We start from the raw sequence: 56504 nt of genomic DNA on the forward strand, positions 1-56504 counted from the left end.
AAAATGTTTTGGACACCTATAAACCGCACGAAGCGAGTATGGAAACTTTGTATTTTGCAAAAAATGTAACCAATGCTTTATTTGTAGCCGAAGCGCGCGGTGTATTGACTTTGTGTCTTGAGCGCAATAAAGTCGCTTTAGCCGAATATTCGCCGAACGGTATAAAAAAATCGGTATCGGGTACGGCAAAAGCCGATAAAGCGCTCGTTCAAAAATACGTTGCATTGCTTTTGGGGTTAAAAGAAATTCCGCGCCCCGATCATGCCGCAGACGCGCTTGCTGCAGCAATTACTCATATTCACAGCGTCCGTTAATCTTTCTCATCGTATTTTTTTTTATGCCGATATACAAAATATGAGTTTATACCCTTTTAGAAACAGCGCTTCAGTTATTTCCGGCTACGAAGCTGCAGACGGAAACGAAAATGCAAACTATTTGTCGGAACAATTAATTACCTATTTGGGAAATAAACGCGCGCTGCTGGATTTTATCGGGAGCGCTTTGAACGATGTGCAAAAACGTTTGAACGTGCCCAAAATGCGTTTGTTCGACGTGTTTTCGGGTTCGGGAATTGTATCGCGCTATTTAAAAAAACGCGCTTCGTTTTTAATGGCAAACGACTTGGAATTATATTCCCGTATTATAAATACATGTTACCTTTCGAATTCGAGCGAGCGCGATATGGTGCAATTACGCGGTTATTTTTGTGCGCTTAAAGAAGAACTCGACGATTGCGAATTTTCCGGTGAATGGAAAAAGGGAATAATTGCAAAACTGTATGCCCCCGCAAATGAAAAACGCATTACCAAAAAAGATAGAGTTTTTTATACCAAAAGAAATGCACTGTACATCGATACGGCGCGAACACTCATCGAAACCTATCCTGAAAAAATACGCTCTTTTTTTATAGCTCCGCTTTTGGCGGAAGCTTCCGTTCATGCAAATACGTCCGGAGTTTTTAAAGGCTTTTATAAAAACCGGGAAACCGGAATTGGACAGTTCGGCGGTAAAAACGGCGATGCGCTTAAACGCATTACCGGAGATATAGACCTTGCTTTTCCCGTATTCAGCAATTTTGACTGCGAAACTTTGATAAAGCAAGAAGATGCAAATACGCTTGCGCTTACGGCGCCGGAAGTTGATGTTGCGTATGTGGACCCGCCGTACAACCAGCACCCCTACGGTTCAAACTATTTTATGTTAAACCTCATTGCTCAAAACACAAAACCGCACAACCCCAGCCGCGTATCCGGTATTCCGACGGATTGGAACCGCTCATCTTACAATCAAATACAAAATGCCGAAAAAAACCTTATGCAGCTTGTAGAACGGCTTAAAGCAAAATTTGTGCTTATTTCGTTTAATTCCGAAGGTTTTATTAAAAAAGAGCGTATGTGTGCGCTGCTTAAAAAAAAGGGTAAATTGACGATAAGCGAATGTCCGTATAATGCTTTTAGGGCGAGCCGCAATTTGAACAAGCGCAGTAAATACGTAAAAGAATATTTATTTTTACTCGAAAAAAAATAAAGTATTTTGCCGGATAAAACACAGCCGATTTCCGTTTGCCGTGTGCGCCGCATTGTGCAACACTTAGCGCCGGTTTGTAATATCTTGTATTTTTGTGAAAATACGATTATAGTAAAACGGTGTTTAACAGTATAACCGGTATTATCAGTGCAAAACTTACTCAAAACATATATATTCAAACGCAGGGGGTGGAATGGGATATAACCGTTCCGCTTACTTCGCTCGACCTTTTGCCCAATGTAGGCGAAAAAACGACGGTGTACACATGGCTGTACCACCGCGAAGATGCCGTAAAATTATTCGGCTTTGCTTCCGTTTTTGACCGTTCGGTATTTATGGATTTAATGAAAGTTGAAGGAATCGGTGCCAAAGCGGCGGTCCGTATTTTATCTGCGATTGCGCCTAAAGCTTTGGCAGCCGCTTTGGATGCCGAAGATATGGGCAGTATCGAAAAGATTCCGGGAGTAGGCAAAAAAACGGCTCAAAAAATGATGCTTGCGCTCAAAGGTAAGTTAAATCTTGAAGACGGTGCGCTTACCGGTTTTGCAGTGCGCTCAAAAAACGATACCGCATGGGCGGATGTAGTTGCCGCTTTGGTAAACATGGGCTACGAAAAACGCTTGTGCGAAGAAACGGTTGAAAAATTGGCAGCAGAATTGCTGCAAGATACGGCTTTTGCAACTAAAAATAAAACGGCTCAAGAAGAACAATTGTTCCGCCGCGCCATTGTGGAATTGGTATAGCGGGGGCATTATGGACGAACAATTGCTGAGAGCCGGTGTTAACATGGATGAAGATAACGACCTTAATTTACGCCCAAAATTTTTAACCGAGTTTTTGGGACAAACTAAAATAAAAGATAATTTGGGCGTATTTATAGAAGCGGCGCGCACCAGAAACGAAAGTTTGGATCATTTATTTTTAATAGGACCGCCGGGGTTGGGCAAAACAACGCTTGCGCAAATAACCGCCCGCGAATTGGGCGCCGATTTTAAAGTAACCAGCGCGCCGGCTTTGGATAAACCCAAAGACCTTGCCGGCATTTTATCTACCATAAGCGAGCGCACGGTTTTTTTTATAGACGAAATACACCGGCTTAAACCTGCCATAGAAGAAATGCTGTACATCGCTATGGAAGATTATGAACTCGACTGGGTTATCGGGCAGGGAGCCGCCGCGCGCACTGTGCGCATTCCCATTCCCTCGTTTACTTTGGTCGGCGCGACTACAAAAGCGGGTATGGTTTCCAGTCCGCTTATCAGCCGCTTCGGTATTGTGCAGCGTTTTAGCTTTTACGAGCGTGAAGAATTGGCGGCGATTATCCGCCGTTCTGCGGCAATTTTAAATGTTGAAGCCGACGACGAAGCGGCGTACGTTATGGCTGATTGTTCACGAGGTACTCCCCGTGTCGCCAACCGCATTTTGCGCCGTATGCGCGATTTTGCTCAAATTTTAGGCAACGGGCGCATTACCAAAGATGTTGCTGCGCGCGGCTTGGATAAGCTGGAAATAGATTTTTTGGGTTTGGAACGCTACGATAGAGAAATTTTACGCTCGATTATAGAAAATTTCGGCGGGGGACCGGTCGGTGCCGAAACGCTTGCCATTTCTATAGGCGAATCGGTGGATACGCTGGAAGATTATTATGAGCCGTATTTAATACAATCGGGCTTGCTGCAAAGAACACCGCGCGGGCGCACGGCTACGGAAAAAGCTTATACACATTTGGGACTTCAGGGAAAATACGCTCATGCTGACGAAAGACTTTTATTTTGATTTACCGGAAAAACTGATTGCACAGTATCCGTCAGCGGTACGCGGCAACGATCGGTTGATGGTTTTAAACCGCTGCGATAAAAGCATTAAACACTGCCACATGCAAAATCTTGTTGATTTAATCGGAAAAGATACGCTTATGGTGTTTAACGATTCAAAAGTGCGCCGTTCGCGCTGTTATGCGCAAAAGGAAAATGCGCCGCTTTCAAAAAAAACGGAATTTTTACTGCTCGATGAAGTAGATGCCGAAGACGCTCAAGTGCCCGCTGCGGATGGCGGCGCGGGACAACAAGGCACCGGCAGTGCCGGCAGTCAGCCGAACGGCGGGCAAAAGCGTTTGTGGCGCGCTATGGTTAAACAGGCAAAAAAAAAGCGGATAGGGGACAGATTTGTGTTTGCCGACGGAACGGTCGGTACAATAGCAGGCTGTCCTGAGGGGGAGAACAGCGCTTTTCGTACCCTTTTTTTTGAAAAGCCGCAACCGCCGCTTTCTGCTTCCCAGTCGGTGTCGCAGCGGCATTGTGCGCCGTCAAACGGAACAAACCGCTTTGCAAACGAAGAAAAGCACTTTATGTTGGATGAAGCATGGTTTGAACGTAACGGTCATATTCCGCTTCCGCCTTATATAAAACGAAACGACACTGAAAAAGATGCCCAGCGTTACCAAACCGTGTATGCAAAAAATATAGGCTCTGCCGCATGCCCGACGGCAGGGCTGCACTTTACCCAATCTATGCTGGATGCGTTCAAAGAAAAAGGCGTAGAACTGTGCACGGTAACGCTTCATGTGGGGCTGGGGACTTTTTTGCCCGTACGCACAGATACCGTTGAAGCTCACGTTATGCACGAAGAAGTGTATACGGTAAGCCCCGAAACGGCACAAGCGGTGAATCAGGCAAAAAAAGAAGGCAAAAGCGTTTTAGCGGTGGGCACCACTTCTGTACGGACTTTGGAAGCAGCGTGGAAAGACGGCGCCTTGCAAAGCGGCACCGGTTCAACCCGTATTTTTTTGTATCCGCCCTGTACTTTTCACGCGGTAGACCGCATGTTTACGAATTTTCACACGCCCGAATCTACGCTGTTAATGCTGGTAAGCGCTTTTGCCGGACGTGAGTACATATTGGAAGCATACCGTCAAGCGGTGGAACAAGAGTACCGTTTTTTTTCTTACGGCGATGCAATGCTGATTATGTAAGCCTTTTAAGCGAGCGGTGAAGCAAATTTAAATATTGTTCTTTTAAAATAGGGGCAACCGGCTTTTCGCTTTGTTGTTTTTTTTGTTCGTATACTTCGGCGGCTTTTTCCAAAAAGCTTTCTATATCGCGTTCTCCCAGCGGCAAACGTGAACCGATAACGCTGTTTTCCAATTCTCTGCTGCGCACGGCTAAGGGACCGCAAAAAGCGGCGCGTATGTCGCCGATATTGCCTTTTGAAGTATCGGCTAAAAAGGTATAAGAAACGGAAAGTTCATTCATTTTATATGCGGGACCCAAGCGTTTAAAATAAGCGGTAGACCAATCTTCTACCGGTATGTGAATTTTCGTGAGCAAAAATTTATCGGGAACGCCGGTAAATTTGGACATAGCTATACGTTTTGTTTCCGCATAGCTTTTAAATTCAAGAACCGCATCCATAGCTAAAAGCGGAGAGTATAAAGACATTTTATGGTCGCCTTTGCAAATGTTTCCGCCTAAGGTTGCCAAATTGCGTACATTGTGGAAAGCGACCGAAGCAACTGCATCGTAAAAAAAGGAAGGGATTCGGTTTTTTCCCAAATCTAAAATAGCGTTAAGCGTTACCGCCGAACCGAATTCGATAAATCGTTCTTTTCGCGCTATGGCTTGTAATTCCGGTACATATTTTACAAAAAGCACCGAAGGCGGCAGTTTTATTTTGGTGCCGTCGCAGTATGACGGACATGTCGTACAGCCGGCAAGAACGCTTAAACCGGAGATGTTTTTAAGCTGTTGTAAAGCTTCGTTTAAGCTTGATACAAAAAAAGCGTCGACTGTTTTATCTTGAGCCATACTTAGTGCTCCCCAATCTTTTTCTGCGTATGTCGGCAGCGGCGGTAACGGCATTTGCCATCAATTCGTCGCGTGTGCATACACACGGTAAACAGTGAATGCGTTCAATAATTCTTTGTCTGTCCGGTGTGCGCTGTGTTTCAAGTATTTCGTGTACGGTAAAAATGCGTCCGGCGTTACAAAAACCGCACAGTTTTACACCCGCTTTTTCAAAGCCTTTTATGATGTCGGTATAGGATTCAGTTTGTTTAAAATATTCAAGCGTAATTATTTGCTGATTGCGTACCGAAGCAACCGGAATTAAACATGAAGATACCGCCCTGTCGCCGATCAGTACGGTACACGAAGCGCATAAACCTTGGCAGCAACCGCACTTTACCGAAAATAATTTTAAGCGGCGCAAAGCGGACAGTAAGTTTTGTTCCGGATCGCTGTCGAGTATAACTGATTTACCGTTTATGGTTATCGGTATGCGCATCGATTTCTCCTATCTTTTTTATTCCCATTGCAATGTCGTACAAGCTTTTCGGTTTTATCGGAAAAGAAAGATTTTTGCTTTGCAGCGCTTGAGATACCGCATTGGTTATGGCTGCAGGAAGCACGTTAAACACCAAATCGCCTATTTGCTTAGGTTCGCTGCCGCTGGGGATAAAGTTAACCGATACGGCGGGAAAGGGGCTGTTTTGAAACTCTTCAAAGCATGAAAACAAACGGCGGATACTTTGGCGTACTGCAGCTTCCGCTTTTGAATCGTGCAAAATATTGCCGCCGTCTATGCTCAGCCAAATGTTGCGCACCGTGTACGTGTAGGTTTGAGGGTTTAATTCAATTTCCGCCGCAGCGGCAGCCCACGAAACGGTATAGTAAGGGGTACCGCAAAAAGAATCGGGGTCCCATATATCTTTTTTCGGCGCTGTAAGCGAACGTTTTACTTTAATGGGTAGCGGTTGGCGGAAACGCAGCTTTTGTATGGCATGGCAGCATTTTTTTAAAAGCTGTGTCATTACGCTTATATTGCTTATCAGCGTTTCCGGAACTTCAGCTTCGGAAAACAAAGCGGCATCGCTTTCGATGCTTACCGCTTCAACTGGTATGGAAAGTATTTGCGCTGCTGTTTTTTTCCAAATATTTTGTACCGTTTCCGAAGACGTGTCCGCATGGATTACGGCACTGCCGTCTTTTTCCATAGAAACTTCAAGGCTGCGGCGCATTGAATTTAAATCGGTGCCCAAAAAATCGCTTCCTTCGTATGCGCATGCAATGCCTATACCGCGAAGCGGAACGGGAGAAAACAATTCGGCAGGATTAAAACCGGTTAGTTTATAGCTTGCGTACTTTCGGTAAAAATCGCTTTGCCGTATTACTTCTTGGATAACTTGTACGGCAGCTGCGGTGTCAAAGAAAAAAGGAAAATTTTTGTGCGCGCTTTTTACAGGCTTTTCAATATTTTGTAATTTTATTTGTGCCGGGTTTAATCCGGAAAGGCGCGACAACTCTTGAATTTGAGCTTCCGCCGCATAAAAGCCGTGATAGTCCGCCCATTGCATTGAAGGCGCGCCGGCTGCGGTGTGTGAACGGTATGCGTAGGCTTCCACTGTAACATGCTCTGTGCGGTACATGTTTAAACATGAAACCGCAAGCCTGTCTAAAAGCGTTCTTATAAAAGGATTAAACGCGCCCGCATCCACACTGATGTACACCGAAGCTGCTGTAATACAGCCGTCGCTGTTTAAAACCGTTTTGTGCCTAATACTTACCGGAAGCGGCCGTTCAATGTATTGTAATTGTTCGTTCCGGGAAAGCGTCAACAGTACCGGGCGTTCGGTTAAAAAAGAAGCGAGCGCACATTGAACGGTTAAAGCGGTATTGTGCCATGGTGAATTTGTGTTGTTGAGCGGGTGCGGTGTTTTATATAATTCGATATCCGCTTGAGCGCAGCCTAAAACGGCACTTATGTTTCGCCGCAAATGACTTTCCCAGCGTGTAGGCGTATGTATGCTTAATTTTTGTCCGTTAAAGCTGCAAAAAGCGCCGTCGGTTTCGGAAGTGGACGGAAAGGGTAAAGTTAAGCGGTAGGATTTATCGGCTTTTATATGAGCTTTATCCCACGCTTGTTCAAAATTGCCGTAACTAAAGCTTCGGCTTGCCAATATATCTTTTTCGCCGCTTTTTTCTTTTTTTTTGGTTGTTTTAAACGCTTGAGTTGCAGCGATATCCAAGTTTTCGCGAATGCAGTGTAATTTGTCGATATCCGGTCCAACGATAATGCCTATCGGTTCGCCCAAATAGGATACACGTTCGGAAGCAAAAACGGGAAATTCGGTGTTAAAAGTACGGATATTGTTTTCTTTGGGAATATCGCGTGAACTGAATAATGCATAGCCTTCCGGAAGGCTATCGTAATTTATAGAGCGTATAGTACCGTTCGGTATGGGGCTGCGGACAAGAAGCGCATAAAGCATATTGTCGGCATAAGAGTCACTGTAAAAACGTGCGGATTTTTTTGTTTTGGGCTTGTTTTTTTGTGCAGCCGATCGAGATTTCATAGTCAACCTTCGTAGTTGTTTTTGCCGATTTCTATAACGGTACCGATAACCCGCTCAATCATAGCTTCGCTCATATCCGGCCACAGCGGCAAACTGACGGTCGATTCAAATTGGCGTTGCGCGTTGGGAAAATTGCGTGCATTCAATTTGTACTGTTTTTTAAACAGCGTAAAATGAAAGTGGGGAATAAAATGAACGGAAATGTTTACCCCCTTTTGCTGTAAAAGCCGGCAAAACTCGTCTCTGCTTACCGACAGTTTTTCGGCTCTGATACGCAGCATGTATAAGTGCCACGCGTTCCCTTCGCCGTCGGGCGGACACTGTAAAAAATCGTATTCTTTAAACGCTTGCGTATAACGTTCGGCTATTTTTTTACGTTTTTCAAACAAAGATGCTGCTTTTTTAAGCTGCACGCGACCCAATGCGGCAAGGATGTCGGGCATATTGCATTTAAAGCCTGCATGTGTTACATCGTATACCCATGAAGCCGAATTCGATGTGTAGCGGTCCCACACCGTGCGGTCTATGCCGTGCATCCGCATAGTGCTTATGTGATGTGCGGTTTCATCGTCGTTTGTACACACCATGCCGCCCTCGGCGGTGGTAATGGTTTTAGTTGCATAAAAAGAAAATACGCCGATGTCGCTTAAGGTTCCCGCATAGCCGTCTTTGGTTTTTGACGGAAAAGCGTGCGCCGCATCTTCTATAACTTTTACTCCGTAGCTTTGAGCAAGCTCGCGTATTGCTTGCATATTGCAGAGGTTGCCGCCGATATGTACCGGAACGATTGCGCGTATGGAACGGTCTTTTGCCAGTTTTTGCTCTATTTGTTCGGGGTCGATGTTAAAACTGTCTTTTTCGACATCCGCATACACAACACCGCCGCCCAAATGCAAAGCGCTTGTCGCCGTAGACACAAACGTATATGGTGTGGTAAGTATTTTACGTCCCTGCCGTATGCCGCATGCGGACATTGCCAAAAGCAAGCCCGACGTGGCACTGTTTACCGCCAGTGCGTGTTTTACTCCTACGTATTCGGCAAATTCGCTTTCAAAAGCCGCATTTTCTTTTCCCGTAGTCAGCCAGCCGGAGCGCATAATGCGTAAAACGGCTTGCTCTTCTTCTTCTCCTATAGAGGGTAAAAAAAAGGGAACGGGGGGGCTGTCGGTATCAATGTGTGGCATCGTAAAAATCCTTTAAAGACGGAACCGCTTGTGTCAGCAGTTTTAAAAGTGCATTGCGGTTCCGGTATGTTTTTTCCGGACCGCTTACACATATAGGATACAATTCTTCCAGCAAGCTGTCCAGCGGAAAATTATTGTCCGAGCAGTTTAATTTTAAAATTTTCGGGTATTCGGTAGGCTGCGGGTTTTCGTCTTGTGTCCACAGCGGCTCTTCCAAACGTTCTCCGGGACGCAATCCTATGTATTGTATTTGTACGTCGCGCTCCGGCTCCAAGCCCGAAAAGCGTATGCACTGGCGGGCTATTTCGTTTATTTTTATAGGCTCTCCCATGTCCAGTAAATAGGGGGTGCCGTTTGTACCCACACCGCCTGCTTTTAAAACCAAAGAACACGCTTCGGGAATGGTCATAAAAAAGCGCTTCATGTCGGGGTGGGTAACGGTAAGCGGTCCTCCCGTTTTTAATTGTTCTGCAAACAGGGGCAGTATTGAACCGCGCGAACCGAGCACGTTGCCGAAGCGCACAAACATATAAGATGCGCTGTGCTTTGGCGGATTACTGCGCTTATTTTTTTGCGCTTGCGTGCGCGCGCTTTGCAGTACTAGTTTTTCGCACAGCATTTTGGACACGCCGTATACGGAAACGGGCAGCACCGCTTTATCGGTCGATATAAGCACAAAGCGGTCGGTTCCGTTTTCGATTGCCGCATCCAAAAGGTTTTTGGTGCCGAACACGTTGTTTTCGATAACGGCGACCGGATTTTCTTCCATAAGCGGAACGTGCTTATATGCGGCGCAGTGAAAAATAACGTCGGCGTGCAGCTTGGAAATAATATAGTGCATATAGTTTTTATTTTTAAGGTCTCCGATAACCGGTACGATTACCGCTTTTTCGCCGACGCCTTCTTTTTGCAATATGCGTAATTCTTTATCTATCTGATAAATAGAGTTTTCGCCGTGCCCGAATAAATACAAGCGTTCCGCCCCGCCGCTTAAAAGCTGGCGCGCCAATTCCGAGCCGACCGAACCTCCGGCTCCGGTTATAAGCACGCGCTTGCCGCGTAAGTATGCAAGGCTTTCTTTTAGCGATACGGTAACGGGAGTGCGTCCTAAAATATCGAGCGGGTCTATTTCTCTGGTTTGTATTAAGTGAGCGCTGCCGTCTACAATTTGCGATATTGCAGGCAGTATTTTTATGCGGGTAAAGCCTGCCTTGGTAAGCGTTTCGTATATTTTGGATATGCGTTCTTTAGAAACCGACGGCATGGCGATAACTGCTTCGTCCCGTTCTCCGCGGCGTAAAAAAGAAATAAAGCGGTCTATGGGACCGAGTACGGGAATACCGTCTATGGTTTTTCCGATAAGCTCCGGATCGTCGTCTATAAAAGCCGCCGGTGTTCCGAATATTTTTTTTCGAACTATTTCGCCTGCAATCATTTGCCCTGCAAAGCCGGCGCCGATTATGTATATGTATTTTTCAGAGTTCGTCATCGCCCTTTTCCTCTAATATATTGAAGGCAAGGTCTATCACAAAATTTTCGTTTGCAAAGTCTAAAGATATTTTTGCCCGCTGTTTGCGTTTATCCACTTTTACTACAAAACCTTCCAAGCCTTGCAAAGGACCCGATTTTACGCAGATGCGGTCGTTTTCGTTAAAAGTAACGACGGACGTGTCGGCAATTTGCCCGAAGCGTAAAAAATGCTGCAGCAAAGCTAAATCGCGTCCTTCTATGGGGGTAATGTCTTTGTTGTTTTTTAAAAATCTGCCGAAATCTTTTGTAGAGCGCATTATGCCGAACAATTCCGGATCTATTTCATCGGTTTCAAGAAAAAGATAACCGGGAAAAACGGGACGTATTTCATCCGACTTTTTGCCCAGCCGGCGGATGGTTAATTTGCGTTTCGGGAAAAAAAAGCGCTGTTTTTTGCTTCTAAACTGCAAGCGGTCGTTTACGCGCGCAATGTAAGCATCTTCTTTTAGTGTCCGAACTTGTACCGCAAAGTATTTCATGTAAAGTTATCATATCACAATGCATGCTTTTTTTCAATTAAAAACGGCTCGGTTACAAGCGCTTAGGTAAAAGCGCCCGTGCTGCACCCGGGTAAAAGATGCGGTTAAGCTCCGCCGAATTTTGTTTTCATTTTGGCAAAAATATTGTCCGCATCTTCGCTGGTTAACTCTTGCGGCGGTTCGTGGTATTCCACTAAGTGTGCGGGTATTTCATCCAAAAAGGGGGACGGTTCGCATTCGGCTATGCTTTTCATTTTGCGCCGTCTTTGACACGAAGAAATAAACAATTTGTCCTTTGCCCGGGTAATGGCAACGTAAAACAACCGCCGCTCTTCTTCCATGCCGCCTTCGCCGTCTTCAATGCTGCGCGCATGCGGAATAAGACCGTTTTCGCAGCCGGCAATAAATACGACAGGAAATTCCAAGCCCTTGGACGCGTGCACGGTCATAAGGTTTACTTTGCCTTGCTGCGAATCGTCTTCCATATCGTCGCGCGACAAAAGCGTTATGCGGTTCAGCCACGCGTATACGCCCTTATCGGAAACGTCGGGGTTGTTTCCCCACATTTCTATGGAATTGATTAAGTGCTCGATATTCAATAATTTGTATCGTGCGGCTTTTTCGTTTTTTTGGTATTCGCTTACCAAATGTCCCCAATAATCGACTTCTTCCACTAAAGTTCTCACTTTTTTGGAAAGACTTCCTGCACTTAACAAGTGAGAGCGCTGTGTTTCTATAAAGCTGCGGAATTCGGCGACTTCATGCGATTTTCCGGTTTCGGCAAGGCGGCAACAGGCTTCCCACAGCGGACATTCATATTCAGCGGCAACTTCGTTTAACTGTTCTATGGTTTTTCTCCCTATACCCCGGCGCGGCGTATTTATAATGCGCAGCAAATTGATGTCGTCGTTATAGTTTGAGCACAGCCGCACATAGCTTATAATATCTTTAATTTCTTTTCGCTGAAAAAAACTGGTTCCGCCGCTCATAGAGTAGGGGATGTTTGCCGCTAAAAACGCTTCTTCTATGGCGCGGCTTTGCGTATTTGCCCGTATAAGCACGCCGAAATCTCCGTAAGAACGCTGTTCTACCGCGCGGATTCCTTGAATGCTTTCGGCTATAAAGTCGGCTTCTGCGCTTTCGTTTTCGGGAAGATAAATTTCTATGGGTTTGCCGCCGCCGTTTCCCGACCACAGCGCTTTGTTTTTTCTGTTGGTGTTGTGCGAAATAACACCGTTTGCGGCGGCTAAAATGGTTTCGGTGGAACGGTAATTTTGTTCCAGCCGAATTTCTTTTACGTGCGGAAAATCTTTTTCGAACATTAAAATATTTTCGTAATTTGCACCGCGCCAACTGTATATGGATTGGTCATCGTCTCCGACTACCGCTACATTGGTGTGTGCGATTAAGCGCATAAACTCGTATTGCTGCAGCGAAGTGTCTTGAAATTCATCTACCATAATATACTTATAGCGGCTGCGGTAGCGTTCCAAAACATCAGGGTGTTCTTTAAATAAACGTATGGGAAGCATAATCAAATCGTCAAAATCGACAGCGTTAAACAGCTTTAAGCCTTTTTGGTATTCTTCGTACAGCTTGCGGTACATATCGTTTGCGCTTTCCCACGTGCGCCTTCCGGTTTTTATATTGGAAAACAAATTACCTATTTTGTATGCATCCAAAGCGTCGGCAGTAAAACCGAGTTCCCGTCCTGTTTCTTTTATAAGCTGGGCTTTGTCGGTTTCGTCATAAATGGAAAAATTATCGCGCCATCCCAATTTGTCTATATCGGCTCTCAAAACCCGTACTCCGAACGCATGAAAAGTGGAAACGGTTAAGTTGTGCAGTTTTTTGCCCGTTTGTTCTTTTATCCGTTCTGCCATTTCGTGCGCCGCTTTGTTGGTAAAGGTAAGCGCCAAGATTTGGCTTTGGGGAATACCTTGCTCAAGCATCCATGCTATACGGTAAGTAATAACCCGCGTTTTGCCGCTTCCGGCTCCGGCTATAATTAAAAGGGCACCGTCTATTGTTTTTACCGCTTCCAGTTGTTGTTCGTTTAATTCTTTTGCTAAAGCCTGTAACTGCATATCAAGCATTGTACGTAAAAGGGGCGCTCTATGCAATATTTATGCTTAATCTTATGTTTTTTTTATCCGATATTTATTATAAGGAAAAAAGAGCGGAAAAGCCGTGCACTAAAAAATGCATAAAAACGCTCAAAAGTACTTGACTGTAATGGAGTTAGCGTAGAAAATATTATGATACGAGTAACACGTTTGGATGGGAGCTTATATTGGATAAATCCTCATCATATTGAATACATGGAAACCAATCCCGATGTAACGCTTGTTATGCTGTCGGGAAAAAAATTGGTAATCCGCGATACGCCGGACGAAGTTATCGATAAAATTATTGCATACCGCAAGCGTATCGGTGCATTTAAAAACGAACTGTAGGGTAGGAGGAATTGCGTAATGGATATTGCTAGTATTATCGGTGTTGCCGGAGGTTTTGCTTCTTTAATATTTGCCGTTTTAGGTTCCGGCGGCGGTTTGGGCGGTATTTGGGACGCCCCGTCTTTTATATTCGTTATTGTCGGTTCTTTTTTTGCTTTATTCCTCAGCTTTCCTATGAATAAAGTTTTTGCCATGCTTAAAATTCTGGGGCGCATTTTTAAAGTACCCAATTTTGACGAAAAATCGCTGGTGCAAAAAATGGTTTCGCTTTCGGAAAAAGCGCGGCGCGAAGGTATTTTGTCTTTGGAAGAAGGGCTTGAAGACTTGGATGATCCGTTTATGAAGTCGGGCTTCCGCTTAGTGGTAGACGGTACCGACGGTGTGGTTATACGCACTATTATGGAAAACGAATTAAACCGCATAGAAAGCCGGCACATGAGCTGGATCGGCATGGTTGTACAGTGGGCGGGTTTGGGACCGTCATATGGAATGATGGGTACCGTTATCGGTCTTATCGGTATGTTGCAAAACCTTGAAGATAAAAGCGCTATCGGTCCGAATATGGCTGTTGCTTTGGTTACCACTTTGTACGGCTCTCTTTTGGCAAATATGTTTTTAACGCCTATTACCAATAAGCTTACCTACCACAACGGTTTGGAAATTCAAGTAAAAGAAATGGTTATAGAAGGCGTGCTTTCAATTCAAGCCGGGGATAACCCGCGTATTTTAGCTACCAAGCTTTTAACCTACCTTGACCCGATTGCACGAAAAGCTATTGAAGCGGACGTATTAAAGGATTAACCGTGGCACGAAGAGAATCGAAAGAACCGCCTAAGCCTTCCAAGGCATGGCTCGAAACGTACGGCGATATGATTACACTTATGCTGTGCTTTTTCGTTATGCTTTTTAATCCGACCGAAGTTGACGAAATTCAGCTTGCCCAGTTAACCGTTGCTTTGCAAGGAGATCCCACATCCGGCGGTATGTCGCTTTCTACCGGACGCCTTGCCGACTTGGGCAATACGGTAAACAGTTTGCCCGCTATGGAAAAAGGAAAAGTGCTCGGTCTTGCGGTAAAAAAAGCGGTCAGTTTGTTCGCTCCGGAAATCCGCAGCAATAAAATATCGGTTACCGCCGATGAGCGCGGTTTGGTTATTACGCTTGCTTCGGATTCTTTTTTCCGCGAAAACAGCGCCGAACTGAACATAGACGAAACGCGCGAAACGCTTTTACATTTGGCGCAGTTTTTAAGTTTAAGCGATTTAAAAGAGCGCAAATTCCGTATCGAAGGGCATACGGATTCAATAGCTCCCGATCCTGCGCTGTGGCAAAGTAATTGGGAATTGTCCGCTGCCCGCGCGTTAAACGTATTGCACTATTTATCTGATTTCGGAGCGGACGAAAGACGGTTTTCGGTTTTAGGCTATGCCGATACGCAGCCGAAATTTGCCGATGATACCGCCGAAGGGCGTGCGTACAACCGCCGGATTGACGTAATTATTCTGGACGAAGGTCATTTTTAATGATAGTATATAAAGCGAGGTTTTACCGTTATGGCTGATGATGATTTAAATTTGGATGAGGGCGATTCCGCGCTTGCTTCCGCTCCTAAAAAAAGCGGTATGGGCGGTCTTTTGCCGACGCTGCTTAAGTGGATTGCCATTGCAGTCGGCGCCATTATACTTATAGTAACGGTCGTAGTGGTTACGATGTCGATTATCAATTCAAACTCTCCGTCTACGGCTGCGGTTCCCGTATCTCAGGAATATCAGCCTAAGCGGCCCGAATACGATTGGTATCAGTCCATTCCCGAAGTCCGTGCAAAAACGGTCGATACTATGCCTGCAAGTGTTATCGTTAATGTAGTGTTGGGGTATAAAAAAGACGACAAAGTTGCTTCAAACGAAATTACTGCCCGCAAGGTTGAAATTCAAGATTATCTTCGCAAGTATTTTTCGAGTAAAAAAATTGCCGAGCTGCGTCCGCAGTACGAAGATATGTTAAAGTTGGAAATAAAAAACGATATAAACGATATTTTAACTTCTTCGTCGATACGCGATGTACGTTTTTTAAAGTTTGAAATCGTAGAACAATAATACGTTGATAAGGGTGAAAAACAATGAATGAAGTTTTATCGCAGGACGAAATAGACCAGCTGCTTATGGCTATCAGTTCCGGCGATACGGATACTGAAGAATTTAAGCCGGTTAACGATACCAGAAAAATCAAAATATACGATTTTAAGCGTCCCGATAAATTTTCAAAAGAACAAATCCGTACCGTGTCGATTATGCACGAAACTTTTGCGCGTCTTACCACGACGGCGCTTTCGGCGCAGCTTCGCAGTATGGCGCACGTGCACGTCGCTTCGGTAGACCAGCTTACCTACGAAGAATTTATCCGTTCTATTCCGACGCCGACGACTTTAGCGGTTATCAATATGGACCCCTTAAAAGGAAACGCCATATTGGAAATAGACCCCGCCATTACTTTTTCCATTATAGACCGTTTGTTCGGTGGTCAGGGGCAAGCGGCAAAAGTGCAGCGCGACCTTACCGATATAGAGCAGTCTGTTATGGAAGGCATTATCGTACGCATTTTAGCCAATATGCGTGAAGCGTGGACACAAGTTATCGATTTGCGGCCGCGCTTAGGGCAAATCGAAACAAACCCGCAGTTTGCACAAATTGTACCGCCTTCTGAAATGGTTGTTTTGGTTACGCTTGAAACTAAAATAGGCGAAGAAGAGGGTATGATGAACTTTTGCATACCCTATATTACGATAGAGCCGATTATTTCAAAGCTGTCGTCGCAGTTTTGGTTTTCTTCGGTGCGCCGCAGCTCTACAACCCAGTATTTGGGAGTACTTAAAGAAAAACTGTCGTCGGTCGATATGGACGTCGTTGCCGAAATAGGTTCAATCAATTTGCCTATCCGCGACGTTTTAACTTTAAAAGTCGGCGATATCGTCCGATTATCAAATATACGGATCGGTGACCCGCTGACACTCAATGTCGGTAACAAAAAAAAGTTTTATTGCCAGCCGGGTGTTATCGGCAAAAAAATGGCTGTTCAAGTTATCGGAAAAGTAGATCAAGCGGAAGCCGAAGAGTTTGAAGAATTATCAGTGGAAGGAGATGAATTATATGAGTGACGGCGCCATTTCTCAAGACGAAATTGATGCTCTGTTGTCGGGCGTGGATATGGGCGGCGGTTTTTCCGACGGAAATTCCTCTTCTTTAAAACTCGATACCGGTTGTCTTGCTCAATTTGCAGGGGAAACCGTAGCTTCTTTTGCTTCCGGTTTGCAAACAATGACCGGAGCCGAATTTAAAATCGAAAAACCGTCCGTAGAAGTATCAAATAGAAGCGATGTGCTAAAAAAACTGCCGGAAATGGTTGTAACCGTTATGTCCGATTTTTCGGCGGGTTTAACCGGAGATCATTTATTTTTAATGGCTCCCGAATTGGCTCAAAAAATAACGTCGCTGGTAAATAAAGAAGAAACACCCGAATTGGACGATATGGCTTTATCCGTTATTTCCGAAGCGATGGCACAGCAAGTGGGTACGGAAATAACGAACTTGGGGCATACCGGAAAACTACCCGGTTTAGCCGCCCGACCGGCGGAAGCCCTGCATGTGCCTAAGGCTATGGTGCGTTTTCCGCAAGATTCGTTTCCGCTGATTTCGTACCCCGTGTCGGTTGAAGGCGGTGCGTATACGGTGTGGGAAGCGTTTTCAAGCGAAGCTGCAAACGGTATGATAAAAGCTTTAGGCGGAAACGATGCTTCCGCTGCGTCTTCCGGTGCAAACGCTGCCGGCTCTTCTGCCGCTTCGGGCGGTCTTTCAGCTCAAGAGCTTGCCGGATTAGGTTTGGGTGCAACGCCTGCCCCTGCTGCAATGCCGGCAGGCGCAAGTATGGGAGGTATGAGCGTGCCGAACGTACAGCCTTTGCAATATCCTTCTTTACAGCACGGCGCCGCCGCTATGGAACAGGGCAATATCGGTCTTATCATGGACGTATACATGGAAATGACCGTAGAGCTCGGGCGTACTAAAAAGCAAATTAAAGAAATTTTGGGTATGGGCGAAGGTACCATTATCGAATTGGATAAACTTGCCGGTGAGCCGGTAGATATTTTGGTAAATCATAAACCTATAGCAAAAGGCGAAGTTGTCGTTATCGATGAAAACTTCGGCGTGCGCGTTACCGAAATTCTGTCGCCGATTGAACGGGTTACCGATTTGCATTAAACTATAACGGGTGGGGGGCTTATTACGAATATCTCTAAAAAAATACCGCATATAGTGCCGTATCTGTGTGCGTTGTGCGTTTTTGCATCGCAATTGTGCGTGCTCGGCGCGCAAAGTACAGCCGCGCAAAACTCCGGCGCTCACAGCACTGCCGCGCGAAGTACCGGTGTTCAAAGTTCCGGTGTGCAAGCCGTCGGCGATGCGGGTGCAGTGCAAAGCAGCGGACAAGACGGGCAAACGCAAGAGGCGGAACAACCGGTACTGACGCTGCAAGAAAGCGAAAAAAACTTACCTATCGGCACAAGCGAGCCGCAAAATTTTTCCGATACCGGCAATACAAATACTTTATGGCTTTTTATCCGTATGATAGTTGTGCTTATTTTTGTTATCGTATGTATTTATGCGCTCGTTTTTTTGCTAAAAAAAGGATTTGCGCCTAAAAACGAGCAAACGCCGTTTTTAAAAAAAGCCGCTTCTCTTAACCTTGCTCCCGGAAAATCGGTTCATATCGTATTGGTGCCGGATAAAGCATGGCTTGTCGGCGTGTCCGATTCATCGGTAAACCTTATCGGAGAAATAACTGATAAAGAATTGATTGACCGCATAGCTCTGGAAGCGGAAAAAGAGATTTCGGTAAAGCCTAAAGATTTTGCCGAAATTTTAGCCGCTTTTACCGGAAGTGTACGCCGCACGGAAAATATTTTAAAAAAACAGCGCAGCAGAATGGAGCGCGGAGGGCGCAATGAATAAACGAAAACTTTTTTTTGTTTTGTGCGCCCTGCTTTGTTTGAGTTTTGTTTCCGGCACTTTTGCGCAAACGGCAAATACCGATAATTTTCCGGAAGGAAACGTAAGCGGTACGGCTCAGTTAAACAGGCGCGTTACTCCCGTGCAAATTCCGTCGGTGGACATACGGGTGCGGCGCCCCGAAACAGGAAGAGAAACCGCTTTTTCCGTACAGCTTTTGCTTTTACTGACGATTTTAACGCTTGCGCCCAGCATTTTAATCTTGGTTACTTGTTTTTTGCGGTTTTCAATTGTGTTGGATTTTATAAAACGTGCGCTGTCGCTGCAGCAAGTTCCTCCTACGTCGGTTTTAAACGGAATTGCCTTTTTTTTAACCCTGTTTGTTATGTGGCCGACGCTTACGCAAGTATACGACAATTCGTTTAAGCCGCTTTCCGACGGCACCATTCCCATAGAGCGCGCGTTAAGCGAAGCCGAAGCGCCTCTTCGTATTTTTATGTACAAACAAATGGCAAACAATACAAGCTATATTTCGACTTTTATGTCGATGGGGCGCTTGGAAAAACCGGAAACGCTGGCGGATGTTCCTACCTATGTGCTTATACCTGCTTTTATATTGCACGAACTTACCGTTGCTTTCCGCATAGGCGTACTGCTGTACATTCCCTTTATCGTTATCGATATGGTAGTTGCCAGTATTCTTATGTCTATGGGTATGATTATGCTGCCGCCGGTACAAATATCCATGCCGTTTAAATTAATGCTGTTTATCCTTGTAGACGGCTGGGGACTTTTAACGCAGCAGCTGTTTAATTCGATTATACCCTAAGGAGATAGCGTATGACATTGGGAATGCTGGTAACGCTGCTTCGCGACGGCATTGTGCAGATTTTGCTTTTAGCTTCTCCCGTTTTGGGAGCCGCTTTGATAGTGGGCTTAATCGTAGCCGTTTTTCAAGCCACCACATCCATCCAAGAACAAACGCTCACCTTTGTGCCGAAATTGGTAACGATTTTAGCGGTTCTTGCTTTACTGGGCGGCTGGATGTTTACATCCATGCGTCAGTATACGATAGATATTTTCGGTATGATAGGCCGAATTACGCGGTAAAACGGAACGCTTATGCTGGAACAAATCGTTGCGCGCTTTCCGTTTTTTATTCTCGTTGCCGCGCGCTGTTTTGCCATTTTTTTAACCGTTCCTTTGCTGGCTTCCCGCGCCGTACCGCAAGCCGCCCGTGTTGCCCTTGCCGGTTATGCCGCTTTTTTAGTACTGCCCGAAGCTTATGCGCAAGGTTGGAACGTGTATCCGTTCGGTTTGGAATATGCGCTTATTTTAATCGGCGAAGTGCTGCTCGGAATTATAAGCGGTTTTTACATAGCTATGCTTTTTGCAGCGTTCAGTTCCGCCGGTCAGTTTTTTACATACCAAATGGGTTTCGGCGCATCCGAAGTGTATGACGCTTTGTCGCAAATAGAAAATCCGCTTATGGGTCAATACTTAAATCTTATAGCCCTGATACTGTTTATGCAAACGGGCGGTTTTCAAAAACTATTTTTAAGCGGTATTTTTAACAGTTTCCGCAGTTTAAATGCATTTGCCCTTGTTGCGCACCAACAAGACTTTATGCGCTTTTTGCTTACCGGGCTTTCAAAACTGTTTTTTAACGCTATGGTTATAGCTATGCCTTTGGTAGGCACTCTGTTTTTGGTAGCGCTTGCTATGGGTATTCTTTCCAAAGCGGCTCCGCAAATGAATTTGCTTTCCGAAGGTTTACCCATTACCATTTTGGTTGCGTTTTTTTTGCTTAGTACGCTTTTACCCTATATGGCTGATTTTTTTATACGTTTGTTTAGCGCGGGCTTTGCGAACTTTCAGCGTTTGCTTGCAGCAACGGGGCAAAATATATGAGTTCCCCCATGAGTGTACCTATAAACGGCTATGAGCCTATGAACGCCTATACGCTTGTGAACGGCTATACGGACGAGCATCTTATTTACTTTGACTTACAGTGGTTTGCTGCCGAAGATGAGGGGCGCACCGAGCAACCTTCCGAATACAAGTTGCGCAAAGCCCGCGAAGAAGGGCGCGTTGCAAAAAGCCAAGAGTTAAACGGCGCTTTGGTTATGCTTTTACCTGTGCTGACGCTCATCGTGCTTTCGCCGTGGCTTTTTAAAAAAAGCATAGAAATAATCCGGTTTTATTTTGAACGTTGTACCCAAGCTCAATTAAACGGTATGCTTGTACGCTCTTTTTTTCATTATTTTATCGCTATGGTAAGCCCCGTATGCATAGCCGCTTTAATTGCCGGAATAAGCGCGAACCTCATTCAAAATAAAGGCTTTATGTTTTCTTTAAAGCCGATAGAACCGAAGTTTTCCAAAGTGCTTCCGCATTTCGGCGAATATTTCCGTAAAACGCTGTTTTCGTTTGAAGGTGCTTTTAACGTATTCAAATCGCTTTTAAAAGTAATTGTCGTATTTATTTGCGCATATATCACTATAAAAAACGATTTACCCAAATTGTTGTCGCTTCTAAATGTAAATTTATGGAACGGAATTGTACACATTGCCGTTATGAGCGCAAAACTGTTGGTTATAGCTTCTTTTATTTTTCTTATCATATCGATACCGGATTATTTGGTGCAGCGCCGCCAATTTATAGAATCGATGAAAATGACTAAGCAAGAAGTAAAAGAAGAGTTTAAAACTTTGGAAGGAGACCCCTTGGTAAAAAGCCGGCTGCGTCAAATTATGCGCGAACTTATGCGCGGTAATATACGCGAAAATGTAGCTAAAGCCGACGTGGTTATTACCAACCCTACGCACTTTGCCGTCGCCGTTTTGTACGATAAAGAAGTTATGCAAGGACCTATGGTGTGTGCAAAAGGTCAAGACGCTTTGGCTCAGCGCATAAAAGAAATTGCGCGCGAAAACGACGTTACTTTGATAGAAAACAGACCGCTTGCCCGTGCCCTCTATGCGGAAGTTGAAATCGGTGATATAATACCTGAAACTTATTATACGGTTCTTGCCACCATATTGGGTAAAGTATATGCCATGAAGGGGAAAAAGATATAGGGCGGAAGCATGGCGGAAAAAAAACGTTATTTTAAAAATACATCCGATCTTACTATGGCAGTTGCGGTAATTGCAGTCGTAATGATGTTAATAGTGCCGCTGCCGACCGTGCTGCTTGACGTCTTAATGGCTTCAAACTTGCTGTTGGCGCTGCTTATATTGCTTATCGTTATGTATACGCCGCGCGCAATCGATTTTTCGTTTTTTCCTACTATGCTGCTTATTTCGACTGTGTACGGTCTTGCGCTGAACGTATCTTCAACCCGCTTGATATTAACCCAAGGCGCACGGTTTAACGGACAGCTTATAACGGCGTTCGGCTCCTTTGTCGTCGGCTCCGGCGGCACCGAAGGGCTTGTCGTCGGTTTGGTTATCTTTATCGTTTTAATCGCCGTTCAAGCTTTTGTTATTACCAAAGGTGCTACCCGTATTGCCGAAGTTGCCGCACGCTTTACGCTTGATGCAATGCCTATGAAACAAGCGGCTGTGGAATCTGAATATAATCAAGGGGCTATAACCGAAGACGAAGCGCGCCAAAAAAAGCTGGAAATCCAGCGCGAAGCCGGCTTTTACGGTTCTATGGACGGTGCTACAAAGTTTGTGTCCGGCAACGTTAAAGTCGGTATTTTTATTACCGTTATCAATTTGGTTGCCGGTGTTATCTTCGGCATGGTACTGCGCTCCGAGCCGTTTAATCAAGCGATTCAAACGTATGCAAAATTTACCATCGGCGACGGTTTGCTTTCTCAAATTCCGTCTTTGTTTATTTCGGTTGCAACCGGTCTTATCGTTACCCGTTCGGCTTCCGACGGTAAATCCTCTATGGGACAGGAAGCACAGCGCCAGTTTTCGCAAAATGCATGGATTTTTTATGTTGCCGGCGTTACTATGGCGCTTATCGGTTTTTTACCGGGGTTTCCTTGGTACGTGCTTATACCGCTGGGAGCTGCGCTTTTTTATATCGGACGCCGTTTGCAAATAAAACAAGCTGTTGCCTTTGAAACAAAATTGGAAAAAGAAAAAGAAAAACAACAAACGCAAGGCGGCTCTTCTGCCGATATAAGCCCTATTGTTCCCCTAGATCCGCTGTCGCTTGAATTGGGCTTTGCCCTTATTCCCTTGGTAGATAAAGAAAAAGGTGCAGAGCTTTTGGAACGCATTACCCGCATACGCAGAGAATCGGCTTTGGACATGGGTTTGGTAGTGCCGCGCATCCGCATTATAGACAATATGCGTCTTGATCCGAACGAATATTGTTTTAAGATAAAAGGCGTTGAAGTCGGTTCCAGCCATATCCGTATGGGATGGTATATGTGTATGAATACCGGCAATGTAAGCGAAGAAATACACGGAGAAGCTACAACCGATCCGGCTTTCGGCTTGCCTGCAGTATGGATTCCCGAAGAACAGCGCGAACAAGCCGAACGTTCTGGTTATGCGGTTGTAGATGCGCCGACGATTATTGCAACCCATTTGACTGAATTGATAAAGTCGCACGCTGCAGAGATTTTAGGCAGACAAGAAATACAAGCGATTGTAGATGCGCTTAAAAAAGAGTATCCTGCCGTGGTTGAAGAAGTTACCAAATTGTTTAATATGGGCGAAATCCAAAAAGTTATGCAAGGTCTTTTAAAAGAACAAGTGTCGGTGCGCAATATGGTCGCCATATTCGAAACAATGGCGGACTTCGGACCGATTACCAAAAAGCCCGATGTATTGGTAGAAAAAGTGCGCCAAGCTTTGGGCAGACAAATTTGTTTACAATATGCCGACGAAAACCGTAATTTACGCGTGTTTACCGTAGCTCCGGATTTTTTGCAAAAACTGGTAGCAAGCCGTGTAGATACCGTAAACGGACCGATTGCCGCGCTTGACCCGGTTGACCAGCGGGATTGGATATCGGCGGTAAGTACGTCCATTGCGTCTTCGCAAAAAACGGGAAACATACCGGTTATTTTATGTCCCGAAGAAGCGCGCATATTGGTAAAAGCGAGTACGGAACGTGAAATTCCCAATTTAGTGGTGCTGTCCGTTCCGGAAATTGTAAACGATATTAAATTGGAAAATTTGGGAGAGATAAGAGTTGGCGCTTAATACACCGGAACAAAAATCTTTAGTTATGCGCGGAGCTTCCTATCAAGACTGTGTAGAAAAAATCCGCGCGATATACGGGAGAAATTACGAGCTTATCAGTAAAAGAGCAGTGGAACCCGAAGGCTTTTTCGCCTTTTTAAAAAAAAGGCAATATGAACTAACCTATGTCGTTTTACCCGACAACCGTTTTGCTTCCATGCTTGGTAGCCCTATGGATTTTGAACAAGAACGGCGGAAAATCCTTGAAGCAAATAAAAACAGCGTCAGCCCGCAGCTTAAACTTATTTTTGACGAAATAAATTCGCTAAAAAAAGACTTTGCGGAAAAAACTTCCGTTTTGCGCCAAGACGAACACCCGACTATTATACGCATACAGGAATTAATGCAAAAAAACGAATTTGCTTCCGATTATATTGCAAAAATATGCGAACGTATCCGCAAAGAATATTCGCTGGATACCCTTGACGATTTTGAAAGCGTGCAAAAATCGGTGGTGGATTGGATAGGCGAGGGGATACGCATAGCCGATACGGAAAATATCGCGCGGCCGCAAGTGGTTGTTTTGGTAGGACCGACCGGAGTCGGAAAAACCACATCGGTTGCAAAACTTGCAGCGCAGTATATCAGTTCCGACGGCGGAAGAGCAAAAGCACTTCGCGTACGTATTATTACCATAGACAGCTACCGTATCGCGGCTAAAGAGCAAATGGAAACGTACGGAGAAGTAATGGGCATTCCTGTTTCTTTGGCAAATTCTGCAGAAGATATGCAAAAGCTTATGACTATGTATGCTACCGGAGTGGATGTTATTTTGGTAGACACAACCGGACACAGCCCGAAAGATTACGAAAGTTTAGCTAAAATGCGTAAAATTTTAGATTTCCGCGGTATTCCTTCTCAAGTGTTTTTAACGGTTTCCGCATCTACAAAGGCAAGCGATTTGCGTACCATTATGCAGCAATATGAAATTTTCGGCTACAGTGCGCTTATCATAACCAAAATGGACGAAACCGATTGTATCGGAAGCGTTATCAGCATAATGGACGAAAAAAATAAAGCTGTCGCGTATTTTACCGACGGACAGCGTGTTCCGCGCGACATGGAAAAAGCAACCCCTGTCAGGATGCTTATACAATTATCCGATTTTAAAATAGACCGGACACATATCGACCAAAAATTTTGTCCGGAAAAAGGGCTGTAATATATGGAAGACCAAGCTTCTGAATTAAGAGCGATGATGCAGCGCCGTTTGGAAAAAGGCGCTCGATATCAGCAAGAACCGGTGGTAAACGGCAACAAAACCAGAATTATTGCGGTTACCAGTGGAAAAGGCGGCGTCGGTAAATCGAATATTGCCGTAAATATGGCAATAGCTTACGCGCAAAGCGGTAAGCGCGTTATTCTTATCGACGGCGATTTGGGTATGGCGAACGTAAATGTGCTTTTGGGTATATCGCCTAAAGCAAACCTGTTGGACGTTATAAACAACCGCCGCCGTATGTCTGAAATCGTAACCGATACCGAATTCGGCTTTCAGTTTATTCCGGGTGCAAACGGATTTTCGCGAATAGCGAATTTATCGAACGCGGAAATGGATTTTTTTGCTTCCGAATTTGCAACGCTGTCGAGCGCCGATATCATTATTATCGATACGGGGGCGGGGATTGCTCAAAGCGTTTTGGGTTTGTTGACTGCCGCCGACGAAGTGTACATCGTTACCACGCCCGAGCCGACATCCATAACCGATGCATACGGTATTATCAAAATTATTGCAACCGAAATGCTGGACAACCGTCCCAACCTTAAATTGATCGTTAACCGTGTACATTCGGCTTCCGAAGGTAAACGGGTTGCCGAGCGCATTATTACGATTGTAGGGCAGTTTTTAAACTACCATATAGATTATTTGGGATTTATTTACGACGACCCTGCCGTGTCCTCGTCGGTTTTGCGTCAAAAACCCTTTCTTGCTTCTCAGCCGAATGCTAAATGTTCAGTGTGTGTAAAGCACATTGTCGGCAGAATTGAAAAGACAAAACTCGATACGCAAGAAGGTTTTGCACGTTTTTTCCGGAAAATACGGCAAAAATGGTGATATTGAGCCGAATGAACTTGACGTTAGGACAATTTTGTCCTAAGCTGATAAGAAGGAGAGCAAATGTTCAGCCCTAAAACGGCGCTTATCGGAGCTATAGCAGGCTTTGCGGTATCCTGCATTGCAGGTATTATAGGATCCGTAAGTTTCGGCATAGTACTTTTAAGAGCCGTACTGTCGGCTTTGTTTTCCGCCCTGTTAATCGGCGCCGTTCATTTTGTGTACGTGCGCTTTCTTGCGGACGCACAAGGCGATGATACGAACTTTGCAGTAAAAGCAACGCCTGCAGGAAGTACTGTCGACATAACGCTGGACGACGCAGACCTTCCCGATACGGACAACGCGCCCGACTTTTTTGTGGAAAAAGACGATGCCGTTTTCCGTGAAGAAACTGCACAGGGTATGAGCTCTGCAGCCGGTACGGTAGAGCCTTTGGCAAATGCTGAAGCTCAACCGGTACAAAATGCGCCGGGGCAAAACGAAGCGATCGCTTCGCAAACCGCTGCCGGCGCAAACAATAAAGAAAGTGTCGCCGGCATGAACAACGAAGAAAAAGCAGCCGGGGCGGATAGTGCAGAGCCTGCCGCCGGTGCGGTAAAAACCGGACACTCGCTTAGGGTAGACAGCGCCGATATAGCAGATAATGGCGAAACGCTTGTAAGCGAAGCGGGACTTTCCGCTGGCAGCGAGTATGGAGCGCAAGCCGGCGCTCAAACGGAAAGTTTTTCCGGTCCGGCTGCAGGGACGACAGATGCGCAAATTGAAGCGCTTCCGAGCTTGGACGGTTTTTCAAGCGATGTGTCAGGAGCGCCGCTTGCAGCCGGAGAAACTTTTTCCGGCGAAAGCGAAATTGCTTCAGGATATCTCGGACAAGACAGCATTTTTTCGGAGCCGGGAGACTTAAAAAAAACGGGATTAAGCGAAAACCTTACGGATTTCGGGAATACGGAAGATATAGCGGCAGCTGTGCGGACTGTCTTAAAAAAAGAATCGTAACGGCAAGCGGCGGCTTCGGTCGCGGCTTAATCGACCGGCAAAAGGGTGTGGGAAATGGCGGTATCGCTTTTTGAACAAAAAACGGAAGATGAACTTTGGATTGAATTTCGCAAAACAAAATCGACTCAGCTTCGGGATGCTTTTATACGGCAATATATGCCTTTGGTAAAATATGTTGCCGGAAAACTTGCCGTCGGTATGCCCGGAAGCGTTGAATTCGATGATTTGGTCGGATTCGGTCAATTCGGTTTGCTTGATGCAATCAATAAATATGATCCTGAAAAAAATGTTAAATTTAAAACCTATGCGGTAACCCGCATACGCGGTGCTATTTTTGACGAATTGCGGCAAATAGACTGGGTGCCGCGCTCCATACGCCAAAAGTCGCGCGAAATTGAAGATACTATCGTAGAATTGGAATCGCGGCTGGGCCGTCCGGCTGAAGACGGTGAAATCGCTAAAGCTATGAATATGAGCTTGGAAGATTTTCATCATACGGTGTTAAAAGTATCGGGAACAAGCGTTTTATCGCTCAACGATGTGTGGTATTCCGGCGAAGATTCGGACAGAATGTCCATAGGCGACAGCATAGAGTCTCCTGCAAGCTTAAATCCCGATGTAATCGTAGAACGCGAAGAAATAAAGCGCGTTATTACCGAAGCAATAAATGAATTGCCGGAAAAAGAAAAAATGGTTTTGGTTTTGTATTATCACGAAGACCTTACCTTTAAAGAAATAGGACAGGTTTTGCAAGTAAGCGAATCGCGTATTTCCCAACTACATACCAAAGCCAATATGCGTTTGCGTGCAAAGCTTACCAATATCCGTAAGGGGATTATGTAAGGTGCGGGGGTGCTATGGTTACGCTTGAGAAGATCAAAACGGAAATGGAAGAACTTCTCGCACAAGAGCGCGCCGTGCGCTATGTGGACATTTGCGCGGATACCATCGACGAAGCTTTAGCCGATGCAGCTGTCCAGCTTGAAAGCCGCCCGTCGCTTTTGGAATACGAAGTGCTTGAGCAAGGCTTTAAAGGTATTGCAGGACTTATGAAAAAGCCCTTTCTTATCCGCGCCTATGAAAACGCCGCCGTATCCCGTAAAAGCGAAAAAGTACAAACGGAACAAGCTTTTGTTTCCGATGTGTCGGAAAGCGACGATAAACCTAAAAACGCCGACGGTTTGTTTTATATTCGATACTTTGACTCTCAAATATATTTAAAAGTAACGCTTCCTGTTGGAAACGGAAAAAGCGTAGACTTACAGTCCGTTATGATGAAGCTCAGACGCTCCGATACGCTTTCGTTAAACGAAGATACGGTAAAAAAACTCGTGCGTTCCGGATCTGACGGCATCTATACACAAGTCGGCACCTTTGCCCGCAACCAAGCGGTAGACGCAACCTTTTATGTGGAAATAAGCAGCGATGAAATGACGGCTTCCATAATCGCCGCAGCTCCGGCAATCGGCGGCGCGGATATTTCAGCCGAGCGCATAAAAAAAATGCTGGAAACACAGGGCGTTGTTGTCGGCATAAACGATACGTACATAAATGACTTTGTGGATAATCCGGTATATGGTATGCCCTTTGTGGTAGCCGAAGGCATTGCTCCTCAAGACGGGCGCGATGCGTATATTTCTTATAACTTTGAAACCGACCGTTCAAAACTGCGCATAAAAGAAAGCAAATCAGGGCAAATAGATTTTAAAGAATTAAACCTTATTCAAAACGTTGTGGAAGGGCAAACTCTTGCTCAAAAAGTAAATGCCGAACGCGGGCACGGCGGTAAAACCCTTTTCGGGCGCTATTTGGAAGCTAAAAACGGCAAAGACATTGCTATTCCCTTGGGAAAAAACGTAAAGCTCGATTCGGACGGTCTTACTGTGCTGGCAGCAGTAAACGGTCAAGTGCTTTTGGTAAACGACAAAATCACAGTAGAACCGCTTATGGAATTGGACAGCGTTAACATAAAGACGGGCAATATTACCTTTTTGGGTACCGTTATCGTTAAAGGCAATGTGGAAGACGGCTTTGATGTGCATGCTTCGGGCAATATAGAAGTGCACGGCAGCGTAGGAAGCAGCAAGCTTGAGTCGGACAACGGAGACATTGTGGTATCTCAGGGAATTATGGGCAAAGACAAAGGTTATGTTAGAGCCGGAAAATCTTTGTGGGTAAAATTCATTCAAAACTGTACGGTAGACGCGGAAGAATTTGTTATTGTGCAAGACGGTATTATCAATTCTACCGTTACTGCAAATAAAAAAGTACTGGTGCAGGGAAAAAGAGCCAGCATAATCGGCGGTCACGTATTTGCAACCGAAGAAATATATGCAAAAACAATCGGCAACAGCGGCGGCGGCAGCGAAACCATACTCGAAGTAGGTTTTGACCCCAAAGCCAAGCGCCGGCTTGACGAATTGTCCGAAAAACAAGCCGATTTAATAAAAGAGCTTGATGAATTGGAATTGAATTTGCAAACGCTGCAAAATCAAAAAAAAGTACGCAAAACGCTGCCGCACGACAAAGAAGAAAGTTTAAACGCTTTAATTGCCCGTCAAATGGATATAAAAACCGAAACGGATGAAATGTCAAAAGAAATTCAATCGCTGCAAGACCATTTGCGTGAATTAAAAGTGGTAGGCAAAGTTTCGGCTTCGGGAGTGGTATACCCGGGGGTAAAGATTTTTATCCGCGACGTAAAAGAAGAAGTACGCAACGAATCCAAAGCTGTTACTTTTTTTTACGAAAACGGATTTGTTCGGTACGGCAAATACGAACCGCCGTCCGAAGCCGACGCCAAGCGGAGTCCCGATGGCTATTCAACCAATTGATTTGCAAACACTGTATTCTCAGTTGGAAACGGTTTCCAAAACGGTTGCTTTTCAGCAACAAGGCATGCAATTACAAAATTCGATACAACAAGAAGAACAAAGCAAACGATTGCAGCAAAAGCAGCAAGCCGTTGAAGCCGCTTCGGCTAACGAAGAAGGACCGCTTGCGGTAAAAGACCGCAAAGGCAGCAGCCCGCAAGAGCAGGGCTCCGGCGGCAAAAAAAGCGAAAGCGAAGAAAAAAAAGATAAAACCGTTTTTGAAGTTATAAAAGACCCGCGGCTCGGTCAGCACGTCGATATTTCGGGGTAATTATGGCTGAAGCGGTATTGCTTATTCTTATTACGCTGGTAAACCTTGCGCTGTGGCTGGTTTTTTTTATTCGGTTTAAAAAAACGTTTTCTCCTCACGTGCTGCTCGGTGATTTAAAAGCGGAAGTGGATAAATTGCTTATAGAAATAAACCGTACTGCCGATCAGGATATTACTTTGGTTGACTCTCGTATACGCGATTTAAAAGCGCTGATTGAAGAAGCCGATCACCGGCTTTTGCTGCTTGAGCGTACGGAAAACAGCCGGCACAGGGAGCGCAGGATAATGGAAAAACTTGCTCCTTCCGCTGTTTCGGAAAACGCTCGCCTGCGCGATAAAAAAGCTGATACGGACAGCGCCGTTCAGCTTTCGATAGATTTTGAATCCTACCGTGTGCCGCACTCCGAAGCCGATGAGCCGATAAACCTAAGCAGCTTAGAAAATGTTTTATCATCGGATAAGACTGCTCCGCTCCGGCAGGCACCGGATGAACCGCAAATCGTTTACTCTGCCGATGCCGCAAATGCCGATAGCAGACAAAACGTTCCGTTAAAAGACCGTGTGGTACGTATGTATGCCGAAGGCTTTTCGGCGGATATTATTTGCGAACGTTTAAAACTGTCGCTTACCGAAGTACAGTTGATTATCGATCTTTTTGCACGATGAGGGACTGCAGGTTTATGTTGTTTAAAAATGTGTAATCTTTACGGAAAAAAATAAAAAACCTAAAGAATTTTTCAAATGCTGTTACGGATATGAACTATTGCTTTGAAAACTGCAAAAAAATTACTGTTTGTATTGATTATTTTGTACATGTTTGCTACACTAATGTAAAAGTGTAGCCTCAATACTGTCAAGTAACACATCTAAAGCAAGCCGTTCATCTTTTTTTTGTAAAATAAAAACCTACGGAGCTTTTTATGAAAAGTGTTTTTAAAGTAAAAGCAATTACCGTATTAACTGCAATGTTGTTTATCTGCGTGTTTACGTTTACCGCATGTCCCAACACGGTAAACAAACCGGATACGTCAAGTGCCGGCAATCCGTCAAATCCGCCGGTAGTGCCGCCGAAACCGCCGGTAACGCCGCCATCGGCAGATGATATAACCATTACCGTAATCGGCGACGAACACGTACAAATTAAGCAAAGCTCTTTTACCGTGCCTAAAGGCTCTGTCTGGTTGGTGGTTGTTGTAAAAGCTATTGACTGTGTGGACTATGAAACAGGTTGGGAACTTAAATGTTGGAAACGCGGCGGAAAAACAGGACCGGTTATAAATTGGGTGGGTGAACAAACCTTTAATACTTCTGCAACTATTTATGCGCAAGTACAGCAAACTGCTGCCAAAGTTGAAGGCGGAGTTTCTTTTCTTTTGGATCCGAGCCAATTGCAACTTAAAATTAAAGCGGTAACTGAAGATAATTCTGCGGTAACGGTAGAAGGTTGTACGGAAACATCAATCCCGAGCGGTCAAGAAAAAAATTTGACCGCTACAAGTACACAAGTTGTCTTAAAAGGGAAAATTACCGAACTGTATTGCGATCGAAATAAAATTACCTCGCTCAATGTGCAAGGTTTAAACGCTTTGAAACATCTGGACTGCTCCGGTAATCAACTTACCTCGCTTGATGTGCAGGGTTTAACGGCTTTAGAGAAATTAGATTGCTACTACAACAATTATCTTACCTCACTTAATGTACAAGGCTTAAATCGTTTACAAAAATTAAACTGTGCCAGTTGTCTTTTAACTTCGCTTAATGTACAAGGCTTAATTAACTTACAATATCTGGAGTGTCATTATAATCAGTTGTCCTCTCTTAACGTGCAAGGCTTGTCCGCTTTAAAGATGTTGGAATGTTACGGGCTTGGCTACGGAATTCAACTGACATCGCTTAACTTACAAAATTTACCTGCTTTGGAATGGCTGAGATGTGATCGCCATCGGCTTACCTCGCTTGATGTGCAGGACTTAACCGCTTTGCAGGTGCTGAGTTGCACCGAAAATCTGCTTGTTTCGCTCGATGTGCGGCATTTAACTGTTTTAAGAGAGCTGTACTGTTCCTTCAATAAATTAAAAGTGCTTAATGTGCAGGGCTTAGCAAATTTGGAAACGCTGCAATGTTATCGTAATGAGCTCTCATCGCTCAATATGCAAGGTTTAGCTTCTTTGAGAGGACTGGACTGTTGCTATAATCAACTTACATCGCTTGATACACACGGTTTGCCTTATTTAGGCTTTGTGCACTGCTACAATAATCGATTGACATCGCTTGATGTACGAGACTTGCCGGCTTTGACCTCATTGTACTGTTGGGGTAATAAGCTCGATGCACAAGCGTTTGTAAAAATATTCAATGATTTACCTGTTAAAACCGGAAATAATTATCCTTACCAATTTTGTGGGCTTTATAGTGAAGACCCTCAAGATCAAGAAAGCAACCACACGGACTTTAACGATCCTCCTGAATTAAAAGAAGCGTTTGAAAGAGCTAAAACTCACAAAAATTGGGTTATGAAAAAAGCTAAGCACCGTCCGGACGGGGTGTATGAATATACGGAAATCTAAACCGTAGTAAAACGGACGGTGCGGTGCGGTGTGTGTACTACAACGTGCCGTCCGTTTTTTTTATAATTGCGGTGGCGGTTGCCGCCATTTAGCTGTTCAACACCTTTAACGCTTGGTAAAATGCACTTTTTGTGCTATGATAAGTTATGCACACAAACGACAAAAGCGTACAGGCAACCGTATACAATATACTTAAAAACAGTATTATGCGCTTGCAGTTAAAACCCGGTACGGCTATGAGCACACAGGAAATTGCGGATAAACTGCACGTAAGTAAAACTCCTGTGCGCGAAGCGTTTATCCGCTTGCAGCGCGAGGGGTTAGTGGAAATTTTTCCGCAAAAACAAACCGTTGTGTCGCGCATAGACTTAAAACGTACCGCACAAGAGCGCTTTATCCGCGAAAGTCTTGAATGCGCGGTTATGGAAGCCGTTATCGAAAATTGCAGCCGCAAAAATCTTGCTCTTTTGCGCGAAAACATCGAAAAACAGCGCCGCGCACGCGAAAAAAAAGACTATCTTTTGCATATTCTATTAGATAACGAATTTCACAAACTGCTGTTTACCATTGCAGGGCAGCCGTTGTGCTGGGAAACTATAGACGATATAAGCGGTAACTATGCGCGTATCCGCTTAATGACCGTGTGGACTGCCGAAACTATGGATGCGGTAATCGCGCAGCACGTGCAATTGCTTGCCGTTATTGAACGCGGCAATGTTGAAGAAGCGCGCGAGTATATGAAAGCTCATTTAGGTATGCTCGATACCGAAATGGACGGTTTGTTGCACAAATACCCCGATTTTTTTAAACAAGAAAATACCGAAAACGGCGTAGACTGTAATATGCTGTTAAGTTTATAGCGCTTTGTGTCCTTTGCTGTCAAAGAGCGCTCCGTTGTGTTTGTGCTTGTAGTTTGTGCTGCTATACCTTTTGGCGGAGCAGCTTGTGTCGCTATATCTTGTGCGTTCTTCTTGAGCCAAAGCCTGCGATTGTGTATACTAAAGCTATGATAAACGAATTTTTCCAACTTTTTTTTACCGTGCTTATCATTCTCGATCCGATCGGAACTATTCCGCCTGTTTTGGCGGCGTCGGGTCATTTTCCGTCCGACATACGCAAAATGATTATCCGTCGTGCGGTTTTTGTTGCCGCTTTGGTGTTCGCTTTTTTTATCGTATGCGGTAAATTGATTTTAAATTTCTTCGGTATTTCTCCGGGAGCTTTTTACGTTTCAGGCGGTATTTTGTTTTTCGGCATTTCTTTCGGTATGATATGGAGTAAACCCGGCAGCCGGCAAACGCCGGAAACGGCAGTAGACCCTCACGCGGCACAAATGCTGGCGATTTTTCCGCTTGCAATTCCTCTTATTGCAGGTCCGGGTATGATTACTACTATTATGCTCAATATGGCTACATCCGAACACTGGCTTCGCCCTGCCTTAATGTTAACCGCGGCGATTGTGCCGGCATTGTGTATAGATTACATATCGCTTCGCTGCGGAACGCTGCTTTTGCGTCTTATCGGAACGACGGGTATGTACGTTGTGGAAAAAATTATGGGTTTAATTTTGGCAGGGCTTTCCGTGCAGCTTATTTATGACGGCTTGGTAAAATTGAACATTGTGCACTAACGCGTGCAGTAAAAACACTTGCACAAAAGCTGTATATCGGATATCATAATCAAGCATTTTGAGGATTAGTTTATTTTTTTGAGGTTTGTTCATGGGGATTATAGGAATTATTTTACTGATTGCATTTGTAATCATTTGTATTTTGCTTATGGGAATCGTGCTTATTCAAAGCGAAGAGGGCGGCGGTTTGGGCGGTTTATTCGGAAGCGGCAATACCGCGGCGTTCGGCTCCCGCTCGCAAACGGTAATTACCAAAACAACCTATGTACTGGTTACCCTATTTTTTGTTACCACTTTTGCAGTTGCGTTTTTAACGCGCGCTCCGGCTGTAGGCAATTTGCAAGAAGCGGCAAAACAAGTTCAGCAAACAACCGAAAACGATAATAACGGCGCTTACTGGCTCGACGAGCAAAAAACCGAACAAAGCGCAAGCGAACCCGCACAGATGTCTCCCGTGCAGGACGGTGAATAATGCTTTTAGACAAGGTTTTTAATCCCAAAGCGGTAAACATAGACCTTAAAAGCGAAGATAAAGACGAAGTTTTTGAAGAGTTAATAGAAGAGTTGGTTTCCGTTAACCCCTCGCTTGACCGCAGTGTTGCACTTGCAGCCGTTAAAGAACGCGAAGCTAAAATGAGTACCGGCATTATGAGCGGTATTGCCGTTCCGCATGCTAAAACAAGTGCGGTTACCGACGTGCAAGGCGCTATAGGTATTTCGCGTTCGGGGATCGACTACGATGCTTTAGACGGCAAACCTGTCCACTTAATTGTATTGATTTTGTCCGGCGCGGATAGCACGGAATTACATTTGCGCGTTTTAAAGCGTCTTGCGCGTTTGTTGGAAAACAGCGAGTTCTATGCCGAGCTTATGGAACAAAAAACTGCCGAAGCCGCATACAATGTATTTTGCAAGTACGAAAAAGAGCTGAAATAGATATGGAAACGGATATTCTCGGTCACTTAATAGACGTTGAACATAAAGCGGCTTCTATGTTGTCGGAAGCGCAAGCCGAAGCAGACCGCCGTGCCGCACAAGCACGGCAAAAAGCGGAAGCCGAGTATAAAGAACGCTATACACAAATGGTAGAACAAATGGAAGCCGATGCCGACGAGCGCATGCAGGCTATAAGTACGGAATACGATGCCCGTTTCGACACGTATAAAGCTGCGATCGGCAACTGCACACAGGATACTGCCGCTTTTAACGCGCTGCTGAAAAAACTGCTTTTCGGAAATTGATATGGACAGCTCGAGTGCTTCAGCTTATGTGTATGCAAAAGCATGCGGAATGCTGGCAAAGTCTTTTATCGGAGCACGTAAAGATAAACTGTTTGAAGTTTCCGCTTTAGCCGATTTGTGGACGCTGCTGTTTAATTGCGAAGTTCCGCTGGTACCTGAAGCCCTGCTTGCAAAACAAATAGAAGAAAAAGCCGAAAAAACCTTTGTATCCGACTTTATCGGACTTTTAAATTGTTACAATGAACCCGACTCTGTGCTTGTGCAATTGGTGCGCTGTTACGATTACAATAATATTAAAGATATCGGGGCTGCACTGTGCGAAGGCAAAAAAACGCTTCCGGCTATTGTCGATATCGGGCGATTTTCCATGCTCGATTATAAACAATGGCCCAGCGTTGCTGCCATAACACGCGATTCTTCGATTGCATGGTATAACAAAGCTCCTTCATGGGATACGCAAAGCGAAATGGATATGAAGCTCGATATTCAGTACGTGCGCGAGCTGTGGGACGCCGTATGCCGTTTGCCTCGTTCCGAGCGCCAGCCGGTTGAAAAACTGCTGGGTGAATACATTGTTTTGCAAAACTGCATTTGGGCTATCCGGTTAAAAGTGTACTATAATATGCAAAAAGAAGACATTATTCAATGTTTGGCAGGAGAAAAAGACAATGCCGATAAAAACGATAGGCTTGCAGGAGAAGCCGTGCGTATTTTGGATAAAGAAACCGATACGTGGGCGGATTGGGAAAATTGGCATTATGCAAAACTGTTAAACGCCCATGAAGAAGGAAGCGTGTGGAATATAGACCCGCGCTGGATGCAGCAAGCTTCCGATGTGTATTTAAACGGTTGGGCGCTGCGCTTGTTTCATCAATATCCGTTTACAGCTAACGTATTAGTTACGTGGTTTAAAATAAAAGAACATGAACTCAACTGCATACGTACCGCTGCTGAAGGGCTGCGTTTAAATGTGCAGCAGGATGCGTATGCAAAATAAACGGAGGAGCTATGTCTAAAACGACGGCAATGCGGCTTATCGAATTGATGGTCTTAAAAGAAGACATAAGCCGTGTTATCGAATATTTGGGAAAAAACGGTAATTTTCAGTTTCAAACGGAAGACGCAAACACGCATTCCGCTGCGGAAAACAAAGCGCAGGAAATATTCGATAAAATGCAAGCATTCCGTTCGTATCTTTCTTTGGAAGATGCCGATGGCTACGATGCTTCTTCGCACTTACCCAGCGATGCCGACTTTGATTCTGCCGCGCGCATTATCGCTGCGCTGGAAGATTTACACACGAGAGAACTTGCCGTGTGCGAAGAAAAAAAACGGCTTGACGATGCGTATACCGAAGCGCGCGCTTTTGCCAATTTAAATGTTCCTTACATCGAATTGGAACATTTATCGTTTTTATCCATGCGCATAGGAAAAATAGACCCTGCTGCCGTTGACGATTTGGTGTTCAGTATGGGACAGCGTGCGGTAATTATGCCGCTCGGCGACGATAAAAGCAGAATTTTAGCAGCGTCTTCAAAAAAAGGACGCTTTGCTTTGGATTCGGAATTGCGCAAACACGGTTTTGTTCCGCTTGAAATACCCAAAGACTTTAAAGGAATTCCTGCCGATGTACTTGAGGGTATGAAAAAACGTACCCAAGAAGAACAGGAAAAACTCGATTTGATAGTTGAAGAGCGCAAAAACTATGCGCTGTCTCATAAAAACGAAATTATCCGGCTTTTGCGCTGTTTTTCCATCGGCGCTCAAGTGCAAACAGTTCAGTCGAATTTGGAATCAACCCAATTAGTGTACCGTATTACCGGCTGGGTGCCGGCAGCTTTGTGTTCCGGTATAATGAAAGAATTGGATAATTTAACCGAGGGACGCATTGCGCTTCGCCAATACGAGCCTACAGAAGTGCCGTCGGTAAAAGCAGGGCGCGAAAAAGTACCGGTTAAATTAACGCACGGTAAACTGGTTGGCAATTTTGAACGCATTATATTCAGTTACGGCGCGCCGCTGTACGGTACCGTCGACCCGACCCCCTTTGTTGCATTCTTTTTTACCTTGCTGTTCGGTATTATGTTCGGCGATGCGGGGCAGGGTTTGGTATTTGTGCTTATCGGAATTTTAATGCTTACCGGTGTTATAAAAAAATTCCCCGTTTCAACACAATTCGGTCCCATATTTGTTGCCATAGGCTGCAGCAGTACGGTTATGGGTGTTTTAACCGGCGAGTTTTTTGCAAACGAACACCTTTTGGTTCCGCTTAGCCGCTTTTTAACCGGTTTGTTCGGAACGCCGCGCGACCACATTTTGCATTTAATGCCTTCCTCGGATGCGATTGGTAAACTGTTTATGTTTTTTTTGTTTACGATTTCGGTCGGTTTTATTATCAATTCAATCGGTCTTATCATCAATATTATAAACCAATTTGTACTCGGCAAAAAAAGCAAAGCTTTGTTCGGAAAAACGGGTTTGTCCGGAGCGCTCTTTTTTTGGTATGTTGTGGCTACGGTTGTACGTGTTGCCGCATTTAAAATACCGATATGTATATGGGATTGGATCGTTATCGGAATTACTTTGTTCGGTGTGTTTTTTGCCCATCCGCTGGGCTGTTTGGTAGACGGCAAACGGCCGATATTTCCCAACGGCGTAGGCAGCGCTTTTATTGAAGGCGTTGTGGAAATTTTGGAAATAGTATCCAGCTATTTATCCAATTCGGTTAGCTTTTTGCGCGTCGGAGCTTTTGCTCTTGCCCATGCCGTACTCGGTTTTATTATTTTTACCATGACTGACTTGGTCGGCGGGGCAGGCGGACTTTTGGTGCAAATATTGGGAAATGCGGTGGTAATCGTTTTGGAAGGGATGATTGTTGCCATTCAAGTTATTCGTTTGCAATATTACGAATTTTTTTCAAAATTCTTTACAGAAACCGGCAGGGAATTTGTCCCGTTCCGGTTCAAATATAAATAACGGCATAGGAGTGTTGCTATGAATCGAAAATCAGTCGGAATTGTATTGCTTTTGTTGTGCGCAGTTAGTGCATCTTTATTTGCACAAACCGGCGCGGAAGCGAATGCGGTAATCGGCACGGCAAAATACGTTGCCGCGGCATTTGCCGTAGGGTTTGCCTGTATCGCCGGCGGTATGGCAGTAGGTAAAATCGGTGCTGCCGCTATGGGTGCGATGAGCGAAAACGCCGAATTATCCGGTAAAGCGCTGCCTTTCGTCGGTTTGGCAGAAGGTATTTGTTTGTGGGGCTTTTTGGTCGCACTGCTTATCATTATTTTGTAATACGGTACGCTCGTGAAGTACTTTGTAATCGGTGAGCGTGAATTGGTGCTTGCCTTTGCCTTGGTAGGTGTGCAAGGCACGGCGGCAGCCAACCGCAGCGAAGCTTTGGACTCTTTTTACCGGATTACCGGCAGAGGCAATGCCGTTGTAGGCACTCCTACAGAGCAGGAAAGACCAAAAGTGCTTATACTCACCGAACAAATTGCGGATATGCTTGCCGATGAAATTATCGACTGGCAAATGAAGGGAGATTATCCGCTTATCGTGGAAATACCAGGCATTCACGGACACCTTGCGGGGCGAAAAACGATGACGGACGCCATACGCGAAGCTGTCGGTATACACGTATAAAATAGGTAAGGATTGTTATGGAAGAGCTTCGTTCAACCGAAATTCTCGACAAAGAAATACTGGAAGATACCCGTAAAAAAGCGGAGCGTCTTTTGGCTTGTTCGGCTGCCGAGGGCGAAAATATAGCGGCGGACGTTTCGCGCCGCCTTGATGCAATGCGCAGCGAAAAACGCGCGTTTTACGACGGAAAAATAGCGGCGTTCCGCACCGATAAAGAAGCGGCGCTCCCGCTCGAAAAACAGCGCTACCGCGTGCTTTTTGAACACCAAGCGATAGCGAAAGCTATGCGCTCGTATTTTGCGTCGCTGTCTAAAGACGATAAACTGAACCTTATTGAAAAACTGTTAAAGCGCCATGCGCATTCGCTTAAAGGGTACCCGGTATGTATATGGGTTGACGGTTTTTCCGAAACGGACATAAAAAAAGTTGCACAAAACGTATTGGGAGCCGACAGCGTTCGCAGCTGTAATCCCATGAGCGCTGAAATAAAAAGCGCTTTAATCGATGAATATAAAAACGGCGAAGATGCGGCTCAGGGAATAATCGTTGAAACCGAAGACAAAAGCAGAAAATGCCGCGTTACAGTAGGGGAATTGACATCCGAATTATTGGACAACCATAGTTACGAACTAGCCGATACGCTTTTCGGCGGGAGATTGCCGGAATGATAGAAGGAAAAATAACGCGTATTTCAGGACCGATAGTATACGCGCAAGGCTTGGACGGCTGCGGTTTGTATGACGTGGTCGACGTAGGAGAAGCCAAACTTATCGGCGAAATAATCAGATTAAAAGAAGGCGCGGCGACTATTCAAGTGTATGAAGACGATACCGGTATGCACGTAGGCGAAAAAGCCGTGTGTAATCAGCGGCCGCTTTCGGTACGCTTAGGACCGGGCTTGGTCGGTACCATTTACGACGGTATACAACGTCCCTTAAAGAATATGTTTGACGACACCGGAGTATTTTTAACACCCGGCGTGCGTACCCAACCATTGGATACCGAAAAAAAATGGGAGTTTAAACCGCTTGTGTCGGAAAAAAGCCCCATTGCACCCGGTTCCGTGCTGGGCGAAGTTCAAGAAACCTCTTCCATACTTCATAAAATTATGGTGCCGCCGTACGTGCGCGGTCGCTCGCTGGTTAAAATCGCCGCAGCCGGCTCTTACACTATAGATGAAGTTATCGGTGAAACCGAATTGGGCGAAAAACTATATTTGGCGCAGTATTGGCCGGTGCGCAAGCCGCGCCCCTATGCACAAAAAATGACGGTCAGCCAGCCGTTGGTTACCGGACAGCGCGTTATAGACGTGTTTTTTCCCCTATCCAAAGGCGGTACGGCGGCAATTCCGGGCGGCTTCGGCACCGGCAAAACGATGACCCAGCACGCCGTTGCCAAGTGGTGCGATGCGGACTTAATCGTGTACATAGGCTGCGGCGAGCGCGGCAACGAAATGACCGACGTTTTAACCGAATTTCCCTCGCTTACCGACCCGAGAACGGGGCGTTCGCTTATGGAGCGCACCATCCTTATAGCCAATACGTCAAATATGCCCGTTGCCGCGCGCGAAGTGTCTTTGTATTCGGGTATAACCTTAGCCGAATACTACCGCGATATGGGAATGGCGGTTGCCATTATGGCAGACTCTACCAGCCGCTGGGCGGAAGCATTGCGCGAACTGTCCGGACGCATGGAAGAAATGCCTGCAGAAGAAGGCTTTCCCGCTTATCTTCCCACCCGTTTAGCGGAATTTTACGAGCGTGCCGGACGTGTTACTTCTTTGTGCGGTAAAGAAGGTTCAGTTTCGGTTATCGGTGCGGTTTCTCCGCCCGGCGGCGACTTTTCCGAACCGGTTACCCAGCACACAAAGCGTTTTATACGCTGCTTTTGGGCGCTTGACCGCGAATTGGCAAACGCGCGTCACTATCCGGCTATCGGCTGGATAGAATCCTATTCGGAATATGCCGAAGAAGTAAAAGATTGGTGGGACAAACTTGACCCGCGCTGGGCTTCCATCCGCTTGGAGGCGCTCGACCTTTTAAAACGTGAGCAGCGCTTGGAGCAAATTGTGCGCCTTATAGGACCGGACGCTTTGCCCGACACCGACCGCCTTGTTTTGGTTGTAGCCGAAATGATAAAAAACGGCTTTTTACAGCAAAATGCATTTGACGATATAGACGTGTATTCGGTACCCGAAAAACAAATTCTTATTTTACAGTTGATGATGAGCTTTTATAAAAAATCGCTTTCATTGATAAAACAAGGCGCGCCTTTGCTTAAACTGACAGCTTTAAGCATCCGCGAAGAGCTTGTCCGCATAAAAACATCGATACCGAACGATAAAACGGACGACATCCGCGACATAGAAAAACGGATGGACGATGAATTTGCTTCTATCGAGCGTGTGTACAGGAAGGTTGAAACGGTATGAAAGGAATGGAATACAAGGGGATAGTCTCCGTAGACGGTCCCGTTATAGCAGTACGCCGCAGTGAAAACAGTTTTTTCGGTGAAATTGCAGCAGTACGCGACCGGTTCGGCGAAAAACGCGTCGGCAGAATTATCGATTTGTCCGAAGAATACGCTATCGTACAAATATTCGGTTCCACCTCCGGACTTGACTTACACGAATCCACTGCGGAGTTTTTAGATACTCCCATGGAATTGCGCGTAGGCGAGGGACTGTTGGGACGCATTTTTAACGGTTTGGGAAAACCGATAGACGATTACCCTGAAATCGTGTCGTCAAAAAAAGTTAACGTAAACGGCTATCCGATAAACCCCTATGCGCGTGTGTATCCGAGAGACTTTATTCAAACCGGCATTTCATCGATAGACGGCATGAACACGCTAATCCGCGGTCAAAAACTGCCGATTTTTTCCGGCGACGGTTTACCGCATAACCGGCTTGCCGCTCAAATAGTCCGCCAAGCTAAAATCTTAAACGCCGACGAAGAGTTCGTTATGGTATTTGCCGGTATGGGAATAAAATACGACGTTGCACGCTTTTTTATCAATACGTTTGAAGAATCGGGTGTTTTATCCAAAGTCGTTATGTTCCAATCGCTTGCCGACGCTCCGTCAATCGAGCGTATTATTACTCCCCGCTGCGCTTTAACCGCAGCCGAATACTTGGCTTACGAAAAAGGTATGCACGTTTTGGTTGTGTTAACCGATATGACTAACTATTGCGAAGCGTTGCGAGAAATCTCGACAACGCGCGGCGAAGTTCCCGGTCGTAAAGGCTATCCGGGCTATTTGTATTCAGACTTAGCGGAATTGTATGAACGTGCGGGAAAGATAAAAGGCTCAAACGGCTCGATTACGCAAATTCCTATTTTAACTATGCCCAGCGACGATATTTCGCACCCCATACCCGACCTTACCGGCTACATTACTGAAGGTCAAATCGTTTTGGAGCGCGAACTTTCGCAAAAAGGTATGTACCCGCCGGTAGCCGGTCTTCCCAGTTTGTCGCGCTTGATGAAAGACGGTATAGGTAAAGGGATGACGCGTGAAGACCACAAAGACGTGTCCAGTCAGCTTTTTGCCGCGTATTCTAAAGTAAAAACCATCCGCAACTTAGCCGCTATTATCGGTGAAGAAGAATTGTCGCCTACAGACAAACAGTATTTGCGTTTCGGCGAACGTTTTGAAAAAGAATTTCTTACGCAAGGCGAATACGAAAACCGTACGATAGAGCAAACGCTGAGCATCGGATGGAATATTTTAGCAGAATTGCCCAAAGAAGATTTATACCGCATAAATCCGCAGTTTATTGAAAAATACATGGAAAAAACAGCCGTATGACAAAGCTGAACGTTGCGCCGACAAAATCTAATTTGCTTAAAATTAAAGAACAGTTAAACATATCCTGCGACGGTTATGAACTGCTTGAACAAAAGCGTGAAATCCTTGTTATGGAACTTATGCACATGGTTGAGCAAATTAAACTTTTGGAACGCGATATGGACAAAGTTATCGCTTCGGCGTATCCGGCTCTTAAAAACATGCTGATGGCAGTCGGCGGCGACCGTGTGGAACGTATTTCGCATGCGGTAAATTACGATTTTTCCATAACTGAAAAATCGGTAATAAAAGCGGGTATGACTTTTTCTACCATAGATGTGAAACTTCCCGAGCGCAAATTGTTTTATTCTTTTATGGACTCTTTTGCCGATACCGACAAAGTAATGGCGGATTTTTTTGACTTTCTTAAGCTGCTTACGCAAATGGCGTCTATCCGCACTATCGTGTGGCGCCTTGCAATGGAAGTTAAAAAAACGCAGCGCAGGGTTAATGCGCTCGATAAAATGATTATTCCGCAAACACGGCTTACAAAAAAGTATATAGAAGGTGTTCTTGAAGAGCGCGAACGGGAAAACGTGTTTGTGCTTAAATCGCTCAAAGGAAAAAAAGGAGGAGCAGGACAGTGATAAAACCGATTTTCCAAAAAGTTTTAGTGTTGATAAACGGTTCGCAAGCGTCGATACATGCGGCGCAGTACGGTATGCTTATGGCAAAGTTGTATCACTGTGCTTTAAAAGCCGTCTATGTGGTAGACGTAGCAACTTTAAAGCAGCTTACGTTAAGCAAGTTTTTTGTAGCCGAAGAAAGTTCCGAATACGAATCCAGTTTAACTGCCGACGGCAACCGCTATTTATCCTATGTGGCAAGTTTGGCAAATGCAAAAGGAATAAAAATACAAACAGAATTGCTGCGTGGCGGCATTTGGGCGGAAACGGTAAAAGCCGCAGATGAGTTCGGCGCAAACTTGATTTTGCTCGGCGGTATAGAAAGAGGCAGCGGCAGCGACGATATGCTGCGCGGTTCGTACCGCCATATAATGGAAAACGCCACCTGTTCCGTATTGTGCGTTAACGAAAAACAAATAGAACAATTATATAAATTACTTTAAGGCGGCGTCGATGAGAGTACTTATTTTACATTTTTTATCGGTACGCAACGAAAAGCATGCCGGCGTTTTGAAAAAACTGGAACAAGCTGCCGCTGCTGCCGGTCATCAAGTAACGGTATGCGGCGAAAAAGACAGCGTGAATTTGCATACGGCGATGTACGAATACATTGCCGTAGTAACCGCACCGTCCGGTTTTATCGGCGCAAAACTACCCGAAAAACTTCCGGAAATACTTTCGACGCACGGTTCGGTAAGCGGTAAAAAAGGCTGCGCTTTAGTGGTAAAATCCGGTCTTTTTTCCGGTAAAATGTGCCGCTTAACCATGCACGCAATGGAAAAAGAAGGTATGGTAGTGGACTACTTTGATATAATCGAAAGCGCCGATCATGCAGCCTTTGTAGGTAAAAAAATAGGCTAAATCGGGACAAGGCTCAAGTGGTGCACGATTATTATGCCGTTTTAGGCGTTTCCCCAAACAGTTCCGCCGCGGAAATAAAGCGTGCATATCGGAAAAAAGCTAAAAAGTTACATCCGGACGTTTCCGGAAAAGATGCCCGCCAGTTCCACCTGCTTAACGAAGCGTATACGGCGCTATTGGAAGCACACCGGAACACCTTTGCGGACGACGGTTTTTTCCGTGCGCGGCACAAAAACGGCGACGGTTTTAACTACCGCGAATGGCTTTCGGCACGGAGCGACGAAGAAAGTCGCTGTAAATTGATATTTTGGGATTTAACCCACAACAGAGAAGACGACGCGGTAGCTGAATTTAAAACCTTTAACAGCGAAAGCGCGCAATTTAAATTGTCTGCGTGGTTTTCGCGCGAAGACTTTATGGATTACGGTTTTATATTGGCGGAAGAATTGGCGCTGCGTGACGAATTTTACGATGCGCTTTTGCTTTTGGAGCGGATAATCGTAATGGAAAACGAAAAACCGTACTTCCGCCATTTTTTTCCCGAAGTTATGTTGTTTGCGCGCGATTTGCTTTTATACCGTGTTGAAGGTAGTGTACACGATGAACTTGCGCTTGACGTGTGGGAGCGCGCTTTGGACTGGGGGTTCAGCGCAAAAGACGATGCGTTATTTTTGCTTAAAATGGCTTGCTGTTATGCAAAGATGAACGATAAAACTTCTTGTAGCGCGTGCATAAAACGCGCACAGCTTTTAAATGTTTCGGTGCGCATTCCTTTGTATTTAAAGCGCGCCGCACACGGTATCGATTATGTGTAAATGTAAAGTTTTAGGAGAACCTTATGATACGTTTAAAAAACGAAGTTCAAATTGACGGTATACGCAAATCGTGCAAACTGCTGGCACATCTTTTTGAAGAGCTTATTCCCAAAATAAAAGAGGGAATGAGTACAAAGGATGTGGACGATATTTGTGTTAACTTTATAAAAAAACATGGCGGGGTACCGGCGTGGTACCGCGAAAACTTTCCCGGAGCCGCATGCGTGTCGATCAATAACGAAGTTATACACGGCATTCCGTCAAAAAAACGAATTTTACACGAAGGCGATATCGTTTCTTTAGATATCGGCATTGATTATAAAGGCTATATAAGCGATGCATGCCGTACCGTCGCAGTCGGCAAAATAAGCGCCGAAGCTCAGCGTTTAATGGATATAACCAAACGCTGCTTTGAAGCAGGAGCTGCCGCTTGTGTTGCCGGCAACCGTATACACGATATCGGAAACGCCGTGTTTTCTCTTGCCGATAAAGCCGGCTACGGGGTAGTATACGAATATTGCGGACACGGCGTCGGCTTGGACGTGCACGAAGACCCTTCGGTACCGAACGTACCCCACGGCGGAGCGAATCCGCGCATTCAAGCCGGCATGGTACTTGCCATAGAACCGATGATCAATCAGGGGACTGCCGATGTTGAACTTGCCGACGACGGTTGGACGGTTTTAACTGCAGACGGAAAACTGTCTTGCCACTATGAAAATACGCTTGCCGTTTTTGCCGATCATACCGAAGTTTTAAGCGTTTTGCCGTAAAAGCTTAGGGTATAAGCGGAAAATTTATTGCATAACTGTAACATAAAAGCTTTAAAATGTATTATATTTAAAAAGCGACACACACACGTTTGCTTTTGGAGGCTTTTATGAATACAAAAATAAAACGAGGTATCATTGTTTTTTTATGTGCCGCGGTATTTTCTTTAAGTGCTGCGGTGCTGCTTTCTTTTTCTCGTGCGGGAAAAGGAGTTCAAACGGTTTTTGCGGACTCAAGTCCTGCAGTCCAAATTCCGTCCGATTCTTTAGCGGTTGCCGAAGCGCTTCAGGGAACATTCAGAGCCGTATCGGATAACGTGCTCCCTGCCGTTGTGGAACTTGACGTTGTAGAAAAAAAGACGGTGGAATCAAACCCGTTCAGCGACTTGCCTTTTTTCTTTTTCGGGCTGCCCAAACAAAAGGATGAATCTCCCAGAGAGTATTCACAGCAAGGCTTGGGCTCCGGCGTTATCGTGCGCCGTTCGGGAAATCTTTTTTACGTATTAACCAATAACCACGTTGCCGGTTCTGCCGATGAAATTTCGGTAAAGCTGTACGACGGGCGCGAGTTTAAAGGCAAGCTGGTCGGAAGCGACGAGCGCAAAGATATCGCCCTCGTTTCTTTTGAGGCAAAAGACGGCAGCATCCCTGTTGCAAAACTGGGCGATTCGGATAAAGTGCATACCGGCGATATCGTTATTGCTATGGGAACTCCCCTCGGTTATTTTGCTTCGGTTACGCAAGGTATTGTCAGTGCAACCGGACGTTCGGGAAGCGGTATACAAAACATCAACGATTTTATTCAAACCGATGCGGCAATCAACCAAGGAAACTCCGGCGGTCCGTTGGTAAATATTTACGGAGAAGTTATCGGTATAAACACGTGGATAGCTTCGCAGTCAGGCGGTTCTCAAGGCTTGGGTTTTGCAATTCCGGTTAACAATGTTAAAAAAGCGATAGACGATTTTATCAATAGCGGTAAAGTAACGTATGGCTGGATGGGAGTATCGCTGGTTACCGTTCAAGAAGAATACCAAAAAGAATTGGGCGTTGCCGGAAAAAAAGGCGCCTTTGTTTCGCACATATTCCTCGATTCGCCTGCTGCAAAAGCGGGTATGCAAGCCGGCGACTACATTACGTCGTTAAATGGCAAAGCGGTAACCGATGTTAACCAATTGGTGCGCCAAGTAGGCGATTTACGTGCCGGAGAAAAAGCCGAATTTGAACTTATCCGCGGCGGAGAAAAGGTAAAAACAACGGTAGTAATCGGAACGCGCAACGAAAAAACATCTTCGGACAACAGTAAACTGTGGCCGGGTTTTGTTGCAGTTCCTTTAACCGATGAAGTGCGCGAAAAACTTGAAATTACCGACAAAAAAATTAAAGGCGTTGCGGTAACCAATGTTCAAGCAAAATCGCCGGCAGCGGCACTCCGTTTGCAAGCAGGAGATGTTATTACTGCGGTAAACGAAAAAAAAGTATCGAATTTGGCGGAATTTTACAGCGCGCTGAATACGCAAAGCAATAAGTCGATTTGGTTTGAAGTATACAGCGAAGAACACAGTATTACCACCGGCAAATTCAAACTGTAATACCGCACTCGTTTTATAAAAAAATATGTACGCAAAAAGGGCAGTTTGGCGCTGCCCTTTTTTTTAGCTACAAGCTTTTCCGCCCTGCTTGCTCAATACGGTGCAAAAGGTTATACTGTAAGATAAGTTTTACAGCGAGGAAATTATGGCAGAACGTTGTTTTATAATGTTAAAACCGGGGGTTTTAAATCGGCGGCTTGCGGGCGAAGTTATAAGCCGCCTTGAACGCAAGGGCTTGAATTTGGTAGCGGCAAAATTAATGCGTATCAGCCCCGAGTTGGCAAAAAATCACTACAAAGAACACGAGGATAAATGTTTTTATTCGAATTTAGTCGATTACATCAGCAGTGCTCCGGTGCTGGCTATGGTGTGGGAAGCCGATAACTGCGTTGCTTTGGTGCGCCGCTTAGTGGGAGCAACCGATGTAATGCAAGCCGCTCCGGGCACAATACGGGGAGATTTTTGTTTGCATACTCCGTTGAATATTATACATGCATCCGACAGCCCGGAAAACGGAGAGCGCGAAACGGCGTTGTTTTTTAAACCGGAAGAAATAGTGTCTTGGCAAGACGACTATACGGGAAAGTACATATAAAAGAATATATTAAAACGGAGAACAAGATATGAGTGGAAAGACTATAGGAGTTATCGGTGCGGGAGCATGGGGTACGGCTATGGCACACATACTCGCTTCCGGCGGTCACGATGTTGAACTGTGGTCTATGGAAAAGGAAGTATCGGATGCCGTAAATACGCTGCACCAAAATACGCGCTATTTAAATGGATTTGCACTGTCGCCAAAACTGCGGGCGACGTCGGATATAAAGCAAGCCGCATCAGATAAAGACTTTTTGATTTTAGCTTCTCCGTCTTTGTATTTGGCGCGTACCGTTACGCAATTGGTGGATATTCCTTCAATTGTTAACGGCTCAACTTGTATCGGTGTTTTAACTAAGGGTTTTGTTCCGACTGAAAACGGTGCAAAGCTTATTTTGGATGTATTGGAAACGGTGCTTCCATTTGCATATCATAAAAACCTTGTGTATATTTCAGGACCGAGCCATGCCGAAGAAGTTGCCGTAGGTAAACTAACCGGTCTTATTGCCGCAAGCGAAAATCCTAAAAATTCCATACGATTTCGTGAACTGATGAAAGTGCGCGGTTTAATGGTGTTTTCGAGCTTGGATGTTATCGGTGTGCAAATTTGCGCTGCGGCAAAAAATGTTATAGCGGTAGTGTTCGGCTGTCTTGACGCTATTGCCGAGCGTTCCGATATGTTCGGCGATAATACTGAGTCATTGCTTTTGGCAGCCGGTTTAAACGAAATTCAAACACTCGGTTTTGCCATGGGAGCAACTCACGCAGAAACCTTTACATCTATTGCCGGCGTCGGCGATTTGGAAGTAACCTGCCGTTCAAAATACGGACGTAACCGGCGTTTCGGTCACGATATTATACGCAAAAACATTCTTGATCCATTTACCGATTTGGACAATTTAATAGCCCGTATAAGCGAAATAGGATATTTACCCGAAGGCGCAGTTGCCTGCAAATATATACAGGAAATAAGTCAAAAATTAAAAATAAAACTTCCTATATGTAACGGCTTGTACCGCATTTTAAACAAAGAAATAAAACCGTTTGATTTTCTTATTGAACTTTTGAGGTAATCAATGCTTGAAAAAATAACAGGTACTTTAAGCGGTATTTTTAGAACTTTAAGCGGTAAATCCGTTATAAGCGAAAAAAATATTGAAGATACCGTAGAATTAATAAAAACCGCACTATTGGAAGCCGACGTCAACTTACGTGTAGTGCGCCGCTTTGTAAACAGTACAATAGAAGAAGCAAAGGGCGAAAAAGTTTTGCGCTCGGTTGATCCGGGACAGCAATTTATTAAAATAGTTCACGATAAAATAGCTTCTCTTTTGGGAGACACCAAAACCGATTTGCATTTAAAAGGTCCGGATACTCAATCGGTTATTTTATTTGTGGGTTTACAGGGGTCCGGTAAAACAACCTCTGCAGCAAAGCTTGCAAACCGTTTGCGTAAAGACGGCAGAAAACCGCTTTTGGCAGCTTGCGATTTGGTTCGCCCCGCTGCGGTCGAACAGCTGTGCATTATGGCAGAAAAAGTTTCGGTTCCCGTATATAAAGAAGAAGTAAAATTGCCGGGAAGTGCAGCCGATTCTTTGCGCATTGCGAAAAACGCAAAAAACTTTGCCCGTAAAAACGGTTTTGACACGCTTATTATAGATACGGCAGGACGGCTGCAAATAGACGACGCTATGGTAAACGAAATAGCGGATATAAAAAAAGCAGTATCGCCGGATGAATTGCTGCTGGTCGCCGATTCGATGACCGGACAAAGCGCCGTTGAAATAGCTAAAACTTTTGACGAGCAGCTGGGCTTAACCGGTGTAATATTAACCAAATTCGATTCGGATACCAGAGGCGGCGCGGCGCTTTCTCTTAAAACGGTAACGGGAAAGCCTATTTTATTTATCGGTACCGGCGAAAAAATCGAAGATTTTGAAGTGTTTCATCCCGAGCGCATAGCCGGCCGTATTTTGGGCATGGGTGATGTCGTTTCTTTAGTGGAAAAAGCTCAAGAAACTATGGATGTGCAAGCTGCTGAACGGCTGCAAAAAAAGATGGCTGCAAACGAGTTTACGCTGGAAGATATGCTTGACCAGTTGCAGCAAGTTAAAAAAATGGGCTCGCTGCAAAAACTTGCTGAAATGCTTCCCGGTCTTGCCGACCAATTAAGCGATAAAGACGTGGATACCGAAGAGCTAAAATGGCAAGAAGCGATAATCCGTTCCATGACTAAAAAAGAGCGCGCCAATCATTTGATAATCGGACCATCGCGAAGAAAACGGATTGCGCGCGGTTCAGGAACTTCGGTAGCTCAAGTTAACCGTCTTTTAAAACAATTTGAAAAAACGCGGCTTATGATGAAAAAAGTTGCCAAAAATAAGGGTATGCAGGCAAAGATGATGCAGCAATTCGGCGCTTTGTAAAACTATGCAAAGCAGACGGTGCGGAAAGCGGACCGAAAATACACGGCAAGAACGGCAAACGGGCTCTGTACTTTTTAAAAAAAGCGTGATACACTATAAAAGTGTGTCTTTATGCACACGGCTAAAAAACGTTCGGAGTGTGCTATGGTTCGCGAATTGCTTTCGGCAAATATAAAAAAATACCGTAAGGCGGCAGGCTTTACTCAAAATCATTTTGCCTCTTTGTGCGGTGTATCTCCAAGTTTTATAGCACACGTGGAAACGAACAGCTGCGGTGTTTCGGTTAATTTTATTGAAAAAGTATGTGAAATTTTAAAAATAGAACCGATATGTTTGTTTGAAAATCAAACTACTTGACAGGATTTCGTTTTTTTACTACTATACATCATATTATTCCCCTGTAGCTCAGCCGGTAGAGCAACAGACTGTTAATCTGTGGGTCCGCAGTTCAAGCCTGCGCGGGGGAGCTTAAGCCGTAAATCGCAGCAGCGGTTTGCGGCTTTTTTTATATTGCATAAAAGAAAGTAAAGGTATACACTGTCAACTATGCGGGCAACACGGGCTGTTATCCACTTGGAAAATCTTAAATACAATATCGAACAAATCAAAAAAAAGCTTAAAGCGGGGGTGCGTATATGTCTTCCGGTAAAGGCGGACGCATACGGGCATGGCGCCGTACAAATCGCTTTGTGCGCTTTGCACTCTGGAGTGTTTTGTTTGGCGGTTGCTTCGGTGCGCGAAGCCGTACTGTTGCGAGAAGCGGGAATTACAGCTCCGGTTATTTTACTGAGTTTGCCCGTTCCCGAAGAAACCGAACAGCTTATACGTTACGATATTATACCCTTGGTTATCGATGAAGAGTGTATAGATGCGCTTAACGACGCATCGAGCCAAGCCGGAAAAAAAACGGCGGTTCATCTTAAAATCGATACCGGTATGTCGCGCATAGGTTGTGCTCCGGAAAATGCAGTGCAGTTGGCAAAGCGCATACAAAACTCAAGCAATCTTAAATTGGACGGCGTGTGCACGCATTTTTCCGTTTCCGATTCATTTGAAAAAGACGACAGAGAGTATACAAAAAAACAAATTACGGATTTTAAAAATGCCGTTAGGGCAATTCAAAATGCCGGAATAGATACGGGGATTGTTCACGCATCAAATTCGGGGGCGGTGCTCGCTTACCCCGAAGCGCAATTCGATATGGTGCGCCCCGGCTTGCTGTGTTACGGATATACACCGTACCGGAAAAATGCGTGCAAAACGGATCAAAACACTGAAAAAAGTTTTTTTTCTTCCATTAAGCTCCGTCCCGTTATGGAACTTTTAACTAAAGTCGTTTTTATAAAAAAAATTGCAAAAGGTACTGCTGTTTCTTACGGTAGAAGCTGGACTGCAAACCAGGATACCTATATTGCAACGCTTCCGATAGGCTATGCCGACGGACTTTCGCGTACTCTTTCGCCGGCTTTACGTGTAAAAATAGCCGGAAGTTTTTATCCTGTTATCGGTAAAATCTGTATGGACCAATGTATGGTGGATTTGGGCTCTCATACGAGAGTAAAGCGTTGGGACGATGTATGCATATTCGGACCTGAAAATAAAGCGGGAGCCAATAATTCTGCACAGGATATTGCCGATATTGCCGATACGATTCCTTACGAAATAATGTGCAATATCAATAAACGGGTAGACCGTATTTATACCGAATAAAATCTTTTACACTTGCTCTTTTTTATGTAATCCTTTTTTTTTATACGCCGATATTTAAATGAGGTGTAGTCCCTATGAAAGAAGAGCCGCAAAGTGCAACGCAGTATGCGTACCAAATATTACTCAATCAAAATGCAGTGCTTGCAGAAATTATTACACAGCAGCGGATTTTACGCACTGCTGTAACGGCAAAAGATTGGAAACAAGTGGAGCGTGCCGGTTTTGAAGTGAATGCTTTGGCAGAACGTTTTTCGTATTTGGAAAACGAACGCATGCAGGTGTTTAAACAGTTGTGTTCCGAAAAACCCGACGATATTTTTGAGGTTGCGCGCGATTTACCCTCGGCTTTTCGCCGTCCTGTTATAGAAGCATTTCATCAAGTGCGCCAAAAGCTTGCTGTATCTAAAATCGAAAACGAAGCGCTTAACGAATATATACGCATTACGCGCAATTTTTTGCAAGAAGTGTTCGACAGCGTGTTGCCGCAGCGGCGGAACACTTTGTATTCTTCGGCGGGCACTGTCGTAAAAGTGCAACCCGAATCGGTTGTATTGAATACGATAATTTAAGGAGTTTATATGGCTTCCAGTTTTGCAGGTATAGAAATAGGGAAACGCAGTCTTATGGCACAGCACCAGTCGATTATGACTGCCGGTCACAATATTTCCAATGCGGACAACGAAGGTTATTCACGTCAAAGGGTTAATTTACGCGCATTCGATCCGCTGTACCGCCCCGATTTGGAGCGCGAAGAACGTCCCGGTCAAGTGGGACAGGGTATAGACGTTATGAGTATTACCCGCTTGCGTGACGAATTGCTGGACTTACGTATTACCGCACAAGCAAACCTTGAATCCTATTGGGAAACGCGCGACAAATACTATACTATGCTGGAAAGCATTTACAACGAACCGGATGATGTGTCCATCCGCACAACTATGGACGCTTTTTGGCAATCGTGGCAAGAATTGTCGGTGTACCCTGAATCGCAAGCGGCGCGTCAAGCTGTGGTAAGCCGGGGCGAAAGCATGGTAAACGCTGTAAAACAGCGCTATATTGCACTGCAAGGCGTGGGCAATTTGTTAAACGGCGATATAGAAGCGACGGTAAAACAAGTAAACGATTATACGCTGCAAATTGCCGAAATCAATAAAGAAATAGTGCGCTCGGAAGCTATGGGCGATAACCCGAACGATTTATACGACCGCAGAGATTTACTGGTAGAAAAGCTTTCGAAGCTGATAAATATAACGAGCGACCGGCGTGACCCGGATGAATTTATGATTCACGTAGACGGTCATATTTTAGTGCAGGGCGGAAAATCCCGTCAATTCGATGTAGTGCCGCTTACCGATAATTACGGGTATACCAAAGTGGTGTGGGCGGATACCGAAAACGATGCTTTTTTTTCAGGCGGCTCTCTCGGAGCTTTAATAGAATTGCGCGATAAAGACGTGCGTTCCGAAATTCAAAATTTAAATACGGTTGCGATGAATTTTGCCGATTTGGTAAATGATATTCACCGCGTTTCTTTGGGTGCAAATAATGTTACCGGCTTGGATTTTTTTGTTGAAGAGCCGTTTGTAGCAAATGCATTGGGAAATTACGACCGCGACGGAGACGGAATTGAAGATTCCACGTATGTGTTCCGTATGAGCGGCTTAAATGCGCTTGACGCACAAGAGCAAACCGGTCTTGCCGGCGTTATTACCGTAGCCGGACATAAGGGCAATGTACAAATTCCGTACTATCCGACCGATACCGTTGAAACGGTAGTTAACCGCATAAACGATTCGGACGCAGAGGTGAAAGCATATTTGGACAGAGACAACCGGCTTGTTTTAAAAGCGACTACGGCTTCTTCAATGGATAATCCTGACTTTGTTATACGCCATGTGGAAGATTCGGGCTTTTTTTTAAGCGGGTATGCCGGAATTTTAGCGGGAAGCGGGGAAGAAAACGCATACGATTTTAACCGTGCAAATGCGGTACAAGCGCTTTCCGGTTTCGGTACCGATACTGCCGTGCGCTATGCGGTTGCTCCCGTTTTAAATCCTTCCGGTTATATGAGCGTAAACGGAGCGATAACAACCGATATTTTGTCCGTAGCGGCAGGTAAACCCGGAATAAACGGAGTTGTAGAAGCAGGAGACGGTTCTGCAGCGCTTGAAATTGCTTCTTTGCGCAATTCGCCCGTTATGATAGGTCGCGCGCGCACCTTTGACGATTATTTTGCCGAAAGCGTTACCAACGTCGGTTTAAAAGGCGAGCAAGCGCAAACCAATTTACTTAGTCAAAATAAAATAATGGCGGATTTACGCACAATGCGCGATTCCATTTCCGGAGTTAATATTGACGAAGAGCTTGCCGATATCATTAAGTTTCAGCACGGTTACAATGCCGCGGCAAAATTCGTTACCGTTGTGGATGAATTGCTCGAAACGGTTATAAACCGCTTAGGCGTATAGGAGTAAAAGATGAGAAGAGTCAGCACCGGTTTGGCAAACAACGACGTACAGTATAATTTGCGCGTGCAGGAATCGAAGGCGAATAAAATGAACAACCAAATGGGCTCTCAGCGGCGCATACAGGATTTGCGCGATGACCCGCTTGCTGCAGGACATTTGGTGCGCTATCAATCCTATCTTACACGCGTTGAACGTTTTGAACAAAATGCAAAAACACTGACCGACCAATATTCGGTTTCTGAAGGTTATATAAAACATTCGCTTGAAGTTATGCAACGTATACGCGAACTTGCGGTAAACGGAGCCAACGGCGTGTACACAAAAGACGATTTGCAAAATATGGCTGCCGAAGTTGACGAACTATTAAAAGAATTGGTAACTTCGGCAAATGCCGTAGGGCCTGACGGTACAGCTTTATTTGCCGGTACGCGCACTAAAAATACCGCTTTTGAAATCGAGTTGGGACCCGTTTCCGGTTCAGGCGATGCGCTTATTACAAACGTGCGCTATAACGGTTCGGTAGAGCAAAATAATATTGAAGTTGATGAGCGCGCGTATATGAATTTAAACCGGACGGGAAACAGTATTTTTTGGGCGGAACAGCAAACGCTTTTTGCGCAGCGCGATGCCACAGCGTATCAAGTGCATACCGACGCGGTTATCAATGTTGACGGTAAAGACATTGCGTTAAAAGCCGGAGATAACGTGTATTCGATTATTTCAAAGATAAACAATGCGGGTATTGCCGTAAAAGCAAAATTAGACCCGGTAACAAACGGTTTAAACTTACAAACAACCGATGCCCGTCAGCTGTGGCTGCAAGATAAAACCGGTTCTACTTTGTTTGATTTGGGGTTAATAAAAGACAATACGCAGCGCCCGCCGTACAATTTGGGTAATGCCGCCCAAATAACCGGCGGTTCTTTATTCGATACGGTAATTGCGTTCCGCAATGCGCTGCTTATCGGAGACCAAGAATCCATCGGCGGAAAAGTGATGGGCGCTTTGGACAGCGGTTTGGGCAATTTAACCCGGCGTATAGCGGAAACCGGAGCGCAGTACGAGCGGGCGCAAGTTGCCGTATCGCGTTCTCAAACGAATAATTTAAATACAACCGCTATGATTGCACGCGAGGGTGATTTGGATATTACTAAAGGCATTACCGATATGAAAATGCTGGATAACGTAAAAAATGCAACTTTAAGTACCGCGGCAAAACTGTACAACAGCACGTTGTTAAACTACATGAGGTAGGGTAAAAAAAACGTATGAATATAGAAACAAAGGCGATGGGAACCGTATCGGTTGATGATAACTCCGTTTTGCATTTTTCGCACGGACTGTACGGGTTTGAGGACTATACCGAATTCGTACTTTTGGAATCCGAATACAAACCTTTTATGTGGCTTCAGTCCGTAAAAGAAAAAGCGCTTGCTTTTTTAGTAGTTGATCCTTTTTTGTTTTTTACCGACTATGAAATAGATGTGGACGATCAAAGCGTGCGCGATATCGGCGTAAAAAGTCCTGCGGACGTATGCATCATCGTCATTATTACGCTTGCAAAAGAAAAAAAACTAAGCCTTACTGCCAATTTGCAAGGACCTTTGGTAATCAATAAAAATAACCGTGCGGCAAAACAAGTGGTTTTAGCAGACCCACGCTGGCTTACCAAACATGATTTAAATTTGAACAATGCTCAAAATCGGAGCTCTTCATGCTGATATTGTCGCGCAAAATAAACGAAAAAATAAAAATTGGAACCGATATT

The 56504-nt window shown here is 45.0% G+C and carries 60 protein-coding genes and 1 tRNA gene (2 of these 61 running past the window's edge); 54 read left to right on the forward strand and 7 right to left on the reverse strand.

Features of this window, described 5'->3' with window-relative positions:
• From ruvC to queA, 5 genes are all read left to right on the forward strand, one after another.
• Positions 1-314, forward strand: the 3' portion of a protein-coding gene (gene ruvC, locus HMPREF9193_RS07785; RefSeq protein ID WP_040847999.1) for a crossover junction endodeoxyribonuclease RuvC. Its footprint begins 178 nt before the window's first position; 314 of the gene's 492 nt are visible here — the last part of the coding sequence; the start codon falls outside the window, past its left edge; it ends in the stop codon at positions 312-314.
• A 40-nt stretch (positions 315-354) separates the two neighbouring features.
• Positions 355-1527 carry a DNA adenine methylase gene (locus tag HMPREF9193_RS07790; protein WP_021687561.1) on the forward strand — a complete coding sequence of 391 codons (1173 nt, stop codon included), beginning with the start codon at positions 355-357 and terminating at the stop codon, positions 1525-1527.
• 119 nt (positions 1528-1646) lie between these two features.
• Positions 1647-2270 carry a Holliday junction branch migration protein RuvA gene (ruvA, locus tag HMPREF9193_RS07795; protein ID WP_021687563.1) on the forward strand — a complete coding sequence of 208 codons (624 nt, stop codon included), beginning with the start codon at positions 1647-1649 and terminating at the stop codon, positions 2268-2270.
• 10 nt (positions 2271-2280) lie between these two features.
• Positions 2281-3303, forward strand: a complete 1023-nt coding sequence (gene ruvB, locus HMPREF9193_RS07800; protein WP_021687564.1) for a Holliday junction branch migration DNA helicase RuvB — start codon at positions 2281-2283, stop codon at positions 3301-3303.
• Positions 3278-4498 (forward strand): tRNA preQ1(34) S-adenosylmethionine ribosyltransferase-isomerase QueA, encoded by a 1221-nt coding sequence (queA, locus tag HMPREF9193_RS07805; RefSeq protein WP_021687565.1) that lies wholly within the window; start codon positions 3278-3280, stop codon positions 4496-4498. The genes ruvB and queA overlap by 26 nt, the downstream gene beginning before the upstream one ends.
• On the opposite strand, the gene HMPREF9193_RS07810 is transcribed toward queA, so the two are convergent.
• The 7 genes from HMPREF9193_RS07810 to HMPREF9193_RS07840 form a co-directional block, all read right to left on the reverse strand.
• Complete coding sequence (locus tag HMPREF9193_RS07810) at positions 4491-5330, reverse strand: FAD binding domain-containing protein (RefSeq protein WP_040847939.1); 840 nt, start codon at positions 5328-5330, stop codon at positions 4491-4493. The two genes, queA and HMPREF9193_RS07810, sit on opposite strands and share 8 nt — an antisense overlap.
• On the reverse strand, positions 5317-5808 hold the full coding sequence (locus tag HMPREF9193_RS07815; protein WP_021687567.1) for a (2Fe-2S)-binding protein: 492 nt from the start codon (positions 5806-5808) through the stop codon (positions 5317-5319). Before HMPREF9193_RS07815 ends, HMPREF9193_RS07810 begins: the two co-directional genes overlap by 14 nt.
• Positions 5780-7876 carry a xanthine dehydrogenase family protein molybdopterin-binding subunit gene (locus HMPREF9193_RS07820; protein ID WP_021687568.1) on the reverse strand — a complete coding sequence of 699 codons (2097 nt, stop codon included), beginning with the start codon at positions 7874-7876 and terminating at the stop codon, positions 5780-5782. Before HMPREF9193_RS07820 ends, HMPREF9193_RS07815 begins: the two co-directional genes overlap by 29 nt.
• A gap of 2 nt (positions 7877-7878) precedes the next feature.
• Complete coding sequence (locus tag HMPREF9193_RS07825) at positions 7879-9060, reverse strand: DegT/DnrJ/EryC1/StrS family aminotransferase (protein WP_021687569.1); 1182 nt, start codon at positions 9058-9060, stop codon at positions 7879-7881.
• A complete protein-coding gene (locus tag HMPREF9193_RS07830) occupies positions 9047-10549 on the reverse strand; it encodes a polysaccharide biosynthesis protein (protein WP_021687570.1) in 1503 nt (500 codons plus the stop codon). Before HMPREF9193_RS07830 ends, HMPREF9193_RS07825 begins: the two co-directional genes overlap by 14 nt.
• Entirely contained in the window at positions 10536-11069 is a 534-nt protein-coding gene (gene loaP, locus HMPREF9193_RS07835; protein WP_021687571.1) for an antiterminator LoaP, read from the reverse strand. The genes HMPREF9193_RS07830 and loaP overlap by 14 nt, the downstream gene beginning before the upstream one ends.
• 104 nt (positions 11070-11173) lie before the next feature.
• Entirely contained in the window at positions 11174-13156 is a 1983-nt protein-coding gene (locus HMPREF9193_RS07840; RefSeq protein WP_040848008.1) for an ATP-dependent helicase, read from the reverse strand.
• Between the two features lie 171 nt (positions 13157-13327).
• Between HMPREF9193_RS07840 and HMPREF9193_RS07845 the strand changes: the two genes are divergently transcribed.
• The 49 genes from HMPREF9193_RS07845 to csrA all read left to right on the forward strand — a co-directional run.
• Entirely contained in the window at positions 13328-13525 is a 198-nt protein-coding gene (locus HMPREF9193_RS07845) for a flagellar FlbD family protein (RefSeq protein ID WP_021687574.1), read from the forward strand.
• An 18-nt stretch (positions 13526-13543) separates the two neighbouring features.
• A complete protein-coding gene (locus HMPREF9193_RS07850) occupies positions 13544-14326 on the forward strand; it encodes a motility protein A (RefSeq protein WP_021687575.1) in 783 nt (260 codons plus the stop codon).
• Positions 14327-14328: 2 nt separating this feature from the next.
• Positions 14329-15048, forward strand: coding sequence for a flagellar motor protein MotB (gene motB, locus HMPREF9193_RS07855; RefSeq protein ID WP_021687576.1), 720 nt, complete (start codon positions 14329-14331; stop codon positions 15046-15048).
• A 30-nt stretch (positions 15049-15078) separates the two neighbouring features.
• Positions 15079-15621 carry a flagellar basal body-associated FliL family protein gene (locus HMPREF9193_RS07860; protein WP_021687577.1) on the forward strand — a complete coding sequence of 181 codons (543 nt, stop codon included), beginning with the start codon at positions 15079-15081 and terminating at the stop codon, positions 15619-15621.
• A 23-nt stretch (positions 15622-15644) separates the two neighbouring features.
• The gene (gene fliM / locus HMPREF9193_RS07865; protein WP_021687578.1) at positions 15645-16679 is read left to right on the forward strand and encodes a flagellar motor switch protein FliM; all 1035 of its coding nucleotides are present in this window, start codon (positions 15645-15647) and stop codon (positions 16677-16679) included.
• Positions 16672-17781 (forward strand): flagellar motor switch protein FliN, encoded by a 1110-nt coding sequence (fliN, locus tag HMPREF9193_RS07870; protein WP_040847940.1) that lies wholly within the window; start codon positions 16672-16674, stop codon positions 17779-17781. Before fliM ends, fliN begins: the two co-directional genes overlap by 8 nt.
• A gap of 54 nt (positions 17782-17835) precedes the next feature.
• Positions 17836-18531: a FliO/MopB family protein gene (locus HMPREF9193_RS10885; protein ID WP_051306042.1), complete on the forward strand. Its 696-nt coding sequence runs from the start codon at positions 17836-17838 to the stop codon at positions 18529-18531.
• Positions 18524-19357, forward strand: coding sequence for a flagellar type III secretion system pore protein FliP (fliP, locus tag HMPREF9193_RS07880; protein ID WP_021687581.1), 834 nt, complete (start codon positions 18524-18526; stop codon positions 19355-19357). Before HMPREF9193_RS10885 ends, fliP begins: the two co-directional genes overlap by 8 nt.
• A gap of 11 nt (positions 19358-19368) precedes the next feature.
• The gene (fliQ, locus tag HMPREF9193_RS07885; protein WP_021687582.1) at positions 19369-19638 is read left to right on the forward strand and encodes a flagellar biosynthesis protein FliQ; all 270 of its coding nucleotides are present in this window, start codon (positions 19369-19371) and stop codon (positions 19636-19638) included.
• A 12-nt stretch (positions 19639-19650) separates the two neighbouring features.
• Entirely contained in the window at positions 19651-20439 is a 789-nt protein-coding gene (gene fliR, locus HMPREF9193_RS07890) for a flagellar biosynthetic protein FliR (protein ID WP_021687583.1), read from the forward strand.
• An 8-nt stretch (positions 20440-20447) separates the two neighbouring features.
• Positions 20448-21608, forward strand: coding sequence for a flagellar biosynthesis protein FlhB (gene flhB, locus HMPREF9193_RS07895; RefSeq protein WP_306699017.1), 1161 nt, complete (start codon positions 20448-20450; stop codon positions 21606-21608).
• A 9-nt stretch (positions 21609-21617) separates the two neighbouring features.
• Positions 21618-23702, forward strand: a complete 2085-nt coding sequence (gene flhA / locus HMPREF9193_RS07900) for a flagellar biosynthesis protein FlhA (protein WP_021687585.1) — start codon at positions 21618-21620, stop codon at positions 23700-23702.
• Positions 23692-24903 (forward strand): hypothetical protein, encoded by a 1212-nt coding sequence (locus HMPREF9193_RS07905; protein WP_051306043.1) that lies wholly within the window; start codon positions 23692-23694, stop codon positions 24901-24903. The genes flhA and HMPREF9193_RS07905 overlap by 11 nt, the downstream gene beginning before the upstream one ends.
• Positions 24904-24906: 3 nt before the next feature.
• Entirely contained in the window at positions 24907-25797 is an 891-nt protein-coding gene (locus HMPREF9193_RS07910) for a MinD/ParA family protein (protein ID WP_021687587.1), read from the forward strand.
• A gap of 63 nt (positions 25798-25860) precedes the next feature.
• Complete coding sequence (locus HMPREF9193_RS07915; RefSeq protein WP_021687588.1) at positions 25861-26793, forward strand: hypothetical protein; 933 nt, start codon at positions 25861-25863, stop codon at positions 26791-26793.
• A gap of 54 nt (positions 26794-26847) precedes the next feature.
• Complete coding sequence (whiG, locus tag HMPREF9193_RS07920; protein ID WP_021687589.1) at positions 26848-27636, forward strand: RNA polymerase sigma factor WhiG; 789 nt, start codon at positions 26848-26850, stop codon at positions 27634-27636.
• Between the two features lie 14 nt (positions 27637-27650).
• Positions 27651-29627 (forward strand): FapA family protein, encoded by a 1977-nt coding sequence (locus HMPREF9193_RS07925; RefSeq protein ID WP_021687590.1) that lies wholly within the window; start codon positions 27651-27653, stop codon positions 29625-29627.
• A complete protein-coding gene (locus tag HMPREF9193_RS07930) occupies positions 29608-29937 on the forward strand; it encodes a hypothetical protein (RefSeq protein ID WP_021687591.1) in 330 nt (109 codons plus the stop codon). Before HMPREF9193_RS07925 ends, HMPREF9193_RS07930 begins: the two co-directional genes overlap by 20 nt.
• A gap of 2 nt (positions 29938-29939) precedes the next feature.
• Positions 29940-30602, forward strand: coding sequence for a hypothetical protein (locus HMPREF9193_RS07935; protein ID WP_021687592.1), 663 nt, complete (start codon positions 29940-29942; stop codon positions 30600-30602).
• 254 nt (positions 30603-30856) lie between these two features.
• Positions 30857-32503: a leucine-rich repeat domain-containing protein gene (locus HMPREF9193_RS07940; RefSeq protein ID WP_021687593.1), complete on the forward strand. Its 1647-nt coding sequence runs from the start codon at positions 30857-30859 to the stop codon at positions 32501-32503.
• Positions 32504-32649: 146 nt separating this feature from the next.
• Positions 32650-33363 carry a GntR family transcriptional regulator gene (locus tag HMPREF9193_RS07945; protein ID WP_021687594.1) on the forward strand — a complete coding sequence of 238 codons (714 nt, stop codon included), beginning with the start codon at positions 32650-32652 and terminating at the stop codon, positions 33361-33363.
• 146 nt (positions 33364-33509) lie between these two features.
• Positions 33510-34133, forward strand: a complete 624-nt coding sequence (locus tag HMPREF9193_RS07950; RefSeq protein ID WP_021687596.1) for a MarC family protein — start codon at positions 33510-33512, stop codon at positions 34131-34133.
• A 91-nt stretch (positions 34134-34224) separates the two neighbouring features.
• Positions 34225-34605: a preprotein translocase subunit SecG gene (gene secG, locus HMPREF9193_RS07955; RefSeq protein WP_021687597.1), complete on the forward strand. Its 381-nt coding sequence runs from the start codon at positions 34225-34227 to the stop codon at positions 34603-34605.
• On the forward strand, positions 34605-35069 hold the full coding sequence (locus HMPREF9193_RS07960) for a PTS sugar transporter subunit IIA (protein ID WP_021687598.1): 465 nt from the start codon (positions 34605-34607) through the stop codon (positions 35067-35069). Before secG ends, HMPREF9193_RS07960 begins: the two co-directional genes overlap by 1 nt.
• A gap of 2 nt (positions 35070-35071) precedes the next feature.
• Positions 35072-35374, forward strand: coding sequence for a hypothetical protein (locus HMPREF9193_RS07965; protein ID WP_021687599.1), 303 nt, complete (start codon positions 35072-35074; stop codon positions 35372-35374).
• Position 35375: 1 nt separating this feature from the next.
• The gene (locus HMPREF9193_RS07970; protein ID WP_021687600.1) at positions 35376-36371 is read left to right on the forward strand and encodes a V0D/AC39 family V-type ATPase subunit; all 996 of its coding nucleotides are present in this window, start codon (positions 35376-35378) and stop codon (positions 36369-36371) included.
• 11 nt (positions 36372-36382) lie between these two features.
• The gene (locus tag HMPREF9193_RS07975) at positions 36383-38350 is read left to right on the forward strand and encodes a V-type ATP synthase subunit I (protein WP_021687601.1); all 1968 of its coding nucleotides are present in this window, start codon (positions 36383-36385) and stop codon (positions 38348-38350) included.
• 18 nt (positions 38351-38368) lie between these two features.
• Entirely contained in the window at positions 38369-38671 is a 303-nt protein-coding gene (locus HMPREF9193_RS07980; protein WP_021687602.1) for an ATP synthase subunit C, read from the forward strand.
• Positions 38672-38683: 12 nt separating this feature from the next.
• Complete coding sequence (locus HMPREF9193_RS07985; protein ID WP_021687603.1) at positions 38684-39022, forward strand: V-type ATP synthase subunit F; 339 nt, start codon at positions 38684-38686, stop codon at positions 39020-39022.
• A gap of 17 nt (positions 39023-39039) precedes the next feature.
• Positions 39040-39690 (forward strand): hypothetical protein, encoded by a 651-nt coding sequence (locus HMPREF9193_RS10890; RefSeq protein ID WP_021687604.1) that lies wholly within the window; start codon positions 39040-39042, stop codon positions 39688-39690.
• A complete protein-coding gene (locus HMPREF9193_RS07995; RefSeq protein ID WP_021687605.1) occupies positions 39687-41453 on the forward strand; it encodes a V-type ATP synthase subunit A in 1767 nt (588 codons plus the stop codon). Before HMPREF9193_RS10890 ends, HMPREF9193_RS07995 begins: the two co-directional genes overlap by 4 nt.
• Positions 41450-42832, forward strand: coding sequence for a V-type ATP synthase subunit B (locus tag HMPREF9193_RS08000; RefSeq protein WP_021687606.1), 1383 nt, complete (start codon positions 41450-41452; stop codon positions 42830-42832). Before HMPREF9193_RS07995 ends, HMPREF9193_RS08000 begins: the two co-directional genes overlap by 4 nt.
• Entirely contained in the window at positions 42829-43458 is a 630-nt protein-coding gene (locus HMPREF9193_RS08005) for a V-type ATP synthase subunit D (protein WP_021687607.1), read from the forward strand. The genes HMPREF9193_RS08000 and HMPREF9193_RS08005 overlap by 4 nt, the downstream gene beginning before the upstream one ends.
• The gene (locus HMPREF9193_RS08010) at positions 43455-43940 is read left to right on the forward strand and encodes a universal stress protein (protein ID WP_021687608.1); all 486 of its coding nucleotides are present in this window, start codon (positions 43455-43457) and stop codon (positions 43938-43940) included. Before HMPREF9193_RS08005 ends, HMPREF9193_RS08010 begins: the two co-directional genes overlap by 4 nt.
• A gap of 10 nt (positions 43941-43950) precedes the next feature.
• Positions 43951-44358, forward strand: coding sequence for a hypothetical protein (locus HMPREF9193_RS08015; RefSeq protein ID WP_021687609.1), 408 nt, complete (start codon positions 43951-43953; stop codon positions 44356-44358).
• Between the two features lie 17 nt (positions 44359-44375).
• Positions 44376-45173: a J domain-containing protein gene (locus HMPREF9193_RS11485; RefSeq protein ID WP_021687610.1), complete on the forward strand. Its 798-nt coding sequence runs from the start codon at positions 44376-44378 to the stop codon at positions 45171-45173.
• Between the two features lie 23 nt (positions 45174-45196).
• A complete protein-coding gene (gene map, locus HMPREF9193_RS08025) occupies positions 45197-45946 on the forward strand; it encodes a type I methionyl aminopeptidase (RefSeq protein ID WP_021687611.1) in 750 nt (249 codons plus the stop codon).
• Between the two features lie 107 nt (positions 45947-46053).
• A complete protein-coding gene (locus HMPREF9193_RS08030; RefSeq protein ID WP_021687612.1) occupies positions 46054-47535 on the forward strand; it encodes a Do family serine endopeptidase in 1482 nt (493 codons plus the stop codon).
• 145 nt (positions 47536-47680) lie between these two features.
• Positions 47681-48130: a nucleoside-diphosphate kinase gene (gene ndk / locus HMPREF9193_RS08035; RefSeq protein WP_021687613.1), complete on the forward strand. Its 450-nt coding sequence runs from the start codon at positions 47681-47683 to the stop codon at positions 48128-48130.
• A gap of 28 nt (positions 48131-48158) precedes the next feature.
• A complete protein-coding gene (locus HMPREF9193_RS08040; protein ID WP_021687614.1) occupies positions 48159-49205 on the forward strand; it encodes an NAD(P)H-dependent glycerol-3-phosphate dehydrogenase in 1047 nt (348 codons plus the stop codon).
• A 3-nt stretch (positions 49206-49208) separates the two neighbouring features.
• On the forward strand, positions 49209-50558 hold the full coding sequence (ffh, locus tag HMPREF9193_RS08045; protein WP_021687615.1) for a signal recognition particle protein: 1350 nt from the start codon (positions 49209-49211) through the stop codon (positions 50556-50558).
• Positions 50559-50702: 144 nt separating this feature from the next.
• The gene (locus HMPREF9193_RS08050) at positions 50703-50915 is read left to right on the forward strand and encodes a helix-turn-helix domain-containing protein (RefSeq protein ID WP_021687616.1); all 213 of its coding nucleotides are present in this window, start codon (positions 50703-50705) and stop codon (positions 50913-50915) included.
• A gap of 37 nt (positions 50916-50952) precedes the next feature.
• Positions 50953-51025: transfer RNA gene (locus HMPREF9193_RS08055), tRNA-Asn, on the forward strand.
• A gap of 79 nt (positions 51026-51104) precedes the next feature.
• Positions 51105-52268 (forward strand): alanine racemase, encoded by a 1164-nt coding sequence (gene alr, locus HMPREF9193_RS08060; RefSeq protein WP_021687617.1) that lies wholly within the window; start codon positions 51105-51107, stop codon positions 52266-52268.
• A gap of 74 nt (positions 52269-52342) precedes the next feature.
• Positions 52343-52837 carry a hypothetical protein gene (locus HMPREF9193_RS08065; RefSeq protein ID WP_021687618.1) on the forward strand — a complete coding sequence of 165 codons (495 nt, stop codon included), beginning with the start codon at positions 52343-52345 and terminating at the stop codon, positions 52835-52837.
• A gap of 9 nt (positions 52838-52846) precedes the next feature.
• A complete protein-coding gene (gene flgK / locus HMPREF9193_RS08070) occupies positions 52847-54736 on the forward strand; it encodes a flagellar hook-associated protein FlgK (RefSeq protein WP_021687619.1) in 1890 nt (629 codons plus the stop codon).
• A gap of 9 nt (positions 54737-54745) precedes the next feature.
• Positions 54746-55990, forward strand: a complete 1245-nt coding sequence (locus HMPREF9193_RS08075) for a flagellar hook-associated protein 3 (RefSeq protein WP_021687620.1) — start codon at positions 54746-54748, stop codon at positions 55988-55990.
• A 14-nt stretch (positions 55991-56004) separates the two neighbouring features.
• Positions 56005-56457 (forward strand): flagellar assembly protein FliW, encoded by a 453-nt coding sequence (gene fliW, locus HMPREF9193_RS08080; RefSeq protein WP_021687621.1) that lies wholly within the window; start codon positions 56005-56007, stop codon positions 56455-56457.
• Positions 56451-56504: the 5' end (the start) of a carbon storage regulator CsrA gene (gene csrA, locus HMPREF9193_RS08085; protein WP_021687622.1), read on the forward strand. 177 nt of this gene lie beyond the right edge of the window; the window shows 54 of its 231 coding nt (coding positions 1-54); the start codon lies at positions 56451-56453; its stop codon lies beyond the right edge, outside the window. Before fliW ends, csrA begins: the two co-directional genes overlap by 7 nt.

The organism is Treponema lecithinolyticum ATCC 700332, from assembly GCA_000468055.1.
GTDB classification, from domain to species: Bacteria; Spirochaetota; Spirochaetia; order Treponematales; family Treponemataceae; genus Treponema_C; species Treponema_C lecithinolyticum.

Bases quoted from the DNA above. Each gene is read 5' to 3' on its own strand.
- fliN (WP_040847940.1), top strand. From the start codon at position 16,672: ATGAGTGACGGCGCCATTTCTCAAGACGAAATTGATGCTCTGTTGTCG.
- HMPREF9193_RS07825 (WP_021687569.1), bottom strand. From the start codon at position 9,060: ATGCCACACATTGATACCGACAGCCCCCCCGTTCCCTTTTTTTTACCC.
- HMPREF9193_RS08040 (WP_021687614.1), top strand. From the start codon at position 48,159: ATGAGTGGAAAGACTATAGGAGTTATCGGTGCGGGAGCATGGGGTACG.
- HMPREF9193_RS07935 (WP_021687592.1), top strand. From the start codon at position 29,940: ATGGCTGAAGCGGTATTGCTTATTCTTATTACGCTGGTAAACCTTGCG.
- loaP (WP_021687571.1), bottom strand. From the start codon at position 11,069: ATGAAATACTTTGCGGTACAAGTTCGGACACTAAAAGAAGATGCTTAC.
- fliW (WP_021687621.1), top strand. From the start codon at position 56,005: ATGAATATAGAAACAAAGGCGATGGGAACCGTATCGGTTGATGATAAC.
- ffh (WP_021687615.1), top strand. From the start codon at position 49,209: ATGCTTGAAAAAATAACAGGTACTTTAAGCGGTATTTTTAGAACTTTA.
- fliM (WP_021687578.1), top strand. From the start codon at position 15,645: ATGAATGAAGTTTTATCGCAGGACGAAATAGACCAGCTGCTTATGGCT.
- HMPREF9193_RS07960 (WP_021687598.1), top strand. From the start codon at position 34,605: ATGCTTTTAGACAAGGTTTTTAATCCCAAAGCGGTAAACATAGACCTT.
- HMPREF9193_RS07910 (WP_021687587.1), top strand. From the start codon at position 24,907: ATGGAAGACCAAGCTTCTGAATTAAGAGCGATGATGCAGCGCCGTTTG.
- HMPREF9193_RS08065 (WP_021687618.1), top strand. From the start codon at position 52,343: ATGAAAGAAGAGCCGCAAAGTGCAACGCAGTATGCGTACCAAATATTA.
- HMPREF9193_RS07925 (WP_021687590.1), top strand. From the start codon at position 27,651: ATGGTTACGCTTGAGAAGATCAAAACGGAAATGGAAGAACTTCTCGCA.
- flgK (WP_021687619.1), top strand. From the start codon at position 52,847: ATGGCTTCCAGTTTTGCAGGTATAGAAATAGGGAAACGCAGTCTTATG.
- HMPREF9193_RS08000 (WP_021687606.1), top strand. From the start codon at position 41,450: ATGAAAGGAATGGAATACAAGGGGATAGTCTCCGTAGACGGTCCCGTT.
- map (WP_021687611.1), top strand. From the start codon at position 45,197: ATGATACGTTTAAAAAACGAAGTTCAAATTGACGGTATACGCAAATCG.
- HMPREF9193_RS08050 (WP_021687616.1), top strand. From the start codon at position 50,703: ATGGTTCGCGAATTGCTTTCGGCAAATATAAAAAAATACCGTAAGGCG.
- HMPREF9193_RS08015 (WP_021687609.1), top strand. From the start codon at position 43,951: ATGAGAGTACTTATTTTACATTTTTTATCGGTACGCAACGAAAAGCAT.
- HMPREF9193_RS08030 (WP_021687612.1), top strand. From the start codon at position 46,054: ATGAATACAAAAATAAAACGAGGTATCATTGTTTTTTTATGTGCCGCG.
- whiG (WP_021687589.1), top strand. From the start codon at position 26,848: ATGGCGGTATCGCTTTTTGAACAAAAAACGGAAGATGAACTTTGGATT.
- flhB (WP_306699017.1), top strand. From the start codon at position 20,448: ATGAGTGTACCTATAAACGGCTATGAGCCTATGAACGCCTATACGCTT.
- ruvB (WP_021687564.1), top strand. From the start codon at position 2,281: ATGGACGAACAATTGCTGAGAGCCGGTGTTAACATGGATGAAGATAAC.
- HMPREF9193_RS07820 (WP_021687568.1), bottom strand. From the start codon at position 7,876: ATGAAATCTCGATCGGCTGCACAAAAAAACAAGCCCAAAACAAAAAAA.
- HMPREF9193_RS07845 (WP_021687574.1), top strand. From the start codon at position 13,328: ATGATACGAGTAACACGTTTGGATGGGAGCTTATATTGGATAAATCCT.
- HMPREF9193_RS08075 (WP_021687620.1), top strand. From the start codon at position 54,746: ATGAGAAGAGTCAGCACCGGTTTGGCAAACAACGACGTACAGTATAAT.
- ndk (WP_021687613.1), top strand. From the start codon at position 47,681: ATGGCAGAACGTTGTTTTATAATGTTAAAACCGGGGGTTTTAAATCGG.
- HMPREF9193_RS07975 (WP_021687601.1), top strand. From the start codon at position 36,383: ATGTCTAAAACGACGGCAATGCGGCTTATCGAATTGATGGTCTTAAAA.
- fliR (WP_021687583.1), top strand. From the start codon at position 19,651: ATGCTGGAACAAATCGTTGCGCGCTTTCCGTTTTTTATTCTCGTTGCC.
- queA (WP_021687565.1), top strand. From the start codon at position 3,278: ATGCTGACGAAAGACTTTTATTTTGATTTACCGGAAAAACTGATTGCA.
- HMPREF9193_RS07995 (WP_021687605.1), top strand. From the start codon at position 39,687: ATGATAGAAGGAAAAATAACGCGTATTTCAGGACCGATAGTATACGCG.
- HMPREF9193_RS07945 (WP_021687594.1), top strand. From the start codon at position 32,650: ATGCACACAAACGACAAAAGCGTACAGGCAACCGTATACAATATACTT.
- HMPREF9193_RS07970 (WP_021687600.1), top strand. From the start codon at position 35,376: ATGGACAGCTCGAGTGCTTCAGCTTATGTGTATGCAAAAGCATGCGGA.
- HMPREF9193_RS07915 (WP_021687588.1), top strand. From the start codon at position 25,861: ATGTTCAGCCCTAAAACGGCGCTTATCGGAGCTATAGCAGGCTTTGCG.
- HMPREF9193_RS07980 (WP_021687602.1), top strand. From the start codon at position 38,369: ATGAATCGAAAATCAGTCGGAATTGTATTGCTTTTGTTGTGCGCAGTT.
- HMPREF9193_RS07840 (WP_040848008.1), bottom strand. From the start codon at position 13,156: ATGCAGTTACAGGCTTTAGCAAAAGAATTAAACGAACAACAACTGGAA.
- HMPREF9193_RS07860 (WP_021687577.1), top strand. From the start codon at position 15,079: ATGGCTGATGATGATTTAAATTTGGATGAGGGCGATTCCGCGCTTGCT.
- HMPREF9193_RS10890 (WP_021687604.1), top strand. From the start codon at position 39,040: ATGGAAGAGCTTCGTTCAACCGAAATTCTCGACAAAGAAATACTGGAA.
- HMPREF9193_RS07850 (WP_021687575.1), top strand. From the start codon at position 13,544: ATGGATATTGCTAGTATTATCGGTGTTGCCGGAGGTTTTGCTTCTTTA.
- fliQ (WP_021687582.1), top strand. From the start codon at position 19,369: ATGACATTGGGAATGCTGGTAACGCTGCTTCGCGACGGCATTGTGCAG.
- HMPREF9193_RS07830 (WP_021687570.1), bottom strand. From the start codon at position 10,549: ATGACGAACTCTGAAAAATACATATACATAATCGGCGCCGGCTTTGCA.
- secG (WP_021687597.1), top strand. From the start codon at position 34,225: ATGGGGATTATAGGAATTATTTTACTGATTGCATTTGTAATCATTTGT.
- HMPREF9193_RS07815 (WP_021687567.1), bottom strand. From the start codon at position 5,808: ATGCGCATACCGATAACCATAAACGGTAAATCAGTTATACTCGACAGC.
- HMPREF9193_RS07940 (WP_021687593.1), top strand. From the start codon at position 30,857: ATGAAAAGTGTTTTTAAAGTAAAAGCAATTACCGTATTAACTGCAATG.
- HMPREF9193_RS07790 (WP_021687561.1), top strand. From the start codon at position 355: ATGAGTTTATACCCTTTTAGAAACAGCGCTTCAGTTATTTCCGGCTAC.
- HMPREF9193_RS07810 (WP_040847939.1), bottom strand. From the start codon at position 5,330: ATGGCTCAAGATAAAACAGTCGACGCTTTTTTTGTATCAAGCTTAAAC.
- HMPREF9193_RS07965 (WP_021687599.1), top strand. From the start codon at position 35,072: ATGGAAACGGATATTCTCGGTCACTTAATAGACGTTGAACATAAAGCG.
- HMPREF9193_RS07930 (WP_021687591.1), top strand. From the start codon at position 29,608: ATGGCTATTCAACCAATTGATTTGCAAACACTGTATTCTCAGTTGGAA.
- alr (WP_021687617.1), top strand. From the start codon at position 51,105: ATGCGGGCAACACGGGCTGTTATCCACTTGGAAAATCTTAAATACAAT.
- HMPREF9193_RS07950 (WP_021687596.1), top strand. From the start codon at position 33,510: ATGATAAACGAATTTTTCCAACTTTTTTTTACCGTGCTTATCATTCTC.
- HMPREF9193_RS08005 (WP_021687607.1), top strand. From the start codon at position 42,829: ATGACAAAGCTGAACGTTGCGCCGACAAAATCTAATTTGCTTAAAATT.
- flhA (WP_021687585.1), top strand. From the start codon at position 21,618: ATGGCGGAAAAAAAACGTTATTTTAAAAATACATCCGATCTTACTATG.
- fliP (WP_021687581.1), top strand. From the start codon at position 18,524: ATGAATAAACGAAAACTTTTTTTTGTTTTGTGCGCCCTGCTTTGTTTG.